The following is a 57,671-nucleotide window of genomic DNA, read 5'->3' as shown; positions in this document are numbered from 1 at the left end:
ATACTTATCAAATCCTGTTATGGAGAAAATCAAGACCAAAACTGTTATTTCTGACACCATTGATAATTGGTTGATTTCTACCAAGGGACGTGACAAGAATGCTCAAATTTATCAATTGACTCAGTTGATGCAACCTTATTTAGCAATGATTTTTGTTAACACTAAAACGCGTGCTGATGAATTGCATTCTTATTTGACTGCTCAAGGATTGAAGGTGGCAAAAATCCATGGGGATATTGCCCCTCGTGAGCGTAAACGTATCATGAACCAGGTTAAAAATTTGGATTTTGAGTATATTGTCGCAACAGATTTGGCAGCGCGTGGAATTGATATTGAAGGTGTCAGTCATGTCATCAATGATGCCATTCCGCAAGATTTATCCTTCTTTGTGCACCGTGTTGGTCGAACTGGACGAAACGGCCTACCAGGTACAGCTATTACTCTTTACCAGCCAAGCGATGACTCGGATATCCGTGAGTTGGAGAAATTGGGAATTAAGTTTACTCCGAAGATGCTAAAAGATGGAGAATTCCAAGATACCTATGACCGTGATCGTCGTGCCAACCGTGAGAAAAAACAAGATAAGCTTGATATTGAAATGATTGGTTTGGTTAAAAAGAAAAAGAAAAAAGTCAAACCAGGTTATAAGAAGAAAATTAAATGGGCGGTTGATGAAAAACGCCGCAAAAACAAGCGTGCTGAAAATCGCGCTCGCGGTCGTGCAGAGCGCAAAGCAAAACGCCAAACATTTTAATAGTAATTGTTGGAGTACTGAGCTCCAACTTTTTTTATTTATGATAACGAACTATCTATACAGAAACACTACATTATAGACTGCAAATTGAGCCTAAAAATGGTATAATGGAAGAGTTATATAGTCCCGATAAGATGGTAGAAATTTCTATTTTTTCTTTCGAGTCGCAACTCGCAAAGAATGACGGCTCCAAAGTCGTTCGTCATTCTACGGTTGCCGCTATAATGCAGTCACCCTATGCGCCTTACTAGCTTCAGAAATAAAAAATTATCGTTTTTATTTCTTACGCGTCGCAACTCTTAGAAAATGAAAATACCTATCAGTACTTTGTAACTCTATAACACTATTTTTAAGGGGGGACATTTTTATGTCAGAACGTAAATTATTCACGTCTGAATCTGTATCTGAGGGGCATCCAGATAAGATTGCAGACCAAATTTCAGATGCGATTTTGGATGCTATTTTAGCTAAAGATCCAGAGGCGCACGTTGCTGCTGAGACAGCTGTATATACTGGTTCAGTCCATGTTTTTGGTGAAATATCTACAAATGCCTATGTAGATATTAACCGTGTGGTTCGTGATACCATTGCAGAGATTGGCTACACTAATACAGAATATGGTTTTTCTGCTGAGACTGTAGGAGTACATCCATCTTTAGTGGAACAATCTCCTGACATTGCCCAAGGTGTTAACGAAGCCTTGGAGGTTCGTGGAAATGCAGACCAAGATCCGCTGGACTTAATTGGTGCTGGAGACCAAGGTCTCATGTTTGGCTTTGCAGTGGATGAAACAGAAGAGCTCATGCCATTGCCAATCTCACTCAGTCATAAATTAGTTCGTCGTTTGGCAGAACTTCGTAAGTCTGGGGAAATTAGCTATCTTCGCCCAGATGCTAAATCACAAGTTACAGTTGAGTATGATGAAAATGACCGTCCAGTACGTGTGGACACAGTTGTTATTTCAACTCAGCACGATCCAGAAGTCAGCAACGAACAAATTCACAATGATGTCATTAACAAGGTTATCAAAGAGGTTATTCCAGCTTCTTACTTGGATGAGCAAACAAAATTCCTCATCAATCCTACTGGTCGTTTTGTAATCGGTGGACCTCAAGGGGACTCAGGTTTGACTGGTCGTAAGATTATCGTGGATACTTATGGTGGCTACTCCCGTCACGGTGGTGGTGCTTTCTCTGGTAAAGATGCGACTAAGGTGGACCGTTCTGCGTCATATGCGGCTCGCTATATTGCAAAGAATATCGTTGCAGCAGGTCTTGCTAAGAAAGCAGAAGTGCAATTGGCTTACGCTATCGGTGTTGCGCAGCCTGTCTCTGTTCGTATCGATACCTTTGGTACAGGAACAGTAGCTGAAAGCAAGCTTGAAAAAGCAGCCCGTCAAATCTTTGACCTTCGCCCTGCAGGAATTATCCAAATGCTGGACCTCAAGCGCCCAATTTACCGTCAAACAGCGGCTTATGGACACATGGGACGTACAGATATTGATCTTCCATGGGAACGTTTGGACAAGGTAGATGCTTTGAAAGAAGCAGTAAAATAAGATTTTAAGAGGGAGTTCCCCTCTTTTTAATATACTATTTCCTCTAAAATAATTGAAATTATAGCCTGAATTTGATATGATATCTCTATGGATAAAAGTAGAGCAAAACGTGTTGAGCACGATAAAAAGAGAATCGGTTTAATAGCCCTGGTAGCTATCTTTTCGGTAAGTATTTGTGTCCTTGGTTCAATGATTGGATACAAAGTATATACAAAGCAAAGTTTCGAACAAAAAATTGAGTCTTTAAAAAATGATAAAGATAATCAATTGAGTGAGGGAAATCAGAAAGATCATTTTCGTAAGGGACAAGCAGAAGTAATTGCCTATTATCCTCTCCAAGGGGAGCAAGTCATTTCATCTGTAAAAGAAATCATGACACAGGACATTAAGGAAAATCTGGAAGACAAGGAAAATCTGGTTTTTTATTATACGGAGAAACAGGATTCGACTTTAAAAGGGATTGTCAACCGAAATGTGATGAAACAAGTCTATGATTTAACTTCGTCAAAAGTTGAAGAGACTGAAAAAACTAGTCTGGCAAAAGTACATTTGACAGAAGATGGTAAACCTTTTACACTTGATCAACTATTTTCAGATGCTAGTAAGGCCAAAGAGAAACTGATAAAAGAACTGACTTCTTTTTTACAGGATAAGAAATTGGAGCAAGAAAAGATTGATCAAGTTGTTAAAGGTTTCTCTGACCAAGACTTGTCTGCATGGAACTTTGATTACAAGGATAGTCAGATTATCCTTTATCCAAGTCAGTCAGTTGAAAATCTAGACGAGATTGCCTTGCCAGTACCTAGTTTCTTTGAAGTTATTCAGTCCTCTTATTTATTAGATAAGGATGCAGAGCTATATAAGGCTTATTATGAAAAGAAAAATCGTAAAGTAGTGGCCTTGACTTTTGATGATGGACCAAATCCTACGACGACAAATCAAGCATTAGATACTCTTTCCAAGTATGGTATCAAGGCAACTTTCTTTGTTCTAGGTAAGAATGTTTCTGGCAATGAAGAGATATTGAAACGCATGAAAGCAGATGGCCATGTTATTGGAAACCATAGTTGGAGCCATCCAGTGCTTTCAAAACTTTCCCTTGATGAAGCTAAAAAACAAATTACTGATACTGAGGATGCGCTAACTAAAGTGTTGGGGTCTAGCTCCAAACTTATGCGTCCCCCTTATGGAGCTATTACAGACGACATTCGCAATAGCCTCGATTTGAGCTTTATTATGTGGGATGTCGATAGTCTGGACTGGAAGAGTAAAAATGAAGCAGCAATTTTGACAGAGATTCAACGTCAAGTTCGTAATGGTTCGATTATCTTAATGCATGATATCCATGCTGAGACAGTAAATGCTCTGCCGAAGGTTATTGACTATTTGAAAGGGCAAGGTTATGACTTTGTTACCGTACCAGATTTGTTAGACACTCGTCTTAAACCTCACCAGCTCTATTATGACCGTGACCAATAATACACAAAATCTAAAGAGATAAGTTTTCTTTGAAAATTTGGCTCTTTGGATTTTCTTCTAATTTAGAAAGGAAAAATAATGAAATCTTATACTTTAAATAACGGCATTACGATTCCAGTTCTGGGATTTGGAACCTGGAAAGCTGAAAATGGAGAGATTGCATACCAAGCAGTTTTAGAGGCTTTAAAGGCAGGCTATCGCCATATCGATACGGCAGCTATTTATAAAAACGAAGAAAGCGTTGGTCGTGCCATTCAAGATAGTGGCGTTCCGCGTGAGGAAATTTTTGTAACCAGCAAACTCTGGAATACAAATCACAACTATGAGCAAGCTCGTCAGGCTTTTGAAGAGTCTTTAGCTCAGCTGGGCTTGGATTATTTGAATTTGTATTTGATTCATTGGCCAAATCCAAAACCACTCAGAGAAAATAACCACTGGAAAATCCGAAATTCAGAAGTTTGGAGAGCGATGGAAGACCTCTATCAAGAAGGAAAAATCCGTGCTATTGGAGTTAGTAATTTCCTTCCCCATCATTTGGATGCCTTGCTTGAAACAGCAAAAATTCTTCCAGCGGTCAATCAAGTTCGTTTGGCTCCAGGTGTGTATCAAGAGGAAGTCGTAGATTATTGTCGAGAAAAAGGTATTTTATTGGAAGCTTGGGGACCTTTTGGTCAGGGAGAACTATTTGATAGTAAGGAAGTCCAAGAAATCGCAGCAAATCATGGAAAGTCTGTTGCTCAGATAGCCTTGGCCTGGAGCTTAGCAGAAGGATTTTTACCACTTCCGAAATCTGTTACAGCATCTCGTATTCAGGCTAATCTTGATTGTTTCGGAATTGAGCTGAATCATGAGGAACGTGAAACCTTAAAAACAATTGCTGTTCAGTCTGGTGCTCCACGAGTTGATGACATGGATTTCTAGAAAATCATAAAAAGAATTGTACATTGTTCCAATTTTTGATATAATAGTCAGCAGGAAAGAAAGTCTTATGGCGTTCTTCAAGCGAGCTTGGGATAGTGGGAGCCAAGTAGGGCAAAATAAAGAGCTGGCGCTTTCTGTAGTATTTTCAAAAACAATGAAGTAATAAATTAGGGTGGAACCGCGTTTTTGACGCCCCTAGGTTAAATCAACCTAGGATTGTCGGACGCGGTTCTTTCGCTTATTCAGTCTATTATGTGAAAGAAAGGAGAGACGTGGAAAACCTTTATCTTGTAAAAGACGATAGCCAACTAGCTGCATTTCGTGAGTTTGTAGTAAGAAATACTGAAAAGTTGAAAGATTATCAATCTTTTTTAAAGAATGAACTTGCAGTTTGTGATTTACCGCAAGCCGTTATTTGGTCAAGTTTTAGTGCTGCTACACAGATTATTAGGGAAAGTACTGTTCCAGCCTATACAAATAATAGACGAATGGTTATGACGCCTGATTTAGCTGTTTGGAAAGAGTTGTATTTGTATCAGTTGATGGACTACGAGTGTTCTGAGCAAACTCAAGTAATAGAAAGTCACTATCATTCTTTATCTGAAAATTTCCTCTTACAGATTGTAGGACATGAGTTAGCTCATTGGTCGGAGCATTTTTTAGATGATTTTGATGGTTACGACTCTTATATCTGGTTCGAAGAGGGGATGGTTGAATATATTAGTCGCAAGTATTTCTTGACAGAAGAGGAATTTCAAGCGGAAAAAATTTGTAATCAATTTCTTGTAGAACTTTTTCAGAAGAAGTATGGTTGGCATTCATTGAATGATTTTGGTTCTTCGACTTATGATAAGAACTATGCAAGTATTTTTTACGAATACTGGCGTAGTTTTTTGACAATAGATAAGTTGGTAGAAAATCTAGGTAGTGTACAAGCGGTCTTCGATTCTTATCATTTATGGGCAAATACAGATAAAACTCTTCCCTTGTTAAATTGGTTTGTTCAGCAGAAATTAATTGAAAAAGAAATATAAAAACTAAAGGAGTAAACAATGTCTAAGAAATTAACATTTCACTGCGTCAGTGGCAGAGACCTCCTTACAGTCGGATTGCCCTACGCTCAGCACTAGAGTGCTAAGCTAGACGCAGTACTAACTCGTCTTGTCTAGTAAGATCGACTAGGCAGACTCGTGTCGCAAGTAATTTATAGAAAAAGGAGTAAACAATGTCTAAAAAATTGACTTTCCACTGCGTCAGTGGCAGAAACCTCCTTACAGTCGGATTACCCCACGCTCAGTACCAGGGTGCTGAGCTAGACGCAGTACTAACTCGTCTTGCCTCGTATAATCGACGAGGCAGACTCGTGTCGCAAGTAATTTATAGAAAAAGGAGAAAATAATGTCTAAAAAATTGACTTTCCAGGAAATCATCCTTACTTTACAACAATTTTGGAATGACCAAGGTTGTATGCTTATGCAGGCTTATGACAATGAAAAAGGTGCGGGAACCATGAGTCCTTACACTTTTCTTCGTGCTATCGGACCTGAGCCATGGAATGCGGCTTATGTAGAGCCATCACGTCGTCCTGCTGACGGTCGTTACGGGGAAAATCCTAACCGTCTCTACCAACACCACCAATTCCAGGTGGTTATGAAACCTTCTCCATCAAACATCCAAGAACTTTACCTTGAGTCTTTGGAAAAATTGGGAATCAATCCTTTGGAGCACGATATTCGTTTCGTTGAGGACAACTGGGAAAACCCATCAACTGGTTCAGCTGGTCTTGGTTGGGAAGTTTGGCTTGACGGAATGGAAATCACTCAGTTTACTTATTTCCAACAAGTCGGTGGATTGGCAACTAGCCCTGTGACTGCGGAAGTAACCTATGGTTTGGAGCGTTTGGCTTCTTACATTCAAGAAGTAGACTCTGTCTATGATATCGAGTGGGCTGATGGTGTAAAATACGGAGAAATCTTTATTCAGCCTGAGTATGAGCATTCAAAATATTCATTTGAAATTTCGGATCAAGAAATGTTGCTTGAAAACTTTGATAAGTTTGAAAAAGAAGCTGGTCGTGCATTAGAAGAAGGCTTGGTACACCCTGCCTATGACTATGTTCTCAAATGTTCACACACCTTTAACCTGCTTGACGCGCGTGGTGCCGTATCTGTAACAGAGCGCGCAGGCTATATCGCTCGTATCCGTAATTTGGCTCGTGTTGTAGCCAAAACCTTTGTCGCAGAACGTAAACGCCTAGGCTACCCGCTTTTGGATGAAGCAACACGAGCTAAACTCCTAGCAGAAGACGCAGAATAAAGAAAGTGACAAATTACGAAAATGGGCGAACAGTGTGAGCCTTGAACCAGTTGCCGCAGTGATGAAGGTATCCTTAGTGAAGCTAAGGATACTAGGCAAAATTGGAGACTTTTGGCTCCAATTTTAGCAATGAAACAACGAAGTTGATTGCTTGCGTGCCAATCACATAAGGCAAACTGGAAAATAAAAAGATATTTTTCGGAGAAAAAACATGACAAAAAACTTATTAGTAGAACTCGGTCTTGAAGAATTACCAGCCTATGTTGTTACACCAAGTGAAAAACAACTAGGCGAAAAAATGGCAGCCTTCCTTAAGGAAAACCGCCTGTCTTTTGAAGCTATTCAGACCTTCTCAACACCACGTCGTTTGGCTGTTCGTGTGACTGGTCTTGCAGACAAACAGTCTGATTTGACAGAAGATTTCAAGGGTCCAGCAAAGAAAATTGCCTTGGATAGTGATGGAAACTTCACCAAAGCAGCTCAAGGATTTGTTCGTGGAAAAGGATTGACTGTTGAAGATATCGAATTCCGTGAAATCAAGGGTGAAGAATATGTCTATGTTACCAAGGAAGAAATTGGTCAAGCAGTTGAAGCCATTGTTCCTGGTGTTGTAGATGTCTTGAAGTCCTTGACTTTCCCTGTCAGCATGCACTGGGCTAACAACACCTTTGAATACATCCGCCCTGTTCACACTTTAACTGTTCTTTTAGATGAAGAAGAGTTTGATTTGGATTTCCTTGATATCAAGGGTGATCGTGTGAGCCGTGGTCATCGTTTCTTGGGGAAAGAAACCAAAATTCAGTCAGCATTGAGCTACGAAGAAGACCTTCGTAAGCAGTTTGTAATCGCGGATCCTCGTGAACGTGAGCAAATGATTGTTGACCAAATCAAAGCAATCGAAACTGAGCATGGTGTACGTATCGAAATTGATGCTGATTTGCTTAATGAAGTCTTGAACTTGGTTGAATACCCAACTGCCTTTATGGGAAGTTTTGATGCCAAATACCTTGAAGTTCCGGAAGAAGTCTTGGTGACTTCGATGAAGGAACACCAACGGTACTTTGTTGTCCGTGATCAAGATGGTAAACTCTTGCCAAACTTCATTTCTGTTCGTAATGGAAACGCAGAGCATTTGGAAAATGTCATCAAAGGAAATGAAAAAGTCTTGGTAGCTCGTTTGGAAGACGGTGAATTCTTCTGGCGTGAAGACCAAAAATTGGTTATTTCAGACCTTGTTGAAAAATTAAACAATGTCACCTTCCATGAGAAAATTGGTTCCCTTCGTGAACACATGATTCGTACGGGTCAGATTGCTATTCTCTTGGCAGAAAAAGCTGGTTTGTCAGTGGATGAAACAGTTGACTTAGCACGTGCAGCAGCAATTTACAAGTTTGACTTGTTGACAGGTATGGTTGGTGAGTTTGACGAACTCCAAGGAATTATGGGTGAGAAATATGCCCTTCTTGCTGGGGAAACTCCAGCGGTGGCAGCTGCTATTCGTGAACACTACATGCCTACTTCAGCTGAAGGAGAACTTCCAGAGAGCAAGGTCGGCGCAGTGCTTGCCATTGCAGACAAATTGGATACGATTTTAAGTTTCTTCTCAGTAGGCTTGATTCCATCAGGTTCTAATGACCCTTATGCTCTTCGTCGTGCGACGCAAGGTGTGGTTCGTATCTTGGATGCTTTTGGTTGGCACATTGCTATGGATGAACTGATTGATAGCCTTTATGCTTTAACATTTGACAGCTTGACTTATGAAAATAAGACAGAGGTTATGAACTTTATCAAGGCTCGTGTTGATAAGATGATGGGTTCTACTCCAAAAGACATCAAGGAAGCAGTTCTTGCAGGATCAAACTTTGTTGTGGCAGAGATGTTGGAAGTAGCAAGTACTCTCGTAGAAGCAAGCAAGGAAGAAGACTTCAAACCTTCTGTTGAATCACTTTCTCGTGCCTTTAACTTGGCTGAGAAGGCAGAAGGGTGTGCTTCAGTTGATTCAGCACTTTTTGAGAATGAAGAAGAGAAAGCCTTGGCAGAAGCAGTAGAATCACTTGTTTTGTCAGGGACTGCAAGTCAACAATTGAAACAACTCTTTGCTCTTAGCCCAGTCATTGATGCATTCTTTGAGAATACCATGGTTATGGCTGAAAATGAAGCAGTCCGTCAAAATCGTTTGGCAATCTTGTCACAACTAACCAAGAAAGCAGCTAAGCTCGCTCGTTTTAACCAAATCAATACTAAATAAACTCAGTCAAACGGACTGTATCTTATCACAAAGGAGAAGAAATGGATCCGAAAAAAATCGCTCGTATCAACGAGCTTGCCAAAAAGAAAAAAACAGAAGGCTTAACTTCTGCTGAAAAAGTGGAACAAGCTAAACTTCGTGAGGAGTATATCGAAGGCTATCGTCGCTCTGTTCGTCACCACATTGAAGGAATCAAAATTGTGGACGAAGAAGGAAACGATGTTACACCAGAGAAACTACGTCAAGTCCAACGTGAAAAAGGGTTACATGGCAGAAGTCTTGATGATCCAAATTCATAAGCACTATTCTTTCTTTTAACAAAGATTGGTGAAATCATAATCAAAAGACTAGCAGATACAAACTGCTAGTCTTTTTTGGTTAAAAAAGGAACCAATTTGGTTCCTAAAACTACTATTAGTTGCTTGCTCCAGATGTAGCGTCTGCACCACCACCGTGGCCTCCAGCCTCACCTGCATCAGAAGCTCCAGATGTAGCATCTGCATCACCGTGACCATGTCCGCCAGCAGGAGCTGCAGCATTTCCACCAACTAGACGTTGACCAGTTGTATTGAGGTACCAATCAAGCCATGGTTGGAAGTTGAAGACTATTTCATTGATACCAGCGTATGATCCATCAGGATAGTACATAGCTTGATAGTTGTGAGTATTGATAACCCCTGCAGGAGATCCAGGAACGATTGTACGAACATATTCTTGATCACCATTACGCAGTACACCGACAACCCATTCAACATTTTTCATACGTCCACCGGGAAGTGAGTTATGGACAGTTGAGAGACGGTTACCAGATTGAGATGGTACACGTTTAGCAAACATGGTGTTTGGATCTTGGTGAACATTATTGTAGTATAAGAATTGGTTGTTATCATCTGCAAATGTCAATTCAAATGGCATTGCTTTCAAGAACATATCGATTTGGTTAACAGTTAAGATACCATGATCTAGTTTGACATAGGTATCACCTGAAACCGCACCAGTAATTTCAGCAACTTTTTCAACCCATTCTGGATCATCGGGATCAACTTCTGTGATTGTGGTAGCAATTGGTCTGCCACAATCCAAATCTTCTGGTTCAATTGGTTTTGGTTTTTTCAATTTTGAAACAACTCCTACATATTTTACAAAATTATCCAAGCAAGTTTCGAGGAATTTAACTGTTCCTTCATTCGTGATATTGCCCTCTGCGTCAAAAGCTTCTTTGGCTTTACCAAGAAGGAATTCGTTTCCAGGAAGTGTATAGGCATTGACACCTGGAGCGTCAAGAATCTTACGAAGGTGAACTTGGGCACGAGAAGTACCTTGGTCGTAGTAAGAAGCTCCCACAATCATAACTGGTTTGTTTTCAAATGGATGAACTTCGTATGAAAGCCATTCAAGAACAGATTTAAGAGAAGCTGAGATTGTGTGGTTGTGCTCAGGAGTAGCGATAATGACACCATCAGCACGTGTAATTCTGTTATACAAGAGACGCAATTGGAAGCTTTCGTCCCATTTTTCGTCTTGGTTAAACATTGGAACTTCATCAATTTCGAGAACTTCTAATTCAAATTTGAGTTTGAAGTGACGACGGATGAATTCCAAGAGTTTACGGTTATATGATTGATCGTAGTTTGATCCTACAAGTCCAACAAATTTCATTCTTTTTGGTCTCCTATCTTACAAATTTTCCCAGTCAAAGTCTTCAGCATCTTTGCGAAGTAGAGCTTGTGCGTTGCGCAATTTTTCTGTGATTTTTACAAAGATACGGAAGTCGTCAAAAGTGGCATCCAATTTTTTAATAACATCAAGATCCACTAGGTCTCCACTTGGGTTGAAGGCTTGAAGAGAGTGTGAAAGCAAGAATTCATCAGGAAGGACACTTGCTTTAATTTCTGGAGCATTCAAGATTTGACGAAGTTGTAATTGGGCACGTGATGAACCAAGTGTACCGTAAGAGGCACCTGTAATCATGATTGGTTTGTTCAAAAGTGGATAGATACCATAAGACAACCAAGCAAGAGCGCTCATCAAAACAGCTGGGATAGAGTGGTCATACTCAGGAGTACCAATAATAACGCCATCTGCCTCTTCAATTTTAGCAGCAATTTCTAGGATTTCAGCAGGTACTTGCTTGTCAGCTGGTTTGTTGAAGACAGGAATGTCTTTAATTTCAACAAGTTCAATTTCAGCTTTTTCAGCAAAGTGTTTTTGCATGTATTGAAGCAATTGGCGGTTTGTAGAACGTTTTGAATTTGTTCCAACAATAGCAATAAGTTTTAACATGAGATTTCCTTTCTCTTTTTACATAATACGATTTTAAAACTCCATTGAAACATCTATTTCTATAGAGTAGGAATTCCTGAAGAACAGCTTAGGTGACCTTCCTTATCGATGAGGATAGCTTCGATGCCCTCCAAACTTTCGACTTGCCAGAGGATAGAAGCAGGTCTTTCTCCAAAGAGTCGAGTTGTCCAGATTTCTCCATCAACAGATTTATCAGAGATGATAGTTAGACTTGCTAGTTCCGTTTCAACAGGATATCCTGTTTGGCTGTCAAAAATGTGATGGTAATCTTTTCCATCGACTGTCAGGTGACGTTCATAAATGCCTGAAGTGACGACAGATTGATTGACAACGGGGATGGTCATTAAGTGATTTCCCCGAGGATTGGCTGGGTCTTGAATCCCGATTTGCCAAGGTTGATTTCCTCTTGCCTGATTTTTTCCAATAGTCAGGATATTCCCTCCCAGATTGATCAAGGCAGATGTTACTCCCTCTTCTCTCAGAAATTGGGCAACTTTATCCGCACTATAACCCTTGGCTAAACAACCAAGATCAATCTTCATTCCTTTCTGTTTCAAGAATACAGTGTAAGTAGAAGAATCTAACTCGATAGAATGAGGATTGATTAAAGGAAGTACCGATTCAATTTCTTGAGGTTGTGCGACTTTGGCATCCGAAAAACCGATGCGCCAGGTTTGAATTAAGGGACCAATACTGATGTTGAGATGGCTAGAGGGCGCTAGGCTATGCTCTAAACCAAGTGAAATCAGTTCAAACAGGTCTGGATGAACCTTGACAGGAGCTATTCCAGCTTGATAATTGATTTCCATCAACTCAGATTCTTGGCTATTGGCGTTGAAGCGGTATTCGAGCTCTTTGAGCAAATCAAAGGATTTTTGGAGCAAGATATCTGCTCGCTCATCCACTAATGAAATAGTGATAGTGGTTCCCATTAGCCGTTCGGAATGTGAACTAAGAGGCAAGCTACCAACTCCTTTCTCTTATGAAAAGAAGGCTGAAATATAGTAAATTTATATTAAATTTAACCCCTTACATTTTCTTTCCATGATACTAGCATACCATAAAGTCAGCGTTTTCACAAATAAAATTTGTAAAGTTGTCAAGAAATATGCTCAGAAAATATAAAGAGTAATTGTAAGAAAGGCTGATAAAATACAGATTATTTACACTTTTTTACAAAAAAATCGGGAAAATTAGCTAAACTCTTGTAAACGCTAACAGTAAATGTTATACTAGAAGAGTAAATTTTAAATTAAAGGTAGGAATTTTTCTATGAGTAAAATCGTTGTAGTTGGTGCTAACCACGCTGGTACAGCATGTATTAATACTATGTTGGATAATTTTGGTAATGAGAACGAAATTGTTGTATTCGACCAAAACTCTAACATCTCTTTCCTAGGATGTGGAATGGCCCTTTGGATCGGTGAACAAATTGACGGTGCTGAAGGCTTGTTCTATTCTGATAAAGAAAAATTGGAAGCTAAGGGTGCTAAGGTTTACATGAATTCCCCAGTTCTTTCAATCGACTATGATAACAAAGTAGTTACAGCTGAAGTTGAAGGAAAAGAACACAAAGAATCATACGAGAAATTGATTTTTGCTACGGGTTCTACACCAATCTTGCCACCAATCGAAGGTGTTGAAATTGTTAAAGGAAACCGCGAATTTAAAGCAACTCTTGAAAACGTACAATTCGTGAAATTGTACCAAAATGCTGAAGAAGTTATCAATAAACTTGCTGACAAGAGCCAACACCTCGACCGTATTGCCGTTGTTGGTGGTGGTTACATCGGTGTTGAACTTGCTGAAGCCTTTGAGCGTCTTGGAAAAGAAGTTGTACTTGTTGATATCGTTGATACTGTTTTGAACGGTTACTATGACAAAGACTTCACACAAATGATGGCGAAGAACTTGGAAGACCACAACATTCGCTTGGCTCTTGGTCAAACTGTTAAAGCAATCGAGGGTGACGGTAAAGTTGAACGCTTGATTACTGATAAAGAAACTTTCGATGTGGATATGGTTATCCTTGCAGTTGGTTTCCGTCCAAATACTGCTCTTGCTGATGGTAAGATTGAACTCTTCCGTAACGGTGCTTTCCTTGTAAACAAGAAACAAGAAACTTCACTTCCTGGTGTATTTGCTGTTGGAGACTGTGCGACTGTTTATGACAACGCTCGTAAAGATACAAGCTACATCGCACTTGCTTCAAACGCAGTTCGTACTGGTATTGTTGGTGCTTACAATGCTTGTGGACATGAATTGGAAGGAATCGGTGTTCAAGGTTCAAACGGTATCTCAATCTACGGTCTTCACATGGTTTCAACTGGTTTGACTCTTGAAAAAGCTAAAGCTGCTGGTTACAACGCAACTGAAACAGGATTTAACGATCTTCAAAAACCAGAATTCATGAAACATGATAACCATGAAGTAGCCATCAAGATTGTCTTTGACAAAGATAGTCGTGAAATTCTTGGTGCACAAATGGTTTCACATGACCCTGCGATTAGTATGGGAATTCACATGTTCTCACTTGCTATTCAAGAGCATGTAACAATTGAAAAATTGGCTTTGACTGACCTATTCTTCTTGCCACACTTTAATAAACCATACAACTACATTACAATGGCTGCCCTTACAGCTGAAAAATAAAAATGAATGAACTATCTGGCCTTAAGTTAAGGTCAGATAGTTTTTTAGTCAATCTGTACCCATACAATTATCGTTTTTTTATCTTGTGATTCATTCTAATCTGACTTAAAATTAAATGGTAGCTACCAATACAAATGATGGGGATAAAGAAATGACTGAAAATCGTTATGAATTAAATAAAAACTTAGCACAAATGCTTAAAGGTGGCGTTATCATGGATGTTCAAAATCCTGAACAAGCCCGTATCGCAGAAGCTGCTGGTGCAGCAGCTGTTATGGCCTTGGAGCGGATTCCGGCTGATATTCGTGCAGCTGGTGGGGTTTCCCGCATGAGTGACCCAAAGATGATTAAGGAAATCCAAGAAGCGGTTAGTATTCCAGTAATGGCCAAGGTCAGAATCGGGCATTTTGTTGAGGCTCAGATTTTAGAGGCTATTGAAATTGACTATATCGATGAGAGTGAAGTTCTATCTCCAGCTGACGACCGTTTCCATGTGGACAAGAAAGAATTCCAAGTTCCTTTTGTATGTGGGGCTAAGGACTTGGGTGAAGCCTTGCGTCGTATCGCTGAAGGTGCTTCTATGATTCGTACAAAAGGAGAACCGGGTACGGGGGATATCGTCCAAGCTGTTCGTCATATGCGTATGATGAATCAGGAAATTCGCCGCATTCAAAACCTACGTGAGGACGAACTTTATGTTGCTGCCAAGGACTTGCAAGTCCCTGTAGAATTGGTTCAATACGTCCATGAGCATGGAAAATTGCCAGTTGTAAATTTCGCTGCTGGAGGTGTTGCAACGCCAGCAGATGCTGCGCTGATGATGCAATTAGGGGCAGAGGGTGTCTTTGTCGGTTCAGGTATTTTCAAGTCAGGAGATCCTGTTAAACGAGCGAGTGCTATTGTCAAAGCGGTGACTAATTTCCGAAATCCTCAAATCTTGGCTCAAATCTCTGAAGATTTAGGAGAAGCCATGGTTGGTATCAATGAAAATGAGATCCAAATCCTCATGGCTGAGCGAGGAAAATAGATGAAAATCGGAATATTGGCCTTGCAAGGGGCCTTTGCAGAACATGCAAAAGTGCTAGATCAATTAGGTGTCGAAAGTGTTGAAATCAGAAATTTAGATGATTTTCAGAAACATCAGAGTGATTTGTCGGGATTGATATTACCTGGTGGGGAATCTACAACCATGGGCAAGCTCTTACGTGAGCAGGACATGCTGATTCCCATTCGAGAAGCAATTCTATCTGGCTTGCCAGTATTTGGAACCTGTGCTGGCTTGATTTTGCTAGCTAAGGAAATTGCTTCTCAGGAAGAGAGTCATCTAGGAACCATGGATATGGTGGTCGAGCGCAATGCCTATGGGCGCCAATTAGGAAGTTTCTACACGGAAGCAGAATGTAAGGGAGTCGGTCAGATTCCAATGACTTTTATCCGTGGTCCAATTATCAGCAGTGTTGGAGAAGATGTAGAAATTCTGGCAACAGTTGATAATCAAATCGTTGCTGCTCAAGAAAAAAATATGTTAGTGACCTCTTTTCATCCAGAATTGACTGATGATGTGCGCTTGCACCAGTACTTTATCAATATGTGTAAAGAAAAAAGTTGAGATTGAATTTCTCAACTTTTTTACATGTAATAAACAATGGCAATGTATTGGAGGGCAGACGCAGCTAGGATAAAGAGATGCCAAATCATGTGGAAATAAGGTTTTTTCTTGGCGTAAAATCCAGCCCCAACTGTATAACAGAGTCCACCGCTTACCATGAGACTCCAGAAAATTGGCGTTGTTTGACTGATAATGGCAGGAATGATAGCTAGAACCAACCAGCCCATAATCAGGTAAAGAGCAAGGCTAAATTTCTCATTGACTTTTTTAGCAAAGATTTTATAGAGAATACCAAAGATGGTTGTTCCCCATTGGATGGCAATAATTAGATAGCCAAACCAGTTATTCATTAAGGTCAAGACGACGGGCGTGTATGATCCTGCAATAGCAACATAAATCATAGAATGGTCAATAATTCTCAAGACATATTTGTGGGTTGAACCATAGGCCATAGAGTGATAAATGGTGGATGATAGAAACATGAGAAAGAGACTAATAACGAAAATGGAAACGCCGATAGATGATAAAAATCCGTGTGCCTCATAACTATAGGTGGATGAAATAGGCAGTAAGATGAGCATGATGATTGCACCCACAGCATGGGTCACACTATTAGCAATCTCCTCTCCAAAACTGAGTTGTTTGCTGAGTTTAAGACTGGTGTTCATTGGATTACCTCCTCTTGAGTATGATGGATTAAGTCTAGAGTTTGATGATAGAGTTTAACGGTTTGGCAGCTGGTTTGGATAATGGGGTTAGCTGGATCCATTCCTTGGTTCATGTAGTCCACAAAAGCATCGTAGAGTTGGTCTGAACTGGCTTGACTTTGTAGAGTATTCAGTGTCTGTGCTATTTCTTGAATAGAAAATACAGACTTGAGAGTTGTGATAGCAATCAGACGGGCAATCTGTTGGCGTTGGTATTTTTTCTTGTCAGGCTTTGTCAGGTAACCATGTTTGACATAATTGTTGACCATAGATGCTGTCAGGCCCTTGTCTTTATCTGGAGAGATAGGGGCGCATACCTGATTGACATAGAGTAAAACCTGGTCCAGATAGAGGTCAATGTTTGGAATTTCTGCCCATTTTGGGTAGGAAAAGGTAGTTTTCATTTCCAACTCCTTTTTATCTAGTTTTAATAACTAGATTATAAAATAATAAAAACAGAAAGTCAAGTTTTAACTGCTTGTAGAAAGACTTAAATTATGCTATGATGGGAGAAACTAGTCAGAAATGAGGAGAAAAGATGGAGATTCGTTTAGCTTTTCCAAATGAAGTAGATGCCATCATGCAGGTGATGGAAGATGCTAAAAAATGTTTAGCAGAAGCTGGTAGTGACCAGTGGCAAAATGGCTATCCAAATGCTGATATTATTATTGAAGATATTATCTCAGGTCAAGCCTACGTAGCCTTGGAAGAGGGAGAACTACTAGCTTATGCAGCTGTGACCAAGAGTCCAGAGGCAGCCTATGAAGCCATTTATGAAGGAAAATGGCAAGCTGGAGAGTCAGAGTACATAGTCTTTCACCGTATTGCTGTGGCAGCAGATGTCCAGGGACAAGGAGTTGCTCAAACCTTCTTAGAGGGCTTGATTGAAGGTTTTGACTATCTTGATTTTCGCTCAGATACGCATGCTGAAAACAAAGCTATGCAACATATTTTTGAAAAACTTGGTTTTAAACAGGTTGGTAAGGTTCCAGTTGATGGCGAACGCTTGGCCTATCAAAAATTGAAGAAATAATGCAAAAGAAGTACGTAAAAATGCGCTACTTTTCGCCAATAGGAACCTTGTCTTTGGTTGCCGACGAGCAACATCTGTATGGCATTTGGGTGCAGGAGCAGAAGCATTTTGAGAGGGGACTAGGGTATGAAATAATAGAAGAAGTTGTTAGTCATCCCATTTTAGACCCAGTTATTGCTTGCTTAGATGCTTACTTTAAAGGCAAGCCTCAGGATTTATCCAACCTGCCCTTGGCTCCAATCGGAACGGATTTTGAAAAGCGAGTTTGGTCCTATTTACAGGAAATTCCTTATGGTCAGACAGTGACCTATGGACAAATAGCCCAAGACCTGCAAGTGGCTTCTGCCCAAGCAATTGGTGGAGCAGTGGGGCGCAATCCGTGGTCTATCCTAGTACCTTGTCATCGGGTGCTGGGAGCGGGCAAGCGTCTGACAGGTTATGCTGCAGGAGTGGAAAAGAAAGCTTGGCTCTTGGAGCATGAAGACGCAGATTTTAAAGATATAAAATAGAAAGTAAAAGACATGTTAGAATTTATCGAATACCCAAAATGTTCAACTTGTAAAAAAGCAAAACAAGAATTAAATCAACTCGGTGTGGACTATAAAGCCGTCCACATCGTCGAAGAAACACCTAGCCAAGAAGTTATTTTAAACTGGCTAGAGACCTCAGGTTTCGAGTTGAAGCAATTTTTCAACACCAGTGGGATCAAATACCGTGAATTAGGGCTGAAAGATAAGGTAGGAAGCCTGTCAAACCAAGAAGCGGCTGAGTTGCTAGCAAGTGACGGTATGTTGTTAAAACGACCCATTTTAGTAGAAAATGGAACTGTTAAGCAAATCGGTTATCGAAAACCTTATGAAGAATTGGGATTGAAATAGTTTTTATCTATCTCTTTGATAGATAAAATATATAACCTCCCTGTTTCAAAGTATGATAAACTAGTAGGTAGACAAAGTCTGTACCTGACCGTAGCAAATAATTTCATTGACGGCAGAAGTATGGTAGAATGAATCATTATCAGGAGAGGATGTTTTTATGAATGTTACAACGATTTTAGCATCAGATTGGTACCAAAACTTGATGCAATTGATTCCGGATGGCAAGCTTTTTAGCTTGCGTTCGGTCTTTGATGGAATCCCGAGAATTGTCCAACAACTTCCAATAACGATTATGTTGACCATTGGTGGTGCTCTTTTTGGCTTGGTTTTGGCGCTTCTTTTTGCCATTGTGAAGATCAATCGTGTCAAAATTTTATACCCCTTGCAGGCCTTCTTTGTTAGCTTCTTAAAAGGGACACCGATTTTGGTGCAACTCATGTTGACCTACTACGGAATTCCTTTGGCTTTGAAAGCTCTCAATCAGCAATGGGGAACTGGTTTCAATATCAATGCGATTCCAGCCGCTGCTTTTGCAATTGTCGCCTTTGCCTTTAATGAAGCAGCTTATGCTAGTGAAACCATTCGTGCAGCCATTCTCTCAGTCAATCCTGGTGAGATTGAGGCGGCACGCAGTCTGGGGATGACCCGAGCGCAAGTTTATCGTCGCGTGATTATTCCAAATGCGGCCGTTGTGGCGACTCCAACCTTAATCAATTCCCTAATCGGCTTGACCAAAGGAACTTCTCTAGCCTTTAGTGCGGGTGTTGTGGAAGTCTTTGCCCAAGCTCAGATTTTGGGTGGAGCTGATTACCGCTACTTTGAACGCTTTATCTCCGTTGCCCTTGTTTATTGGGTAGTCAATATCGGAATTGAAAGCCTTGGTCGTTTCATCGAGAGAAAAATGGCTATTTCTGCACCCGATACAGTGCAAGCAGATGTGAAAGGAGACCTTCGTTAATGATTAAGATTTCGAATTTAAGCAAATCCTTTTCAGGACAGACTGTCTTGGATCATCTGGACTTAGATATTCAAAAAGGGGAAGTTGTAGCCTTGATTGGTTCTTCAGGAGCTGGAAAATCAACCTTCCTTCGCAGTCTCAATTATCTTGAAACACCTGACAGTGGCTCTATTCAGATTGATGATTTCTCAGTTGATTTTTCTAAAATCACTCAAGAAGAAATCCTTGCCCTACGCCGTAAGCTGTCTATGGTTTTCCAACAGTTTAATTTGTTTGAACGCCGCACGGCACTTGATAATGTGAAAGAAGGCTTGGTTGTTGTCAAGAAATTATCTGACCAAGAAGCAACTAAGATTGCCAAGGAAGAGTTGGCTAAGGTTGGGCTTTCTGACCGTGAAAACCATTACCCTCGACATTTATCAGGTGGACAAAAGCAACGGGTTGCCTTAGCGCGTGCACTCGCTATGAAACCAGATGTCTTGCTCTTAGACGAACCAACTTCAGCCCTTGACCCAGAATTGGTTGGTGAAGTAGAAAAATCTATTGCAGATGCTGCTAAGTCAGGTCAAACCATGATTTTGGTTAGTCATGATATGTCCTTTGTAGCCCAAGTAGCTGATAAGATTCTCTTCTTAGATAAGGGGAAAATCATTGAGTCTGGAACACCGGATGAGATTATCCACCATCCTAAAGAAGAGCGGACAAAAGAATTCTTCGCTAGTTACAAACGGACTTATATTTGATATAATAGATAAAGGAAAACTCAGTTAGCTGGACTAGCTGAGTTTACTCTTTAAAAAAGATAGAAATGAGAGAAATCATGCTACTTCAACTATTTTCTTTATATTTTGAGAGTTTGATCTTGACCACCATCCTCGTCCTGATTTTTTTAGGGATTTGGATTGGACTGAGAGCCATGTCGGGAGTTGATAAGACAGCCAAGGCTCGCCAAGCCCATCTCTATGATATGATTATGATTGGGGTCTTGGTTGTTCCAGTATTATCCTTTGCGGTTATGAGTTTAATTCTTGTTTTCAAGGCATAATCCTTGCATGATTGACAAGAAAGAGTTAGAATAAAGATAGTTACAACAAGAAAGAAGGAATCTATATGTACGATACTATTATTATCGGTGCTGGACCTGCAGGGATGACTGCAGCCTTGTATGCTGCTCGAAGCAATCTAAAAGTTGCTCTTATTGAAGGTGGTCTGCCAGGTGGTCAGATGAATAATACATCTGATATTGAAAATTACCCTGGATACGCTAATATTAGTGGGCCAGAATTGGCTGAAAAGATGTTTGAACCGCTTGAAAATCTTGGTGTTGAGCACATTTATGGCTATGTTGAAAATATCGAAGACCATAGTGATTTTAAGAAAGTGATGACTGATGATCAAACATATGAAACACGTACAGTTATCGTAGCAACTGGTTCTAAACACCGTCCTTTGGGAGTACCTGGAGAAGAAGAACTGAACAGTCGTGGTGTTTCCTACTGTGCCGTGTGTGATGGTGCTTTCTTCCGTGACCAAGATTTGTTAGTAGTTGGAGGTGGAGATTCGGCTGTTGAAGAAGCCCTCTTCTTGACTCGTTTTGCCAAGACTGTTACCATTGTTCACCGTCGTGACCAACTTCGTGCCCAAAAAGTTTTACAAGACCGCGCCTTTGCGAATGAGAAAATCAGCTTTATCTGGGATTCTGTAGTGAAGGAAATCAAGGGTGAAAACCGAGTAGAATCTGTTGTATTTGAAAATGTGAAAACAGGTCAAGTGACAGAACAAGCTTTCGGTGGTGTCTTTATCTATGTTGGTTTGGACCCTCTTAGCGATTTTGTTAAAGAATTAAATATTCAAGATCAGGCAGGTTGGATTGTGACAGATAACCACATGAAAACTGCAGTTGACGGTATCTTTGCGGTTGGAGATGTTCGCTTGAAAGACCTTCGCCAAGTAACAACAGCAGTTGGAGATGGAGCTATCGCTGGTCAAGAAGCTTACAAGTTTATCACCGAACATAGTTAATACACTTCGAAAATCTCTTCAAACCACGTCAGCTTCGCTTTGCCGTAGGTATGGATACTGACTTCGTCAGTTCTATCCACAACCTCAAAACAGTGTTTTGAGCTGACTTCATCAGTCTTATCTACAATCTTAAAGCAGTGCTTTGAGCTGTCTATAGCTAGCTTCATAGTTTGCTCTTTGATTTTCATTGAGTATAATCATAAAAAAGTTTCCAATCAGATGACTGGAAACTTTTTTATAGTCTATTTCGAAAAACTTCGTACATGAGAATGGCTGCAGCAACACTGGCATTGAGGCTTTGAACATGCCCATTCATAGGTATGGTAATCATCTCATCAACCTGTTTTTTGATGTTGCTAGAGATGCCTTTTCCTTCATTTCCGATGATGAGGGCAATTTTCCCTTTTGTATTCCACTTGTGGCAAGGAGTACCGTTCATATCCGTTCCAAAGGTCCAGAAGCCTTCATCCTTAAGTTTATCTAAGGTTTGACTGAGATTGGTCACTCGGGCGATTGGAACATGCTCAATAGCACCTGTGGCCGTTTTGGCAACGACAGGAGTAACTCCGACAGCACGGTGCTTGGGAATGATGACACCTGAAACATTGGTCGCATCGGCTGTTCTCAAGATTGAACCCAAATTATGGGGATCAGTTAACCCGTCCAGAATCAATAGCAAAGGATTTTCTTCTTGACGCGTTTTTGCAAGGATATGCTCTAGCTCGCTATAGGCAAATTCAGATACTCGTAGAACAAAACCTTGGTGGACAGCGCCTTCAGTCATCTCAGAGAGGGATTTTTTTGAAGTCCAAGAAATGGACACCTTCTTTTCTGTAGCCAGTTCCTTGACTTTCTCAACGTTCTTACCTCGGAGATCTTCTTGGAGGTAGAGTTTGTTGCCAGTATTTGCAAGGAGGGCTTCGGTAACGGCGTGGACGCCATAGACAATATCATTTGTTTTCATGCCTCTATTATAACACAAAACCCCGTCTTGCAACGGGATTTTCTTTATTCTAGAATTAGTAAACCATCTTTAACTGCAAATGGGTCTTTTTCATTGATGCGATCGTAAAACATGATTCCGTTAATGTGGTCAATTTCATGTTGAACAACGATGGAGTTGTAGCCTTTGAGTTTGATACGGTGTTTTTCGCCATCCTTGTCAAAGTAGTCAACAGTAACGCGAGCATGGCGGACTACATAGCCAGGCACGTTGCGGTCAACAGACAGACAACCTTCTCCTTCACCAAGAGCAGCATCTTGAACAGAGTGAGAGACGATTTTTGGATTGTACATAATAGCTTGCAAGTCGTAAGCTTCCTCTGGAGTTTCGCCTTCTTCGACAATGTTTGGCACCAAAACAGCGATAATACGTTTTGAGATATCTACTTGAGGGGCAGCAAGTCCAACCCCACCGCGGAGTCCCATTTTTTCAGCCATGACAGGATCTTGGGAATGTTTAAGGAATTGCATCATCTTTTCGCCAAGAATGATTTCTTGATCAGATAGGGGGAAAGTAACTTCCTCAGCAACTGCGCGAAGAGTCGGATTCCCCTCGCGGATAATATCGTTCATATCAATTAAGTGAGCAGCTTTTGTAATACGTTCTATAGCAGACATTTTCTCTCCTTTCATTACATCTACATGATATCACAAAATGACAAGGATTGAAAGCATTACGGCATTAAGCTTTTTTAGAAATTTACTAGCAAGTTGAATTCAATTGTGAAAGAATTACTTATCTGTGATATAATAAAAAGAAAAGGCTTGCATAAGAAAGCAGGGAGAATGAAGATGCAGAGAAGACAAGATAGATATAAACGTGGACCAGTTTTTCATTTTGTGAGAGGCTTTGTAAACTTTTTTAGGAGTTATCGCAAGTGGAGTAATAAGGGATTTGTGGCGATACTCTTGCTAGCAGTTGCTTTATCAATGGGCTTGGTCTTGTTGTTTGAAAGCTTCCAAGGAATCCCTTTAACCAGTCATAAAAAGGATGCCATTTCTCAAGAAGCAAATAAGACGAATCAAAATGCTAAAGATCAGGAAGATGAAAAAACTGCCAGAATTATGGCTAACGGTGACCTCCTCTATCATATTCCCATCTATCGTTCCGCGTTAAAAGAAGATGGTACCTATGATTTTCATGAAAATTTTGATTATGTGAAACCATGGCTCAAACAAGCAGACTTGATTATAGGTGATTTTGAAGGTACGGTAAACAAGGACCACTATTTGGCAGGTTATCCTCTCTTTAATGCACCTAGCGAAGTTATGGATGCCATCAAGGATGCTGGTTATCAAGTATTAGACTTGGCGCATAACCATATCCTAGATTCACAAATAGAAGGTGTGGTTTCAACAGCAGATGCTATTGAAAAGGCAGGAATGACACCTATTGGTGTGTATACGCATGAGTCTCGTGATCAAGCTCCTCTTGTAATTAAGGAAGTGAACGGTATCAAGGTTGCACTTTTGGCCTATTCTTATGGTTTTAACGGAATTGAGCAAAGTATTTCTCAAGAAGACTATGATCGCTATCTTTCAGATCTAAATGAAGACAAGATGAAGGCTGAAATTGAACGGGCAGAGAAGGAAGCGGATATCACCATTATTATGCCTCAGATGGGTGTGGAGTATCGCTTAGAACCAACTGAAGAACAAAAGGCTCTTTATCACAAGATGATTGATTGGGGAGCTGATATTATCTTTGGAGGACACCCTCACGTAGTTGAACCATCTGAAACGATTGAAAAAGATGGAGACAAGAAACTCATTATCTATTCAATGGGGAACTTCATTTCCAATCAACGAATTGAAACCATGCAAGATGAAGAGAATGCTAAGTGGACAGAGCGTGGCGTGCTCATGGATGTGACTGTTAAGAAAAAAGCCGGTAAGACGACAATCGAAACTGCCAAAGCGCATCCTTCTTGGGTAAACCGTACACCAAAAGGAACCTATTCTCCAGAAGGTTATCCACTATTCCTATACCAAACTTATATCTTAGAAGATTTTATCGAGGGTGGTAGTCATCGTGACCAGTTAGATGAAGCGACTAAGGAACGAATTGATACAGCCTACAAAGAAATGAACGAACATGTGGGATTGAAGTGGGACTAACTTTAATCCAGAGGAAAGTAAATGACGATTAAAGTAATTGCGACAGATATGGATGGGACCTTGTTGGATGCTAGAGGCCAACTTGATCTCCCACGCTTGGAAAAGATTTTAGATCAGTTGGATCAAAGGGGGATTCGTTTTGTCATCGCGACGGGCAATGAAATTCACCGCATGAGGCAACTACTGGAGCACTTGGTCGATCGAGTAGTTCTGGTTGTTGCCAATGGTGCTCGTATTTTTGAAAACAATGAACTGATTCAGGCTCAGACTTGGGATGATGCCATTGTCGATAAGGCTTTGGCTCATTTTAAGGGTCGAGCGTGTCAGGATCAGTTTGTTGTAACGTCTATGAAGGGTGGTTTCGTCAAAGAAGGTACGATTTTTACAGACCTTGAAAGTTTTATGACTCCAGAAATGATTGAAAAATTCTACCAACGGATGCAATTTGTGGACGAATTAACCTCTGACCTCTTTGGTGGTGTGCTCAAGATGAGTATGGTTGTTGGTGAGGAACGTTTGAGTTCGGTCTTGGAAGAAATCAATGACCTCTTTGATGGCCGTGTTCGTGCTGTATCGAGTGGCTATGGTTGCATTGATATCCTTCAAGCTGGAATTCATAAAGCATGGGGCTTGGAAGAATTACTCAAGCGCTGGGACTTGACCTCCCAACAAATCATGGCTTTTGGTGACAGTGAAAATGATGTTGAAATGCTTGAAATGGCTGGAATTGCCTATGCGATGGAAAATGCTGATGATAAAGCCAAAGCTGTGGCTACTGCTCTAGCGCCAGCCAATAGCCAAGGAGGAGTTTATCAAATCTTGGAAAACTGGTTAGAAAAAGGAGAATGAAGTGGCAGTACAGTTATTAGAAAATTGGTTACTAAAGGAACAAGAAAAAATCCAAACCAAGTATCGTCACTTAAATCAGGTTTCTGTTGTAGAGCCAGACATTCTTTTTATTGGGGATTCTATTGTCGAATATTATCCTCTGCAGGAACTATTTGGGACTTCGAAGACGATTGTCAATCGAGGCATTCGAGGGTATCAGACAGGGCTGTTATTAGAAAATCTAGATGCGCATCTGTACGGTGGGGCAGTAGATAAAATTGTCCTTTTGATTGGGACAAATGATATCGGAAAAGATGTGCCTGTGAATGAGGCTCTCAATAACCTCGAAGCTATCATACAATCCATTGCTCGCGATTATCCATTGACTGAGATTAAATTGCTTTCTATTTTGCCAGTCAATGAGGGAGAAGAGTACAAGCAGACAGTCTATATCCGCACGAATGAAAAAATTCAGAAATGGAATCAAGCCTATCAAGAGCTTGCTTCTGCCTATATGCAGGTAGAATTTGTGCCAGTTTTTGATAGTTTGACAGACCAGGCAGGTCAACTCAAAAAAGATTATACAACTGATGGGTTGCACCTTAGTGTTGCTGGTTATCAGGTTTTGACAAAATCTTTGAAAGACTATCTTTTGTAGTTAATTGCTTTCCTTTTTGCATTTTTGTGTTAGATAAGGTATAATGGTTTTATTGTCTTTTGGGGTCGTTACGGATTCGACAGGCATTATGAGGCATATTTTGCGACTCGTGTGGCGACGTAAACGCTCAGTTAAATATAACTGCAAAAAATAACACTTCTTACGCTCTAGCTGCCTAAAAACCAGCAGGCGTGACCCGATTTGGATTGCTCGTGTTCAATGACAGGTCTTATTATTAGCGAGATACGATCAAGTCTTGTCTAGCGGCTTGATAAGAGATTGATAGACTCGCGGTTTCTAGGCTTGAGTTATGTGTCGAGGGACTGTTAAACGAATACATAACCTATGGTTGTAGACAAATATGTTAGCAGATGTTTGGACGTGGGTTCGACTCCCACCGGCTCCATTGATAATTTACATTGTTTTGTAAATCTTTCTAAAACGTTGTTTTTACAACGTTTTTTATTTTATTCTTTGGTATTCTTTTGCAAAAAAAGAATACAACATTTAGTTTTCATTTTTGTGTTATAATTAAGGTGCCTTAAGAAAAATAATGAAAAAACTAAATGTTTTTCATATAGTTTTCATTGTTTTAATAGTTTAAAGTCAATCTTATTTTTCTCTAATAGAAAATAATGAAAAAGTAGGTTTAGAAAGAGGTAAGTATCTATGTCTTCTCATAAAAAAGTGTCACTCTCTGAGATTAATCAATCTATCGATACTCCAAATAACAATCATTTCTGGCAAAATTTAAATGCCTTTTTAGGTCCGGGTGCTCTTGTCGCAGTTGGTTATATGGATCCAGGAAACTGGATTACCAGTGTAGTCGGTGGTGCTTCCTATAAGTATAGTCTCTTGTTTGTTATCTTGATTTCATCTCTCATTGCCATGCAACTTCAGCAGATGGCAGGAAAGCTTGGTATTGTAACCCAGATGGACCTGGCTCAAGCAACGGCTCATCATTCACCTAAATGGCTTCGTTATAGTCTATGGGTGATTTTAGAATTAGCCTTGATGGCGACAGATCTGGCAGAAGTTCTAGGTTCAGCGATTGCTCTCAATCTTCTCTTTAAGATTCCGATTATGATAGCAATTCTCTTGACCGTGTTGGATGTTTTTCTCTTATTGCTTCTGATGAAATTTGGCTTTAAGAAGATTGAAGCTATTGTGACAACACTGATTTTAACCATTCTAGCAATTTTTACCTATCTGGTAGCTTTGTCACATCCAAGCTTCCAAGGAATCGTTGAGGGTTATCTACCGAATGCAACCTTATTTGAAAGTCCCTTGCCAGGTCATGAAAGTCAATTAACTTTAGCTCTGGGGATTGTAGGTGCGACGGTTATGCCTCATAACCTCTATTTGCATTCTTCCTTGTCTCAAACTCGGAAAATCAATCACAAGGACAAGGATGATGTTCGAAAAGCGGTGCGCTTTATGACCTGGGATTCAAATCTCCAATTATCCTTGGCCTTTGTGGTTAACTCCCTTCTATTAATTCTCGGGGCGGCTCTCTTTTTCGGCCATGCATCTGAGATTTCTGCCTTCTCTCAAATGTATAATGCCTTGCAGGATTCTACTATTGCAGGAGCTATAGCTAGCTCGACCTTATCAACCTTGTTTGCCTTGGCTTTATTAGCCAGTGGTCAAAATTCGACAATTACGGGTACCTTGACTGGACAAATCGTTATGGAAGGTTTCTTGCATATGAGATTACCTCAATGGTTCATTCGTTTGGCAACTCGTCTCTTTGCCTTGTTGCCTGTCATGATTGTAGCGGTTCTGTTTGGTCATCAGGAAAAAACATTGGATCAGTTATTGGTTTATTCACAAGTCTTTCTTTCGATTGCTCTTCCATTTTCAATCTTCCCACTGATTTATCTAACTTCTAAGAAATCACTGATGGGAGAATTTACCAATGCCAAATGGAATACCATCCTTGGCTATATCGTTTCCATTATCTTAACAATTCTCAATGTGAAATTGTTATTTGATATTTTCTAAGAAATTCACCCGAGTTATAAAACAAGCATATAAGAAAAAAGATACCCAAGATTTCTTGGGTATCTTTTTTAAAATAAACGGAAGACATGGGATTCGAACCCACGCACGCTATTACACGCCTACCGCGTTTCCAACACGGCCTCTTAAGCCTCTTGAGTAATCTTCCAATACTTACTCAAATAGTCTACCATAAAGCCTCTTATCTTGCAATAAAAATTCTGGAAACAAGAAAAATGATAGTTTTTGAAAGAAAATGACAAAAAATGCTTGACTTTGAAAGAAAGTGTGATAGAATGAATAGTGTAAACGATAACAGGAGGTGATTCAGTGTTAAAAACAGAGCGGAAGCAACTGATTCTAGAGGAGTTAAATCAACATCATGTAGTTTCTCTAGAAAAATTAGTTAGTTTGCTAGAAACGTCAGAATCAACGGTTCGAAGAGATTTGGATGAGTTGGAAGCGGAAAACAAGCTTCGTCGCGTGCATGGTGGAGCAGAATTGCCCCATTCCTTGCAGGAAGAAGAAACCATTCAAGAAAAATCTGTCAAAAACCTTCAAGAGAAGAAATTGTTGGCTCAGAAAGCAGCCTCTCTCATTAAGGAACAAGATGTCATCTTTATCGATGCAGGAACAACAACTGCTTTTTTGATTCATGAATTGGTCAATAAGAATGTTACAGTCGTGACCAACTCGATTCACCATGCTGCTCAGTTGGTTGAAAAGCAGATTCCAACTGTCATGGTTGGAGGTGGTGTCAAGATGGCGACGGATGCTAGCATCGGAGGCGTTGCTCTTAACCAAATTAACCAATTGCACTTTGACCGTGCCTTTATCGGGATGAATGGTGTGGACGATGGCTATTATACGACTCCTGATATGGAGGAGGGAGCTGTGAAGCGAGCTATTTTGGAGAATGCCAAACAGACCTATGTCTTGGTGGATTCATCAAAAATTGGACAAACTTGCTTTGCTAAGGTAGCACCACTCAAACGAGCTATTGTTATCACAAGTCAAGGGCATGAGCTCTTGCAGGCTATTAAGGAGAAAACGGAGGTAATAGAAGTATGATTTATACAGTCACACTCAATCCATCCATTGACTATATCGTTCGTTTGGACCAAGTCCAAGTCGGTAGTGTCAATCGTATGGACAGTGATGATAAGTTTGCTGGTGGGAAAGGAATTAATGTCAGTCGTGTCTTGAAGCGCTTAGATATTCCAAATACAGCGACGGGATTTATCGGAGGCTTTACTGGTAAATTTATCACAGATACTTTGGCTGATGAAGCAATCGAGACACGTTTTGTCCAAGTGGCAGAAGATACTCGTATCAATGTTAAAATCAAAGCAGACCAAGAAACAGAAATCAACGGAACGGGTCCAACTGTTGAACCGGCTCAGCTAGAAGAATTGAAAGCTATTCTTTCAAGTTTAACTGCAGAAGACACGGTTGTATTTGCGGGTTCGAGTGCTAAAAACCTAGGAAATGTTATCTACAAGGATTTGATTGCCTTGACACGCAAGACTGGTGCGCAAGTCGTTTGTGACTTTGAAGGACAGACCTTGATTGATAGTTTGGACTACCAGCCACTTTTGGTCAAACCAAACAATCATGAACTTGGAGCAATTTTTGGGGTTAAACTCGAAAGTTTAGATGAAATCGAGAACTATGCTCGTCAGTTACTGGCCAAAGGAGCTCAAAACGTCATTATCTCCATGGCTGGGGACGGTGCCCTTCTTGTTACATCTGAGGGATCTTACTTCGCCAAACCTATTAAGGGAACAGTCAAAAATTCAGTTGGAGCTGGTGATTCTATGGTTGCTGGATTCACAGGTGAATTTGTTAAATCAAAAGACGCAGTAGAAGCCTTCAAATGGGGAGTGGCTTGTGGAACAGCAACTACCTTCTCGGATGACTTGGCAACGGCAGAATTTATTAAAGAAACATATGAAAAAGTTGAGGTAGAAAAAAGATGAAAATTCAAGACCTATTGAGAAAAGATGTCATGTTGCTGGATTTACAGGCGACTGAAAAAACAGCTGTCATTGAAGAGATGATTAAAAGTTTGACAGACCACGGTTATGTCACAGATTTTGAAACCTTTAAAGAAGGAATTTTGGCGCGTGAAGCTTTGACTTCCACTGGTTTGGGTGACGGAATCGCAATGCCTCACAGCAAAAATGCTGCTGTAAAAGAAGCGACTGTTCTCTTTGCTAAGTCAAACAAGGGTGTTGACTATGAAAGTTTAGATGGACAACCAACTGACCTTTTCTTTATGATTGCAGCTCCAGAAGGTGCCAATGATACTCACTTAGCAGCCTTGGCAGAATTGTCTCAATACTTGATGAAAGATGGCTTTGCTGATAAACTTCGTCAAGCAACATCAGCTGACCAAGTTATCGAACTTTTTAACCAAGCTTCAGAAAAAGCTGAGGAGCCAGTTCAAGCACCTACCAATGACTCTGGTGACTTTATCGTGGCTGTTACAGCTTGTACAACAGGTATTGCCCACACTTACATGGCTCAAGAAGCCCTTCAAAAAGTGGCTGCTGAAATGGGTGTTGGAATCAAGGTTGAAACCAACGGTGCTAGCGGTGTTGGAAACCAACTAACTGCTGAGGACATCCGCAAGGCTAAAGCTGTTATCATAGCTGCAGACAAGGCGGTTGAGATGGATCGTTTCGATGGCAAACCATTGATCAATCGTCCAGTTGCTGACGGTATCCGTAAAACAGAAGAGTTAATTAACTTGGCTCTTTCAGGAGATGCTGAAGTTTATCGTGCTGCTAATGGAACAAAAGCTACAACAGCCTCTAACGAAAAACAAAGTCTTGGTGGTGCCTTCTACAAACACTTGATGAGTGGTGTATCGCAAATGTTGCCATTTGTTATTGGCGGTGGTATCATGATTGCCCTTGCCTTCTTGATTGACGGTGCTTTGGGTGTTCCAAATGAAAATCTTGGTAATCTTGGTTCCTACCATGAGCTAGCTTCTATGTTCATGAAAATTGGTGGAGCTGCCTTTGGTTTGATGCTTCCAGTCTTTGCAGGTTATGTTGCCTACTCTATCGCTGAAAAACCAGGTTTGGTAGCAGGTTTCGTGGCTGGTGCTATTGCCAAAGAAGGTTTTGCCTTTGGTAAAATTCCTTATGCCGCAGGTGGTGAAGCAACTTCAACTCTTGCAGGTGTCTCATCTGGTTTCCTAGGTGCCCTTGTTGGTGGATTTATCGCAGGTGCTTTAGTTCTTGCTATCAAGAAATACGTTAAAGTTCCTCGTTCACTTGAAGGTGCAAAATCAATCCTTCTTTTGCCACTTCTTGGAACAATCTTGACTGGATTTGTCATGCTAGCTGTTAATATCCCAATGGCAGCAATCAACACTGCTATGAATGACTTCCTAGGTGGTCTTGGAGGAGGTTCAGCTGTCCTTCTTGGTATCGTTCTTGGTGGTATGATGGCTGTTGACATGGGTGGACCAGTCAACAAAGCTGCCTATGTCTTTGGTACAGGTACGCTTGCAGCAACTGTTTCTTCAGGTGGTTCTGTTGCTATGGCAGCAGTTATGGCTGGAGGAATGGTACCACCACTTGCAATCTTTGTTGCAACTCTTCTTTTCAAAGATAAATTTACTAAAGAAGAACGCAACTCTGGTTTGACAAACATTATCATGGGCTTGTCATTTATCACTGAGGGAGCGATTCCATTTGGTGCAGCCGACCCAGCTCGTGCTATCCCAAGCTTCATCCTTGGTTCAGCAGTAGCAGGTGGCCTCGTTGGTCTTACTGGTATCAAACTCATGGCGCCACACGGAGGAATCTTCGTTATCGCGCTTACTTCAAATGCTCTTCTTTACCTCGTTTCTGTCTTAGTAGGAGCAATCGTAAGTGGTGTGGTCTATGGTTACCTACGCAAACCACAAGCATAAAAAATAGAAAAATGAAAAGATTGGACCGTTTGGTGCAGTCTTTTTCTCTTTCCGAAATGCCTGTGAAATATGGTATAATAGAAGAATGGCAAACAAGAATACAAGTAAAACAAGACGGAGACCGTCTAAAGCAGAACTCGAAAGAAAAGAAGCGATTCAACGAATGTTGATTTCGTTGGGAATCGCGCTTTTATTGATTTTCGCAGCCTTTAAATTAGGGGCTGCAGGTATAACCCTTTACAATTTAATTCGCTTGCTGGTGGGTAGCCTAGCTTATCTGGCAATATTTGGCATCCTACTCTATCTCTTCTTTTTCAAGTGGATACGAAAACAGGAAGGGCTCCTATCTGGCTTTTTCACCATATTTGCAGGTTTGCTCTTGATTTTTGAGGCCTACTTAGTTTGGAAATATGGTTTGGATAAGTCGGTATTAAAAGGGACTATGGCTCAGGTTGTGACTGATCTGACTGGTTTTCGAACAACCAGTTTTGCTGGTGGAGGCTTGATTGGTGTTGGACTCTATGTGCCAACAGCCTTTCTCTTCTCAAATATCGGTACTTACTTTATTGGTTCTATCTTGATTTTAGCAGGTGCTCTCCTAGTCAGTCCTTGGTCTGTTTACGATATTGCTGAATTTTTCAGTAGAGGCTTTGCCAAATGGCGGGAAGGGCATGAGCGTCGAAAAGAGGAACGCCTTGTCAAACAAGAAGAAAAAGCTCGCCAAAAGGCTGAGGAAGAAGCTAGATTAGAAAAAGAAGAGGCTGAAAAAGCCTTACTCGATTTGCCTCCTGTTGATATGGAAACGGGTGAAATTCTGACAGCAGATGTTGTTCTTGACGGTCCACCTGTTCCGGAAGAAGAGTGGGTAGAACCAGAAATCATCTTGCCTCAAGCTGAACTTGAATTCGCTGAACAGGAAGATGGCTCTGATGACGAAGATGTTCAGGTCGATTTTTCAGCCAAGGAGGCTCTTGAATACAAACTTCCAAGCTTACAACTCTTTGCCCCAGATAAACCAAAAGACCAGTCTAAAGAGAAGAAAATCGTTCGGGAAAATATCAAAATCCTAGAAGAAACCTTTGCTAGCTTTGGTATCAAGGTAACGGTTGAACGGGCTGAAATTGGACCATCCGTGACCAAGTATGAAGTCAAGCCAGCAGTGGGTGTAAGGGTCAACCGCATTTCTAATCTCGCAGACGACCTTGCTCTAGCCTTGGCAGCCAAGGATGTTCGAATCGAAGCACCTATCCCAGGGAAATCCCTGGTCGGAATCGAAGTACCCAACTCTGAGATTGCGACTGTATCCTTCCGCGAACTATGGGAACAATCTCAAACAAAAGCAGAAAATCTCTTGGAAATTCCTCTAGGAAAGGCGGTTAATGGCACCGCAAGAGCTTTTGACCTTTCCAAAATGCCCCACTTGCTAGTTGCAGGTTCAACCGGTTCAGGGAAGTCAGTAGCTGTTAACGGCATTATCGCTAGCATCCTCATGAAGGCGAGACCTGACCAAGTTAAATTTATGATGGTCGATCCCAAGATGGTTGAGTTGTCTGTTTACAATGATATTCCCCACCTCTTGATTCCAGTCGTGACCAATCCACGTAAAGCCAGCAAGGCTTTGCAAAAGGTCGTGGATGAAATGGAAAATCGTTATGAACTCTTTGCAAAGGTAGGAGTTCGGAATATTGCAGGTTTTAATGCTAAGGTAGAAGAGTTTAATGCCCAGTCTGAGTACAAGCAGATTCCGCTACCGCTCATTGTCGTGATTGTGGATGAGTTGGCTGACCTCATGATGGTTGCTAGCAAAGAAGTAGAAGATGCCATCATTCGTCTTGGACAGAAGGCGCGTGCTGCAGGTATCCACATGATTCTTGCAACCCAGCGTCCATCCGTTGACGTCATTTCTGGTCTGATCAAGGCCAATGTCCCATCTCGTGTCGCATTTGCGGTTTCATCAGGTACAGACTCGCGCACCATCTTGGATGAAAATGGAGCTGAGAAACTGCTTGGACGTGGAGATATGCTCTTTAAACCAATCGATGAAAATCATCCAGTTCGTCTCCAAGGCTCCTTTATCTCGGATGATGATGTTGAACGCATCGTAAACTTCATCAAGGCTCAGGCTGATGCGGACTACGATGAGAGTTTTGATCCAGGTGAGGTTTCTGAAAATGAAGGAGAATTTTCAGATGGTGAATCTGGTGGTGACCCGCTCTTTGAAGAAGCCAAGGCTTTGGTCATTGAGACCCAGAAAGCCAGCGCATCTATGATTCAGCGTCGTTTGTCAGTTGGATTTAATCGTGCGACCCGTCTCATGGAAGAGCTTGAGATAGCAGGTGTCATTGGTCCAGCTGAAGGTACCAAACCAAGAAAAGTTTTACAACAATAAAAAAATAGCTTCTTTCCAAGTTTGGAGGGAAGCTATTTTACTGGCTATTGATTACTTTTATTTTCTGAAGTTGGAGTATTATTGGACTGTTTTTCATTATCAGCGGCAGGTTTACTTGGAGTAGGAGTAGAAGAATCCTGAGTTGCTGCTTTCTGCTCTTCTTTTTTCTCTTCCTTGACGCTAGATTTTGGTGTTTCCTCTTGCTGTGTTTTTTCTTGGGTAGTGTTATTTTCCTTATTGGGACTAGTGTTTTCCTGAGGGGATTCCTTTTGAATTTCTTTGACAATTGTTGTCGTCTGGCTTGTCGTAGGTTCTTTTTTAGTATTTTTATTATTATCCAAGGCGTTCATGATAGTGATACTTGCAGTAATTAAGCCAAGGATACTACCGATAGTGGCAACAGTTTTTTGAAAGACCGTAAAGCCTTTTTTGATGTGTTCTGTTTTTGGTTTTGAAGTTCTACGATAATTAGACATATATTCTCTCCTTTAATTAAAATTTATTATACCGCATTTCTTTAAAAAAATCTTAAAAAAAGAGGAATTGCCCTTTCTTGTCGCAGGCTCCGTTTCATGATACAATAGAAGGAGTGATTTTAGAAAGCGTGAGAAAACATGATTTACTTTGATAATTCGGCGACGACCAAGCCCTATCCTGAAGCCCTTGAAACTTATATGCAGGTCGCTTCAAAAATTTTAGGAAATCCATCTAGTCTCCATCGTTTGGGAGACCAGGCAACACGAATCTTAGATGCTTCTCGCCAACAGATTGCAGATTTAATCAGTAAGAAAAGCGATGAAATCTTCTTTACTTCTGGTGGGACAGAAGGAGATAACTGGGTCATCAAGGGTGTGACCTTTGAAAAGGCTCAGTTTGGAAAACACATCATTGTATCAGCCATTGAACATCCGGCAGTCAAAGAGTCAGCCCTCTGGTTGAAAAGTCAAGGATTTGAAGTAGATTTTGCTCCAGTTGATAACAAAGGATTTGTAGATGTTGAAGCGTTATCAGATTTGATAAGACCTGATACGACCCTCGTTTCCGTCATGGCTGTGAACAATGAAATCGGCTCGATTCAACCTATTCAAGCTATTTCAGAACTATTGGCAGACAAGCCAACTATTTCCTTCCACGTTGATGCGGTTCAGGCACTTGCCAAGATTCCGACTGAAAAGTATCTGACAGAACGAGTGGATTTTGCGACTTTCTCTAGTCACAAGTTTCACGGAGTTCGAGGTGTTGGATTTGTCTATATCAAGTCTGGCAAGAAGATTACGCCTCTGTTGACTGGTGGTGGTCAGGAGCGTGATTATCGTTCAACAACTGAAAATGTGGCAGGAATTGCAGCGACAGCCAAGGCTCTCCGTTTGTCTATGGAAAAGCTAGGTTTCTTTACTAGCAAGACTGGGCAGATGAAGGCAGTGATTCGCCAAGCCCTTCTGGACTATCCAGATATTTTTGTCTTTTCAGATGAGGAAGACTTTGCCCCTCATATTCTGACTTTTGGAATCAAGGGTGTTCGTGGTGAAGTCATCGTTCACGCCTTTGAAGACTATGATATTTTTATCTCAACGACCTCTGCTTGTTCGTCAAAGGCAGGAAAACCAGCCGGAACCCTGATTGCTATGGGAGTGGACAAGGATAAGGCTCAGTCAGCTGTGCGTTTAAGCCTAGACCTTGAAAATGATATGAGTCAGGTCGAGCAGTTTTTGACCAAGTTAAAATTAATTTACAATCAAACTAGAAAAGTAAGATAGGAGCATTCATGCAGTATTCAGAAATTATGATTCGCTACGGAGAGTTGTCAACCAAGGGTAAAAATCGTATGCGTTTCATCAATAAACTTCGCAATAATATATCAGACGTTTTGTCTATCTATCCCCAAGTTAAGGTAACGGCAGATCGTGACCGTGCCCACGCTTACCTAAATGGAGCAGATTACACAGCAGTAGCAGAATCACTCAAACAAGTTTTTGGGATTCAAAACTTTTCTCCTGTTTATAAGGTCGAAAAATCTGTAGAAGTTCTGAAGTCTGCTGTCCAAGAGATTATGCAGGACATCTACAAGGATGGCATGACCTTTAAAATTTCTGGCAAGCGTAGCGACCACAACTTTGAGTTGGATAGTCGTGAACTCAATCAAACACTTGGAGGAGCTGTTTTCGAAGCCATTCCAAATGTGCAAGCTCAAATGAAAAGTCCTGACATCAATCTTCAGGTGGAAATCCGTGAAGAAGCAGCCTATCTTTCTTATGAAACCATTCGTGGGGCTGGTGGTTTGCCAGTTGGAACTTCAGGTAAAGGGATGCTCATGTTGTCAGGAGGGATCGACTCACCTGTAGCAGGTTATCTTGCACTTAAGCGTGGGGTGGATATTGAGGCTGTTCATTTTGCCAGCCCACCTTACACGAGTCCAGGCGCTCTTAAAAAAGCCCAAGATTTGACCCGTAAATTAACCAAGTTTGGGGGAAATATCCAGTTTATCGAAGTACCTTTCACAGAGATTCAAGAGGAAATCAAGGCCAAAGCGCCAGAAGCTTACTTGATGACTCTAACGCGTCGTTTTATGATGCGGATTACAGATCGTATTCGTGAGGTACGAAATGGTTTAGTTATCATCAATGGGGAAAGCCTAGGTCAAGTAGCCAGCCAAACCTTGGAGAGCATGCAGGCTATCAATGCAGTTACCAACACTCCCATCATCCGTCCAGTTGTGACAATGGATAAGTTGGAAATCATTGACATTGCTCAGGAAATTGACACCTTTGAAATTTCTATCCAGCCTTTTGAAGACTGTTGTACCATTTTTGCGCCAGATCGTCCGAAAACAAATCCTAAGATTAAGAATGCGGAGCAGTATGAAGCTCGTATGGATGTTGAAGGTTTAGTTGAGCGAGCAGTGGCTGGAATCATGATTACTGAGATTACACCGCAGGCTGAAAAAGATGAAGTGGATGACTTGATTGATAATTTGCTCTAATCAGAAAATCCAGAAGAATTTAGAAAAATAAATGAAAAAGTTAGTTTTTAATTCCAAAAATGGAAGCAAAACTAACTTTTTTTCTATAATTGTGATATAATAAAATAAAATTTTGAATATAGAGAGTTTTCTGACAATGAATCAATCCTACTTTTATTTAAAAATGAAAGAACACAAACTCAAGGTTCCTTATACAGGTAAGGAACGCCGTGTACGTGTTCTTCTGCCTAAAGATTATGAGAAAGACACGGATCGTTCCTATCCTGTTGTTTACTTTCATGACGGGCAAAATGTTTTTTATAGTAAAGAGTCCTTCATTGGCCATTCATGGAAGATTATCCCAGCTATTAAGCGTAATCCTGACATCAGTCGCATGATTGTCGTTGCCATTGACAATGATGGTATGGGGCGGATGAATGAGTATGCGGCTTGGAAGTTCCAAGAATCTCCTATCCCAGGGCAGCAGTTTGGTGGTAAGGGTGTGGAGTATGCCGAGTTTGTCATGGAGGTGGTCAAACCTTTTATCGATGAGACCTACCGTACCAAATCTGACCGCCAGCATACGGCTATGATTGGTTCCTCACTAGGCGGCAATATTACCCAGTTTATCGGTTTGGAATACCAAGACCAAATTGGCTGTTTAGGGGTCTTTTCATCTGCTAACTGGCTCCATCAAGAAGCCTTTAATCGCTATATTGAACGCAAGAAACTATCGTCTGACCAGCGTATCTTTATCTATGTTGGAACTGAAGAAGCAGATGATACGGACAAGACCCTGATGGCTGGTAATATCAAACAAGCCTATATCGATTCGTCTCTTCGGTATTACCATGATTTGATATCAGGTGGGGTGCACTTAGATAATCTTGTCTTGAAAGTTCAGTCTGGTGCCATCCATAGTGAAATCCCTTGGTCGGAGAATTTACCAGACTGTCTGAGATTTTTTGCAGAGAAATGGTAAGTTAGAAAAGGAGAAATCAAATGCATATTGAAAACCTTAGCCACTGGAGTGGCAATCTTAACCGTGAAATGTATCTTAATCGTTATGGACATGCTGGGATTCCAGTTGTGGTCTTTGCTTCATCAGGTGGTAGTCACAATGAATACTATGATTTTGGCATGATTGATGCTTGTGCTTCCTTTATCGAGGAAGGCCGTGTCCAGTTTTTTACCCTATCCAGTGTAGACAGTGAGAGCTGGTTGGCCACTTGGAAAAACGGTCACGACCAAGTGGAGATGCACCGTGCCTACGAACGCTACGTGATTGAGGAAGCCATTCCTTTTATCAAGCATAAGACAGGTTGGTTTGATGGCATGATGACGACAGGTTGCTCCATGGGCGCCTACCATGCTGTCAATTTCTTCCTCCAACATCCAGATGTCTTTACCAAAGTAATTGCTCTTAGTGGTGTCTACGACGCACGTTTCTTTGTCGGAGATTACTACAATGACGATGCAATTTACCAAAACTCGCCAGTAGATTATATTTGGAATCAGAACGATGGCTGGTTTATTGATCGTTACCGTCAGGCAGAAATTGTGCTGTGTACGGGTCTTGGAGCCTGGGAACAAGACGGTCTACCATCTTTCTACAAGCTTAAAGAAGCCTTTGACCAGAAACAAATTCCAGCCTGGTTTGCTGAATGGGGACACGATGTCGCCCACGACTGGGAATGGTGGCGCAAACAAATGCCTTATTTCCTTGGAAATCTCTATTTATAAAAGGAGTTACCTATGAATTACCTTGTTATTTCTCCCTACTATCCACAAAACTTTCAACAGTTTACCATTGAACTAGCTAATAAAGGCATCACCGTCTTGGGAATTGGCCAAGAACCTTACGAGCAATTGGATGAGCCCTTACGCAATAGCCTGACCGAGTATTTCCGTGTGGACAATCTTGAGAACATAGACGAAGTCAAACGTGCAGTTGCTTTTCTATTTTATAAACATGGCCCAATTGACCGTATCGAGTCCCACAATGAATATTGGCTAGAGCTGGACGCAGCACTCAGAGAACAATTCAATGTCTTTGGTGCCAAACCAGAGGATCTCAAAAAGACTAAATATAAGTCTGAAATGAAGAAACTTTTCAAAAAAGCAGGTGTCCCTGTGGTACCTGGAGCTGTTATCAAGACGGAAGCAGATGTTGATCAAGCAGTGAAAGAAATTGGTCTTCCAATGATTGCCAAACCTGATAATGGAGTGGGAGCAGCCGCAACCTTTAAGCTTGAAACAGAAGACGATATCAATCACTTCAAGTCTGAGTGGGATCATTCAACTGTTTATTTCTTTGAGAAATTTGTCACCTCTAGCGAAATTTGCACTTTTGATGGTCTAGTGGACAAGGATGGAAAGATTGTCTTTTCAACAACTTTTGACTACGCCTATACACCGCTTGATCTCATGATTTACAAGATGGACAATTCCTACTATGTTCTTAAGGATATGGATCCCAAATTACGTAAATATGGTGAGGCAATTGTCAAAGAATTTGGTATGAAAGAACGTTTCTTCCATATCGAGTTCTTCCGTGAAGGGGATGATTACATCGCCATTGAGTACAATAACCGCCCTGCAGGTGGTTTTACCATTGATGTTTATAACTTTGCTCATTCCTTGGACCTCTATCGTGGCTATGCAGCTATTGTCGCAGGAGAAGAGTTCCCAGTGTCAGAATTTGAATCTCAGTATTGTTTGGCTACTTCTCGCCGTGCAAATGCTCACTATGTTTATTCTGAGGAGGACTTACTTGCCAAATATAGTCAGCAGTTCAAGGTTAAAAAAATCATGCCAGCAGCCTTTGCGGAACTTCAAGGAGATTACCTTTATATGCTGACAACTCCTAGTCGACAAGAAATGGAGCAGATGATTGCAGATTTCGGACAACGTCAATAATAGGATATGAAGACTTAACAAGCTTTATTTGTTAAGTCTTTTTAAATTTCCTGAATTAAAGCGTTTTCCCAGTTAATCTTTTAGAAAACCTGTTGCTAAAAGATATAAAAATTGATAGAATAAGGATTGTCTAAAAAATTTTAAGGAGAATCTATCAAATGGATTTCACATGGGCAATTAAATATGCCACTGAATTTTTGGGAACTGCTATTTTGATCATTCTTGGTAATGGTGCAGTTGCTAACGTTGAACTTAAAGGTACGAAAGGTCACCAAAGTGGCTGGCTCGTTATAGCTGTTGGTTACGGTATGGGGGTTATGATTCCAGCTTTGATGTTTGGTAACGTATCAGGTAACCACATCAACCCAGCCTTCACTCTTGGACTTGCAATCAGCGGTCTCTTCCCTTGGGCGCAAGTAGCGCCTTATATCCTTGCACAAGTTTTGGGTGCTATCTTTGGTCAAGCCTTGGTTGTGGCAACACACCGCCCATACTACTTGAAAACTGAAAATCCAAACAATATCCTGGGTACTTTCTCAACAATCTCAAGTTTGGATCAAGGTACAAAAGAATCACGCTTTGCAGCAACTGTTAATGGTTTTGTAAATGAGTTTGTTGGATCATTTGTTCTTTTCTTTGCAGCCCTTGGATTGACTAAAAACTTCTTTGGTTCTGAAGTGCTTCAATACATGAAACAAATGGCTAGTCAAGCAGGTCAAAATGTTGACTTTTCTGATTTAGCAATCAAAGCCCAAGTAGCACCACATACTGCTTCAGGACTTTCAGTAGCTCACTTAGCACTTGGATTCCTTGTTATGGCCTTGGTAACATCACTTGGTGGACCTACAGGACCTGCCTTGAACCCTGCTCGTGACTTGGGACCACGTCTCCTTCATGCTTTCCTTCCAAAATCTGTTCTTGGTGAGCACAAAGGTGATTCAAAATGGTGGTACTCTTGGGTACCAGTAGTAGCACCGATAGCAGCAGCAATTGCGGCAGTAGCTATCTTCAAATTCCTTTACCTATAAGAAATTGAAACCGAGGAAATCCTCGGTTTTTTAGATGAAATTTTACGAAAAAAAGATAAATCTGAGCATAATTTCTTGTAAAAAATTCTAAAATCCTTTAAAATAAAAGAGTTGGAGGAGTTTATGAATGTAAATCAGATTGTACGGATTATTCCTACTTTAAAAGTTAATAATAGAAAATTAAATGAAACATTTTATATAGAAACCCTTGGCATGAAGGCCTTGTTAGAAGAGTCAGCCTTTCTGTCACTAGGTGATCAAACAGGTCTAGAAAAGCTGGTTTTAGAAGAAGCTCCAAGTATGCGCACTCGTAAGGTAGAGGGAAGAAAAAAACTAGCTAGATTGATTGTCAAGGTGGAAAATCCCTTAGAAATTGAAGGAATCTTATCTAAAACAGATTCGATTCATCGATTATATAAAGGTCAAAACGGCTACGCTTTTGAAATTTTCTCACCAGAAGATGATTTGATTTTGATTCACGCAGAAGATGATAGAGAAAGTCTAGTCGATGTAGGAGAAAAACCTGAATTTCAAACAGATCTGGAGTCAATTTCTTTAAGTAAATTTGAGATTTCTATGGAATTACACCTCCCAACGGATGTAGATAGTTTCTTGGAACTATCTGAAATTGGGACATCACTTGATTTTATCCCAGCTCAGGGTCAGGATCTGACTGTGGACAATACGGTTACTTGGGACTTGTCTATGCTCAAGTTCTTGGTTAATGAATTAGACATAGCAAGTCTGCGCCAGAAGTTTGAGTCTACTGAATATTTTATTCCTAAGTCTGAAAAATTCTTCCTAGGTAAAGATAGAAATAATGTTGAATTGTGGTTTGAAGCAGTATGAAGTGGACCAAGATTATTAAAAAAATAGAAGAACAAATCGAGGCAGGGATCTATCCCGGAGCCTCTTTTACGTATTTTAAGGACAATCAATGGACGGAGTTCTATATTGGCCAGAGTGACCCAGAGCATGGCTTGGATACTGAGACAGGACTACTTTATGACCTAGCCAGTGTCAGCAAGGTTGTTGGGGTAGGTACTGTTTTCACCTTCTTGTGGGAAAGAGGTCAATTAGATATTGACAGACCGGTAACCGATTTTTTAGCTGAGAGTGATTATCCAGACATCACTATTCGCCAGCTCTTGACTCACGCAACAGATCTTGATCCGTTTATTCCCAATCGTGATCTTTTAACAGATTCAGAATTAAAGGAAGCTATGTTTCATCTCAATAGACGAAATCAGCCAGCCTTTCTTTATTCGGATGTCCATTTTTTGTTGTTGGGTTTTATCTTGGAAAGAATCTTTAATCAAGACTTGGATGTGATTTTACAAGAACAAGTCTGGAATCTTTGGGGAATGACGGAAACCAAGTTTGGACCTGTTGAGCTTGCTGTTCCAACAGTTAGAGGTGTCGAGGCAGGTCTGGTACATGATCCCAAGGCTCGCCTCCTAGGCAGACATGCTGGTAGTGCTGGTTTGTTTTCGACTGTAAAGGATTTACAAATCTTTTTAGAACACTATTTAGAGGATGATTTTGCAAGAAATTTGAGTAAAAATTTTTCTCCTTTGGATGACAAGGAACGTTCTTTGGCATGGAATTTGGAAGGAGATTGGCTAGACCATACGGGCTATACAGGTACCTTTATCATGTGGAGTCGTCAGAAGCAAGAAGCGGCTATTTTTCTATCGAATCGTACCTATGAAAAGGATGAGAGGGCTCAATGGATTTTAGACCGCAATCAAGTAATGGACTTGATTCGCAAAGAAGAGTAAGGAGAGACATGTCAAACAGTTTAAAAGGGACTCTATTAACAGTTGTGGCTGGGATTGCTTGGGGCTTGTCAGGAACGAGTGGTCAATACCTGATGGCGCACGGAATTTCGGCTCTGGTTTTGACCAACTTGCGTCTTTTAATCGCTGGTGGAATTCTCATGCTCTTGGCTTATGCTACTGCAAAGGATAAAATGCTGGCCTTTTTAAAGGATAGAAAAAGTTTGCTGTCTCTTCTCATTTTTGCTCTAATTGGCCTCTTCCTCAATCAATTCGCCTATCTAACTGCTATTCAGGAAACCAATGCAGGAACCGCGACGGTGCTTCAGTATGTTTGTCCTGTTGGGATTTTGATTTATAGCTGTATCAAAGATAAGGTGGCACCGACACTGGGAGAGATTATTTCAATCATATTAGCCATTGGAGGGACCTTCCTGATTGCAACTCATGGGCAGTTGGACCAGTTATCCATGACACCTGCAGGCCTGTTCTGGGGTCTCTTTTCTGCTCTGACTTACGCACTTTATATCATTTTGCCCATAGCCTTGATTAAGAAGTGGGGGAGTAGCTTGGTCATTGGTGTGGGAATGGTCATAGCAGGTTTGGTCGCCCTTCCTTTTACAGGAGTTCTACAGACTGCTATCCCAACTAGTCTTGATTTTCTCCTGGCTTTTGCGGGTATTATCCTTATCGGGACTGTCTTTGCCTATACAGCCTTCTTAAAGGGAGCCAGTTTGATTGGACCGGTTAAGTCAAGCTTGTTGGCTTCAATTGAGCCAATTTCGGCGGTTTTCTTTGCCTTCCTAATCATGAATGAACAATTTTATCCCATTGATTTTCTTGGTATGGCAATGATATTAATTGCAGTAACTCTGATTTCGTTGAAAGATTTATTGTTAGAGAAATAAAAAAGACTCTTTGTCCGTGACAGAGAGTTTTTGCCTAGTAATCTAATTATTCTCAAGATAAAATTCAAAACGTTCGCCTACATATTGACTTTTTACATATTCAAAAGCAGTACCATCTTCTAGGTAGGAAACCTGAGTCAGCCCAAGAATAGCATGTCCTTTTTCAACTTCCAAATAGTGGGCAATTTTTTCCTTAGCGAGACGAGCATAAATAGTCTGCTGTGATTTGCCAATGCGGTAGCCATGTTTTTGCAAGGTTTGGAAGAAATGACTGGTGATTTCTTCTTTTTTAAAGTCCTTAATGAATTTTTCAGGAATAGAAGCAACTTCATAAACTAGAGGAACTTGGTCGGCATAGCGAACCCGCTCCATTCGGATAATATTTTCGGTAGGAGAAATTCCTAGTTTAGCAACTTCCTGCTCATTGGGAATGGTTTTTCTGTAGGAAATGAGCTGGCTAGAGGGTACTTTACCTTGAGACTTAACAATTTCAGTAAAACTGGTTGTCCCTCGCATCTTTTCTTGTACCCGAGTACTGGAAACAAAGGTGCCACTTCCTACGCGGCGCTCTAAGACACCTTCTTCAACTAATAGAGATACAGCTTGGCGGAGGGTCATGCGACTGACCTCAAACTGCTCTGCTAAATCTCGTTCACTAGGAAGCCTCTCCCCAATAGCCCAACGGTGCTCGTCAATATCCTTTTTAATCTGATCGTGGATTTTCATATAAGCAGGTAGCATATTTTCACTTCATTTCTATCTTTTCTCTATTGTACCCCAATAAACTAGAAAAAGTCAAACTTCGCCTTGTTTAGTTGGTAATTCGCCCTTATTTGTGATAGAATATTGAAAAAAGATATTTCTTTTGAGAAAGGAAAAAGATGAGCAACATTTCAACTGATTTGCAAGATGTAGAAAAAATCATCGTATTGGATTATGGTAGCCAGTACAACCAGCTGATTTCACGCCGTATCCGTGAGATTGGTGTTTTTTCAGAACTAAAAAGCCATAAAATTTCAGCTGCTGAAGTTCGTGAAATCAATCCTGTAGGAATTATCCTTTCAGGCGGACCAAACTCTGTATACGAAGATGGTTCATTTGATATTGACCCAGAAATCTTCGAACTTGGAATTCCTATTTTGGGAATTTGTTACGGTATGCAGTTGTTAACTCATAAACTTGGAGGAAAAGTTGTCCCTGCAGGTGACGCTGGAAATCGCGAATACGGTCAATCAACTCTTACTCACACACCATCAGCTCTTTTTGAATCAACACCTGATGAACAGACTGTTTTGATGAGCCATGGTGATGCAGTTACTGAGATTCCTTCTGACTTTGTTCGTACAGGTACATCTGCTGACTGCCCATACGCAGCCATTGAAAACCCAGATAAACACATTTACGGTATCCAATTCCATCCAGAAGTTCGTCATTCTGTATACGGGAATGATATCCTTCGTAACTTTGCCCTTAACATCTGTAAAGCTAAAGGCGACTGGTCAATGGATAACTTCATTGATATGCAGATTCAAAAAATCCGTGAAACCGTCGGTGATAAACGTGTCCTTCTTGGTCTATCCGGTGGGGTTGACTCATCTGTCGTTGGGGTTCTTCTCCAAAAGGCTATTGGCGATCAATTGATCTGTATCTTCGTAGACCACGGTCTTCTTCGTAAAGGAGAAGCGGACCAAGTTATGGACATGCTTGGTGGTAAGTTTGGTTTGAATATCGTCAAAGCAGACGCTGCTAAACGTTTCCTTGATAAACTTGCTGGCGTTTCTGACCCAGAACAAAAACGTAAAATCATCGGTAACGAATTTGTGTATGTCTTTGATGACGAAGCAAGCAAGCTCAAAGATGTGAAATTCCTTGCTCAAGGTACCTTATATACAGACGTTATCGAGTCTGGTACAGATACAGCTCAAACTATCAAGTCACATCACAACGTGGGTGGTCTTCCAGAAGACATGCAATTTGAATTGATCGAACCACTCAACACTCTCTATAAAGATGAAGTTCGTGCCCTTGGTACAGAGCTTGGTATGCCAGACCATATCGTATGGCGCCAACCATTCCCAGGACCAGGACTTGCTATCCGTGTCATGGGAGAAATTACTGAAGAAAAACTTGAAACAGTTCGTGAGTCAGACGCTATCCTTCGTGAAGAAATTGCTAAAGCTGGTCTTGATCGCGATATCTGGCAATACTTCACAGTTAATACAGGCGTTCGTTCAGTTGGTGTTATGGGTGACGGTCGTACATATGACTACACGATTGCAATCCGTGCTATCACCTCTATCGATGGTATGACTGCTGATTTTGCTAAGATTCCTTGGGAAGTGCTTCAAAAAATCTCAGTACGTATCGTAAACGAAGTGGACCACGTTAACCGTATCGTCTACGACATTACAAGTAAACCACCTGCAACAGTAGAGTGGGAGTAAACCTATAATTACTTTGCTCTTATAGTAAATGAAAAATAAGGATTTCGAGAGAACAAAATCGTTCTCTCTTTTTTTAGATGAATATTTTAAGTAAAAGGTTAAGCTATTCTTTCATAAAACAAGACAGAATAGTTGCCTCCAAAGTCTCATCATAAGAGAACAGTTATATTCTCTGAATCTACTTTTGAGATGGTAAAAATAGATATACTGATATCCATACCTTTTATCATATCCTTGATTTCTTAAGTTTTAAAGACAGTTTAATCAGGATTTCTTTTATATATCGATTAAGAAATAAATAATCTGTCTTGAATCCTACTATAGATGTATAAAGAGTCATTTTGTTTTTTGTTTCGTATCAGTATCAATCCGTTCTGATATTGTTTTTTGAATTGTAGAAAATTCTAGTACAGTGGTTAGGAAGTTTTTATAAATTTATTGTATTTAATTCTTGAGTTTATGCCTTTACTTTTTTAGTTAATTATGTAATAATGTTAACAATACAAATAAATGAAAGTAGGTGTTTCTATTGCATAAAGCAGTAAAACAAGAACAAGGTCATGGCTATCTCCGTAAAACTAAGTTAGGTTTGTTAAGTGGTATTATCCTAACGACTGCTTTAGGGAGTTTATTTTTAAATGGGATTGTAAGCGCTGACGAACAACCTACTAATCCAACAACAAGCGTCCAACTAAGTCAACCGGCAGGTGAAAGTTCACAAAATGAGTTTGAAACTAGTACATCTCATGCTGTAAAAGAAGCAGAGTTGAAGGCAAAAGTAGAAGAAGTGAAAGCGCTAGGTATCACTGTAAATGAAACACCAGTTGAAAATGTAGGTACAGCTAATACTCCTTCTGAAGTAAATCCGTTACGAAAAACTGCTGAAGAAAAAGTTGACGCTGAAATTCAGTCTTTAGAATCAGCAAAAGCAGAGAAAGTACAAGCTGATGCTGATAGAGCTAAGATTGAGGAGTTTAAGGATACTTATGTGACTGCTGATTACGTTAAAGTTAAGGCTACTGTACTTTCCCAATTAAATTCAAGAGATATTGATGAAGATGTTTTAAAAGAGGGTTCTGTAAGTGAAATTACTTCAACAAGTGGTACAGTCAATTATTTGAAAGCTCAGGAACTGGACTTAACAACATCTCAAGGTTTGAGAAGTGCTTTAGCGAACCCAACAACAACAGACGTTACTGAAGTGATTGTAAAAACGCCTACTCTTTCAACTCTACCAAACTCTTATAATACAAATCGAAGCAACAAAGGATATCGCGCTAATGTAGTGGAGTTAAAACCAAATGAAATTTACAGTTACACCATTACACCTGATTCAGAAAGTGTTCTTGCTAAAACTTATGGTATTGCAAGTATCGAAACAACTGCAAAATTTGAGTATACGTTACCAGAGGAAACTAAAGTTTACGCCATTTTCAGCAGTAAACCGATAGAAACTCATGTTATTATTAAAAATATGACTCGAAGAGCGGAAAATCACACTGATTTGATTGGTTACACTCGAACTTACACTTACAAGGACAAGAAAGGTAATGTTATTCCTGTTAAAGATTTGTTTGCTAAGGTTTTGGATGTTCAAAGTTTTAAAGATAAAGGTGTTATAACTTCTGCGGATATACCTGATGTTAAAGTTTCTGACATTGAACTACGCTCGGCTACTGGTGTTGATTCTACTTACCGTCAAGAAACTTCTTTAGTGGGAGAGAATAAGATTTCCCAAAAAAATTATATTCCAAGTAAAGTTATAGCAAAACAAAGAGATTACTTTCATCCTCGTATATTTTACATTTTTGCTCGTAAAAATGTCGAGTTAGCTGACGCAGATAAAGCAGTAAACGGTGTAGCTCGTGACTATCATTTGGTGACTTATACAGAGGTTCAACATAAAGGCAAGGTTACTCAAAAGTTTGTCGATGAACAAGGTGCTGAGATTCGACCGTCTGTTACAAGTGAGGTAAAAGCAGTAGGGGAGCAAATTACATTAACTCATCCTACGGATATTGACTTTGAGAACAAGCGTTATACCTTTAAAGACCAAGACAAACAAGATCTTACAGAGATTGTAAAAGGTGAAACTATTATAACTTATGTTTATAAACAAAAGTATGAAAATAATTTATCACCTGTTGAGATTGAAACTCCTATTCCGATTGAGACTACTTATGTTGCAGACCCAACGAAGGAAGTAGGTGACAATGAGACTGTCGATAATGGAACTGCGGGTAAGGTTGTAACTTCAACACCTAAGATTGTAAATGAATTAACAGGAGAAGTTACTGATGGTCAACCTATTGAGAAACGTAGTGAAATGCAACCTAAAGTGGTTAAAGTAGGTACGAAACCAACAGTTGTAGAAAGATCCATTCCATATACAACACGTTATGTAGAAGATAGTACAAAAGATAAAGATTATCGTGAAGTAACAAGACCTGGTAAAGCTGGTAAAACAACTACTACGACAACTTATATCTTGAATCCTAATACAGGTGCATTAACACCGAACGAACCAACCACGATTACTGAAGAAGCAGTAGAAGAAGTTATTATAGTAGGTACGAAACCAACAGTTGTAGAAAGATCCATTCCATATACAACACGTTACGTAGAAGATAGTACAAAAGATAAAGATTATCGTGAAGTAACAAAACCTGGTAAAGCTGGTAAAACAACTACTACGACAACTTATATCTTGAATCCTAATACAGGTGCATTAACACCGAACGAACCAACCACGATTACTGAAGAAGCAGTAGAAGAAGTTATTATAGTAGGTACGAAACCAAAGGTTGAGTCACCAAAGGTTGAAACGCCAAAAGTTGAAACGCCAAAAGTTGAAACACCAAAAGTTGAGTCACCAAAGGTTGAAACGCCAAAAGTTGAAACACCAAAGGTTGAGGTACCAAAAGTTGAAGCACCAAAATCAAAGACACCAACTGAACAATCGACAAAAGAAACTTCACAAATTCCGACTTCTGTAGCAAGTAAGAGAGAGGAATTGCCTAATACAGGTACGGAAGATCATGCTAATCTTGTAGTCTTAGGACTTCTAGGAGTTTTGAGTGGATTTGGATTTCTTGCACACAAGAAAAAAGAAGTGTAGAAATAGTTTTTTCTAACCTATATTAGAAAAGGGCTCACATCTGTGGGCTTTTTCTCTTTGACAATCTTTTTGCTTTAATAATCTAAAAGATTAGAATTGTCAAAACAATCTGTCTAGGCTTGATTTTATGACTTATTTACTATAAAATGAGAAGGAAAAACGTCAAACTTTTATATTGCAAATAGGAGAAAACATGACAAAAACATTAAAACGTCCTGAGGTTTTATCACCTGCAGGGACTTTAGAGAAGCTAAAGGTAGCTGTTCAGTATGGAGCAGATGCTGTCTTTATCGGTGGTCAGGCCTATGGTCTTCGTAGCCGTGCCGGAAACTTTACCTTTGAACAGATGGAAGAAGGTGTCCAGTTTGCGGCTAAGTATGGAGCTAAGGTCTATGTAGCTGCCAACATGGTTATGCACGAAGGAAATGAAGCTGGTGCTGGTGAGTGGTTCCGTAAACTACGTGATATCGGAATCGCGGCAGTTATCGTGTCTGACCCAGCCTTGATTATGATTGCAGCGACTGAAGCACCAGGCCTTGAAATTCACCTTTCAACTCAAGCCAGTGCGACTAACTATGAAACTCTTGAGTTTTGGAAGGAACTGGGCTTAACTCGTGTTGTTTTGGCGCGTGAGGTTTCAATGGAAGAATTAGCTGAAATTCGCAAACGTACAGATGTTGAGATTGAAGCCTTTGTCCACGGAGCTATGTGTATCTCTTACTCTGGTCGTTGTACACTTTCTAATCACATGAGTATGCGTGATGCCAACCGAGGTGGTTGCTCTCAATCTTGCCGTTGGAAGTACGACCTTTACGATATGCCATTTGGGAAGGAACGTAAGAGTCTTAAAGGTGAAATTCCTGAAGAATTTTCAATGTCAGCCGTTGATATGTCCATGATTGACCATATCCCAGATATGATTGAAAACGGTGTGGACAGTCTCAAGATTGAAGGACGTATGAAGTCTATTCACTACGTATCAACAGTAACAAACTGCTACAAGGCAGCTGTTGATGCTTATCTAGAAAGTCCAGAGAAGTTTGAAGCTATCAAGCAGGACTTGATTGATGAAATGTGGAAGGTTGCCCAACGTGAATTAGCAACAGGTTTCTACTATGGTACACCATCTGAAAATGAGCAGTTGTTTGGTGCTCGTCGTAAAATTCCTGAGTATAAGTTTGTCGCTGAAGTGGTTTCTTACGATGATGCGACACAAACAGCAACCATTCGCCAACGGAACGTCATTAACGAAGGGGACCAAGTTGAGTTTTATGGCCCAGGTTTCCGTCATTTTGAGACTTATATCGAAGATTTGCATGATGCTAAAGGAAATAAGATCGATCGCGCTCCAAATCCAATGGAACTATTGACTATCAAGGTTCCACAACCTGTTCAAGCTGGAGATATGGTTCGAGCTCTCAAAGAAGGTCTCATCAATCTTTATAAGGAAGATGGAACCAGCGTCACAGTTCGTGCTTAATAAATATGTAGGGGACGAAAGCTTTCTAGTTGCTTTCCCTTTAATCCTATTTACTAAAAGAACATTAGGTTAAAAAAATATATTAATTTCCATCCGAGATTTCATCTCGGATTTTTTCATTATTTTTCAGAAAGACCTAGATAATAGACGGATTTATTACAAGTTTTTTCCAAAATTTTCTATATAATAGACTTAAAAATAGTAAAATTGTAAATAATTTTCATTAAACGCTTTCAATGTTAGTAAAAAGTTGACAAATCCAATTTTTAGGACTAAACTAAGTAAGTAAATTTTAATTAAAAGGAGAATTCGTCATGAATTTAACATTTTTCGGTCTATGTCTTGCCTGTATGGGTGTATCTCTTGGTGAAGGTATGTTGATGAACGGTTTGTTGAAATCAGTTGCTCGCCAACCAGATATCATCTCAGAACTACGTAGTTTGATGATCCTAGGGGTTGCCTTTATTGAAGGTACTTTCTTCGTTACTCTTGTCTTTTCATTTATCATCAAATAAAAGAAGTATAAATTGAAAAAGGGAGGATTTTAGATGGAAGAAAGTATTAATCCAACCATCAATATTGGTCCTGTTACCTTTAATTTAACCATAGTAGTTTTGACTTTGTTGACTGTAGCACTTATTTTTGGCTTTATTTATTGGGCAACTCGAAATATGACTTTGAGACCCACAGGAAAACAAAATGTATTGGAGTATTTATTTGATTTTGTCGTTGGATTTACAAAATCAAACCTTGGTCCAATGATAAAGGATTATTCTCTCTTTTATTTCTGTTTATTCCTATTTATGGCCATTGCAAATAATATTGGCTTAATGGCTAGAATTCAGACTACAGATGGTGTAAATCTTTGGACCTCACCAACAGCAAATTTGTCATTTGACTTGGTCTTGTCTTTTACAATTATTTTAATGACCCACGTAGAAGGAATTCGTCGTCGTGGAATCAAAAAGTATTTAAAAGCATTTGTAACACCAGGTTTTATGACACCAATGAATCTCTTGGAAGAAGTTACCAATCTCCTTTCACTTGCATTGCGGGTCTTTGGTAATATCTTTGCAGGGGAAGTGATGGCAAGTATGTTAGTCCTACTTTCTCATCAGGCCTTCTATTGGTATCCTATTGCTTTTGGAACAAATCTAATCTGGACTGCATTTTCTGTTTTTATTTCTTGTGTACAAGCATATGTATTTACTTTGTTATCTTCAATGTACTTAGGAAATAAAATTAATGATGAAGAATAGAAAGGAGTAGTTTATGAATGTAACAGTAGGTGAATTACTTGGTGATTTTATACTAATCGCTGGTTCCTTTATTCTCTTGCTAGTCTTGGTTAAGAAATACGCTTGGTCAAATTTGACTAGCATTTTCGAACAAAGAGCAGAAAAAATTGCAGCAGATATTGACGGAGCTGAACAAGCACGTCAAAAAGCGGAAGTATTGGCTCAAAAACGCGAAGATGAATTGGCTGGTAGCCGTAAAGAAGCTAAGACAATCATTGAGAATGCGAAAGAGACAGCTGAGAAAAGCAAAGCTAGTATTTTAGCAGATGCTAAGCTAGAAGCAGGACGCTTGAAAGAAAAAGCGAACCAAGAAATTGCTCAAAATAAAGCTGAAGCTTTACAAAGTGTTAAGGGTGAGGTAGCAGATTTGACAATCAGCTTGGCTGGTAAAATCATCTCACAAAACCTTGACGGTCATGCCCATAAAGAACTCATTGATCAGTATATCGATCAGTTAGGAGAAGCTTAATGGACAAGAAAACAGTAAAGGTAATTGAAAAATACAGCATGCCTTTTGTCCAATTGGTTTTAGAAAAAGGAGAAGAAAACCGTATCTTTTCAGACTTAGCTCAAATCAAGCAAGTTGCTGAAGAAACAGGCTTACCTTCTTTTTTAAAAAAAGTGGCAGTAGACGAGTCTGACAAGGAAAAAACGATTTCTTTCTTCCAAGACTCAGTGTCACCTTTATTGCAAAACTTTATTCAGGTTCTTATCTACAATCACAGAGCAAATCTTTTTTATGATATTCTTGTAGATTGCTTGAACCGACTTGAAAAAGAAACAAATCGATTTGAAGTGACGATTACGTCAGCTCATCCTTTAACTGATGAACAGAAGAGTCGCTTGCTCCCTTTGATTGAGAAAAAAATGTCTCTGAAAGTAAGGAGTGTAAAAGAACAAATCGATGAAAGTCTTATTGGTGGTTTTGTCATTTTTGCCAATCACAAGACAATTGATGTGAGTATTAAACAACAACTTAAAGTTGTTAAAGAAAATTTGAAATAGAAAGTGGTGTTCTTTTGGCAATTAACGCACAAGAAATCAGCGCTTTAATTAAGCAACAAATTGAAAATTTCAAACCCAATTTTGATGTGACTGAAACAGGTGTTGTAACCTATATCGGGGATGGTATCGCGCGTGCTCACGGCCTTGAAAATGCCATGAGTGGAGAGTTGTTGATTTTTGAAAACGGCTCTTATGGTATGGCTCAAAACTTGGAGTCAACAGATGTTGGTATTATCATCCTGGGTGACTTTACAGATATCCGTGAAGGCGATACAATCCGCCGTACAGGTAAAATCATGGAAGTCCCAGTAGGTGAAAGTCTGATTGGTCGTGTTGTGGATCCGCTTGGTCGTCCAGTTGACGGTCTTGGAGAAATCCACACTGACAAAACTCGTCCAGTAGAAGCGCCAGCTCCTGGTGTTATGCAACGTAAGTCTGTATCAGAACCCTTGCAAACTGGTTTGAAAGCTATCGACGCCCTTGTACCGATTGGTCGTGGTCAACGTGAGTTGATTATCGGTGACCGTCAGACAGGGAAAACAACTATTGCGATTGATACAATCTTGAACCAAAAAGGTCAAGATATGATCTGTATCTACGTAGCGATTGGACAAAAAGAGTCAACAGTTCGTACGCAAGTAGAAACACTACGTCAGTACGGTGCCTTGGACTACACAATCGTTGTGACAGCCTCTGCTTCACAACCATCTCCATTGCTTTTCCTAGCTCCTTATGCTGGGGTTGCCATGGCGGAAGAATTTATGTACCAAGGGAAGCATGTTTTGATTGTTTATGATGATCTTTCAAAACAAGCGGTAGCTTATCGTGAACTGTCTCTCTTGCTTCGTCGTCCTCCAGGTCGTGAAGCATTCCCAGGGGATGTTTTCTACCTTCACAGCCGTTTGCTTGAGCGCTCAGCTAAAGTTTCTGATGAACTTGGCGGTGGATCTATTACAGCCCTACCGTTTATCGAGACACAAGCAGGAGATATCTCTGCCTATATTGCAACCAACGTGATTTCAATCACTGATGGACAAATCTTCCTTGGTGATGGTCTCTTCAATGCAGGTATTCGTCCAGCCATTGACGCGGGTTCATCTGTATCTCGTGTAGGTGGTTCTGCACAAATTAAAGCCATGAAAAAGGTTGCTGGTACACTTCGTATTGACCTTGCTTCATACCGTGAGTTGGAAGCCTTCACTAAGTTTGGTTCTGATTTGGACGCAGCAACACAGGCTAAGTTGAACCGTGGACGTCGTACAGTTGAAGTCTTGAAACAACCTGTTCACAAACCATTGCCTGTTGAGAAACAAGTAACCATTCTCTATGCTTTGACACATGGTTTCTTGGATACTGTTCCTGTAGATGATATTGTTCGTTTCGAGGAAGAGTTCCATGCCTTCTTTGATGCTCAACATCCAGAGATTTTGGAAACCATTCGTGATACAAAAGACTTGCCAGAAGAAGCAGTCTTGGATGCTGCGATTACAGAGTTTCTCAATCAAACCAGCTTCCAATAAGAATAGAGGTGTCAGATGGCAGTATCTCTAAATGATATTAAAACAAAAATCGCCTCAACAAAAAATACGAGTCAAATCACTAATGCCATGCAGATGGTATCAGCTGCTAAGCTAGGTCGTTCTGAAGAAGCTGCTCGCAACTTCCAAGTTTATGCTCAGAAAGTTCGTAAACTTTTGACGGATATTCTTCATGGTAATGGAGCCGGTAGTTCAACCAATCCGATGTTGATTAGCCGTCCAGTTAAGAAGACAGGCTATATCGTCATTACTTCAGACCGAGGTTTGGTTGGAGGTTATAATTCCTCTATTCTGAAAGCCGTTATGGAGTTGAAGGAGGAATACCATCCAGACGGTAAAGGTTTTGAAATCATCTGTATTGGTGGAATGGGAGCTGATTTCTTTAAAGCTCGTGGTATTCAACCACTTTATGAACTACGTGGCTTGGCAGATCAACCAAGCTTTGATGAAGTTCGTAAGATTATTTCAAAAACTGTTGAAATGTACCAAAATGAACTTTTTGATGAACTCTATGTCTGCTATAACCACCATGTCAATACGCTAACCAGTCAAATGCGTGTGGAGCAAATGCTTCCGATTGTTGACTTGGATCCAAATGAAGCAGATGATAGTTACAGCTTGACCTTTGAATTGGAAACTAGCCGAGAAGAAATTTTGGAGCAGTTGTTGCCTCAGTTTGCAGAAAGTATGATTTACGGGGCTATTATCGATGCTAAGACAGCTGAAAATGCTGCCGGTATGACCGCCATGCAAACAGCGACAGATAATGCTAAGAAAGTCATTAATGATTTGACAATTCAGTATAACCGTGCCAGACAGGCGGCGATTACACAAGAAATTACAGAAATCGTAGCAGGAGCTAGTGCCTTAGAATAGGCTCTAGTCCAGCTCGTATGAAAATGAACTTAGGACCTAGTTAAGCTAGGGACCGACAGTATCTTATATAGAATAGGAGAAGGAGATGAGTTCAGGTAAAATTGCTCAGGTTATCGGTCCCGTTGTAGACGTCTTGTTTGCAGCAGGGGAAAAACTTCCTGAGATTAACAATGCACTTGTCGTCTACAAAAATGACGAAAGAAAAACAAAAATCGTCCTTGAAGTAGCCTTGGAGTTGGGAGATGGTATGGTTCGTACTATCGCCATGGAATCAACAGACGGTTTGACTCGTGGAATGGAAGTATTGGACACAGGTCGTCCAATCTCTGTACCAGTGGGTAAAGAAACTTTGGGACGTGTCTTCAACGTTTTGGGAGATACCATTGACTTGGAAGCTCCTTTTACAGAAGATGCAGAGCGTCAGCCAATTCATAAAAAAGCTCCAACTTTTGATGAGTTGTCTACCTCTTCTGAAATCCTTGAAACAGGGATTAAGGTTATCGATCTTCTTGCTCCTTACCTAAAAGGTGGTAAGGTTGGACTTTTCGGTGGTGCCGGGGTTGGTAAAACCGTCTTAATCCAAGAATTGATTCACAACATTGCCCAAGAACACGGTGGTATTTCAGTATTTACCGGTGTTGGGGAACGTACTCGTGAGGGGAATGACCTTTACTGGGAAATGAAAGAATCAGGCGTTATCGAGAAAACAGCCATGGTATTTGGTCAGATGAATGAGCCACCAGGAGCACGTATGCGTGTTGCCCTTACTGGTTTGACAATCGCTGAATACTTCCGTGATGTGGAAGGCCAAGACGTGCTTCTCTTTATCGATAATATCTTCCGTTTCACTCAGGCTGGTTCAGAAGTATCTGCCCTTTTGGGTCGTATGCCATCAGCCGTTGGTTACCAACCAACACTTGCTACGGAAATGGGTCAATTGCAAGAGCGTATCACATCAACTAAGAAGGGTTCTGTAACCTCTATCCAGGCTATCTATGTGCCAGCGGATGACTATACTGACCCAGCGCCAGCAACAGCCTTTGCTCACTTGGATTCTACTACAAACTTGGAACGTAAGTTGGTACAATTGGGTATTTACCCAGCCGTTGACCCACTTGCTTCAAGCTCACGTGCCTTGGCACCTGAAATCGTTGGAGAAGAGCACTATGCAGTTGCTGCTGAAGTAAAACGCGTTCTTCAACGTTACCATGAATTGCAAGATATCATTGCTATCCTTGGTATGGATGAGCTTTCTGATGAAGAAAAGACCTTGGTTGCTCGTGCCCGTCGTATCCAGTTCTTCTTGTCACAAAACTTCAACGTTGCGGAACAATTTACTGGTCAGCCAGGTTCTTATGTTCCAGTTGCTGAAACTGTTCGTGGCTTTAAGGAAATCCTTGATGGTAAACACGACCACTTGCCAGAAGATGCCTTCCGTGGTGTAGGTTCTATCGAAGATGTGATTGCAAAAGCTGAAAAAATGGGATTTTAAGAGGTGATCTATGGCTCAGTTAACTGTCCAGATCGTGACACCAGATGGTCTCGTCTATGATCACCATGCCAGCTTTGTATCAGTTCGAACTCTGGATGGTGAGATGGGAATCTTGCCACGACATGAAAATATGATTGCAGTTTTAGCAGTTGATGAGGTTAAGGTTAAACGTGTAGATGATGAAAATCACGTGAACTGGATTGCAGTGAACGGAGGTGTTATCGAAGTTGCCAATGGCGTTATCACAATTGTTGCTGACTCTGCAGAACGTGCTCGTGATATCGACGTTAGTCGTGCAGAACGTGCCAAACTTCGAGCAGAGCGTGAAATTGAAGAAGCACAAGACAAACACTTGATTGACCAAGAACGTCGTGCGAAGATTGCACTGCAACGTGCCATTAACCGTATTAATGTCGGAAATAGACTATAAGAAAAAAATGAACTTGAGTTACCAAGTTCATTTTT

55 protein-coding genes, 1 tRNA gene and 1 other RNA gene (1 of these 57 running past the window's edge) are annotated in these 57,671 nt (G+C 40.4%); 47 read left to right on the top strand and 10 right to left on the bottom strand.

Annotated features, from left to right (window positions below):
• From ACLNCV_RS02675 to ACLNCV_RS02640, 8 genes are all read left to right on the top strand, one after another.
• A protein-coding gene (locus ACLNCV_RS02675; RefSeq protein ID WP_424844834.1) for a DEAD/DEAH box helicase crosses the window boundary here: on the top strand, positions 1-754 show its 3' portion. The gene continues 590 nt to the left of window position 1, outside the view; 754 of the gene's 1,344 nt are visible here — the last part of the coding sequence; the start codon falls outside the window, past its left edge; its stop codon occupies positions 752-754.
• A gap of 367 nt (positions 755-1,121) precedes the next feature.
• Positions 1,122-2,312 (top strand): methionine adenosyltransferase, encoded by a 1,191-nt coding sequence (gene metK / locus ACLNCV_RS02670; RefSeq protein ID WP_060627931.1) that lies wholly within the window; start codon positions 1,122-1,124, stop codon positions 2,310-2,312.
• 87 nt (positions 2,313-2,399) lie between these two features.
• Positions 2,400-3,791 (top strand): peptidoglycan-N-acetylglucosamine deacetylase PgdA, encoded by a 1,392-nt coding sequence (pgdA, locus tag ACLNCV_RS02665; RefSeq protein ID WP_261020711.1) that lies wholly within the window; start codon positions 2,400-2,402, stop codon positions 3,789-3,791.
• A gap of 78 nt (positions 3,792-3,869) precedes the next feature.
• On the top strand, positions 3,870-4,712 hold the full coding sequence (locus ACLNCV_RS02660) for an aldo/keto reductase (RefSeq protein ID WP_261020710.1): 843 nt from the start codon (positions 3,870-3,872) through the stop codon (positions 4,710-4,712).
• 272 nt (positions 4,713-4,984) lie between these two features.
• Positions 4,985-5,746, top strand: a complete 762-nt coding sequence (locus ACLNCV_RS02655; RefSeq protein ID WP_424844833.1) for an elongation factor Tu — start codon at positions 4,985-4,987, stop codon at positions 5,744-5,746.
• A gap of 364 nt (positions 5,747-6,110) precedes the next feature.
• The gene (gene glyQ, locus ACLNCV_RS02650; protein WP_045611928.1) at positions 6,111-7,028 is read left to right on the top strand and encodes a glycine--tRNA ligase subunit alpha; all 918 of its coding nucleotides are present in this window, start codon (positions 6,111-6,113) and stop codon (positions 7,026-7,028) included.
• A gap of 211 nt (positions 7,029-7,239) precedes the next feature.
• Entirely contained in the window at positions 7,240-9,276 is a 2,037-nt protein-coding gene (glyS, locus tag ACLNCV_RS02645) for a glycine--tRNA ligase subunit beta (protein ID WP_424844832.1), read from the top strand.
• 41 nt (positions 9,277-9,317) lie between these two features.
• Complete coding sequence (locus ACLNCV_RS02640; RefSeq protein ID WP_000371291.1) at positions 9,318-9,575, top strand: DUF896 family protein; 258 nt, start codon at positions 9,318-9,320, stop codon at positions 9,573-9,575.
• 115 nt (positions 9,576-9,690) lie between these two features.
• On the opposite strand, the gene ACLNCV_RS02635 is transcribed toward ACLNCV_RS02640, so the two are convergent.
• The 3 genes from ACLNCV_RS02635 to ACLNCV_RS02625 are packed head-to-tail and all read right to left on the bottom strand — an operon-like array spanning position 9,691 to position 12,542.
• The gene (locus ACLNCV_RS02635) at positions 9,691-10,935 is read right to left on the bottom strand and encodes an NAD(P)H-dependent oxidoreductase (RefSeq protein WP_049500118.1); all 1,245 of its coding nucleotides are present in this window, start codon (positions 10,933-10,935) and stop codon (positions 9,691-9,693) included.
• Positions 10,936-10,953: 18 nt separating this feature from the next.
• The gene (locus ACLNCV_RS02630; protein WP_000915951.1) at positions 10,954-11,559 is read right to left on the bottom strand and encodes an NADPH-dependent FMN reductase; all 606 of its coding nucleotides are present in this window, start codon (positions 11,557-11,559) and stop codon (positions 10,954-10,956) included.
• 59 nt (positions 11,560-11,618) lie between these two features.
• Positions 11,619-12,542, bottom strand: coding sequence for an FAD:protein FMN transferase (locus ACLNCV_RS02625; protein WP_084926630.1), 924 nt, complete (start codon positions 12,540-12,542; stop codon positions 11,619-11,621).
• Between the two features lie 310 nt (positions 12,543-12,852).
• Between ACLNCV_RS02625 and nox the strand changes: the two genes are divergently transcribed.
• From nox to pdxT, 3 genes are all read left to right on the top strand, one after another.
• Positions 12,853-14,232, top strand: a complete 1,380-nt coding sequence (nox, locus tag ACLNCV_RS02620; protein ID WP_084926629.1) for a H2O-forming NADH oxidase — start codon at positions 12,853-12,855, stop codon at positions 14,230-14,232.
• A 151-nt stretch (positions 14,233-14,383) separates the two neighbouring features.
• Positions 14,384-15,259, top strand: a complete 876-nt coding sequence (pdxS, locus tag ACLNCV_RS02615) for a pyridoxal 5'-phosphate synthase lyase subunit PdxS (RefSeq protein WP_000138517.1) — start codon at positions 14,384-14,386, stop codon at positions 15,257-15,259.
• A complete protein-coding gene (gene pdxT / locus ACLNCV_RS02610) occupies positions 15,260-15,841 on the top strand; it encodes a pyridoxal 5'-phosphate synthase glutaminase subunit PdxT (RefSeq protein ID WP_084926628.1) in 582 nt (193 codons plus the stop codon).
• Between the two features lie 20 nt (positions 15,842-15,861).
• On the opposite strand, the gene trhA is transcribed toward pdxT, so the two are convergent.
• Entirely contained in the window at positions 15,862-16,509 is a 648-nt protein-coding gene (gene trhA / locus ACLNCV_RS02605; protein ID WP_261125990.1) for a PAQR family membrane homeostasis protein TrhA, read from the bottom strand.
• Positions 16,506-16,952, bottom strand: a complete 447-nt coding sequence (locus ACLNCV_RS02600; protein WP_261125991.1) for a DUF1836 domain-containing protein — start codon at positions 16,950-16,952, stop codon at positions 16,506-16,508. Before ACLNCV_RS02600 ends, trhA begins: the two co-directional genes overlap by 4 nt.
• A gap of 134 nt (positions 16,953-17,086) precedes the next feature.
• Here ACLNCV_RS02600 and ACLNCV_RS02595 point away from each other — a divergent pair, with 134 nt between their 5' ends.
• From ACLNCV_RS02595 to trxB, 7 genes are all read left to right on the top strand, one after another.
• A complete protein-coding gene (locus ACLNCV_RS02595; RefSeq protein WP_261125993.1) occupies positions 17,087-17,581 on the top strand; it encodes a GNAT family N-acetyltransferase in 495 nt (164 codons plus the stop codon).
• Entirely contained in the window at positions 17,581-18,090 is a 510-nt protein-coding gene (locus ACLNCV_RS02590; RefSeq protein WP_049487829.1) for a methylated-DNA--[protein]-cysteine S-methyltransferase, read from the top strand. The genes ACLNCV_RS02595 and ACLNCV_RS02590 overlap by 1 nt, the downstream gene beginning before the upstream one ends.
• Positions 18,091-18,102: 12 nt before the next feature.
• Complete coding sequence (locus ACLNCV_RS02585) at positions 18,103-18,459, top strand: arsenate reductase family protein (protein ID WP_000889092.1); 357 nt, start codon at positions 18,103-18,105, stop codon at positions 18,457-18,459.
• A gap of 157 nt (positions 18,460-18,616) precedes the next feature.
• Positions 18,617-19,417 carry an amino acid ABC transporter permease gene (locus ACLNCV_RS02580; protein ID WP_261034498.1) on the top strand — a complete coding sequence of 267 codons (801 nt, stop codon included), beginning with the start codon at positions 18,617-18,619 and terminating at the stop codon, positions 19,415-19,417.
• Positions 19,417-20,160, top strand: a complete 744-nt coding sequence (locus ACLNCV_RS02575; RefSeq protein ID WP_000590965.1) for an amino acid ABC transporter ATP-binding protein — start codon at positions 19,417-19,419, stop codon at positions 20,158-20,160. The genes ACLNCV_RS02580 and ACLNCV_RS02575 overlap by 1 nt, the downstream gene beginning before the upstream one ends.
• Before the next feature lie 77 nt (positions 20,161-20,237).
• Entirely contained in the window at positions 20,238-20,462 is a 225-nt protein-coding gene (locus tag ACLNCV_RS02570; protein WP_000926599.1) for a DUF4059 family protein, read from the top strand.
• 65 nt (positions 20,463-20,527) lie between these two features.
• Entirely contained in the window at positions 20,528-21,439 is a 912-nt protein-coding gene (trxB, locus tag ACLNCV_RS02565) for a thioredoxin-disulfide reductase (protein ID WP_261125996.1), read from the top strand.
• 235 nt (positions 21,440-21,674) lie between these two features.
• On the opposite strand, the gene rlmB is transcribed toward trxB, so the two are convergent.
• Positions 21,675-22,403 carry a 23S rRNA (guanosine(2251)-2'-O)-methyltransferase RlmB gene (gene rlmB, locus ACLNCV_RS02560; protein WP_000855758.1) on the bottom strand — a complete coding sequence of 243 codons (729 nt, stop codon included), beginning with the start codon at positions 22,401-22,403 and terminating at the stop codon, positions 21,675-21,677.
• A gap of 44 nt (positions 22,404-22,447) precedes the next feature.
• On the bottom strand, positions 22,448-23,059 hold the full coding sequence (def, locus tag ACLNCV_RS02555) for a peptide deformylase (protein ID WP_261073280.1): 612 nt from the start codon (positions 23,057-23,059) through the stop codon (positions 22,448-22,450).
• Positions 23,060-23,233: 174 nt separating this feature from the next.
• Between def and ACLNCV_RS02550 the strand changes: the two genes are divergently transcribed.
• The 5 genes from ACLNCV_RS02550 to ACLNCV_RS02530 all read left to right on the top strand — a co-directional run bounded on the left by ACLNCV_RS02550 (position 23,234) and on the right by ACLNCV_RS02530 (position 28,049).
• Positions 23,234-24,559: a CapA family protein gene (locus ACLNCV_RS02550; protein ID WP_424844831.1), complete on the top strand. Its 1,326-nt coding sequence runs from the start codon at positions 23,234-23,236 to the stop codon at positions 24,557-24,559.
• Positions 24,560-24,580: 21 nt separating this feature from the next.
• A complete protein-coding gene (locus ACLNCV_RS02545) occupies positions 24,581-25,408 on the top strand; it encodes an HAD family hydrolase (protein WP_000153519.1) in 828 nt (275 codons plus the stop codon).
• A gap of 1 nt (position 25,409) precedes the next feature.
• Positions 25,410-26,045 (top strand): SGNH/GDSL hydrolase family protein, encoded by a 636-nt coding sequence (locus tag ACLNCV_RS02540; protein ID WP_000290665.1) that lies wholly within the window; start codon positions 25,410-25,412, stop codon positions 26,043-26,045.
• 61 nt (positions 26,046-26,106) lie between these two features.
• Positions 26,107-26,454, top strand: a transfer-messenger RNA (tmRNA) gene (ssrA, locus tag ACLNCV_RS02535).
• Between the two features lie 260 nt (positions 26,455-26,714).
• Positions 26,715-28,049 carry an Nramp family divalent metal transporter gene (locus ACLNCV_RS02530; protein WP_101776655.1) on the top strand — a complete coding sequence of 445 codons (1,335 nt, stop codon included), beginning with the start codon at positions 26,715-26,717 and terminating at the stop codon, positions 28,047-28,049.
• Between the two features lie 78 nt (positions 28,050-28,127).
• On the opposite strand, the gene ACLNCV_RS02525 is transcribed toward ACLNCV_RS02530, so the two are convergent.
• A tRNA-Ser gene (locus tag ACLNCV_RS02525) sits at positions 28,128-28,215 on the bottom strand.
• 161 nt (positions 28,216-28,376) lie between these two features.
• Here ACLNCV_RS02525 and ACLNCV_RS02520 point away from each other — a divergent pair.
• The 4 genes from ACLNCV_RS02520 (at position 28,377) to ACLNCV_RS02505 (ending at position 34,363) form a co-directional block, all read left to right on the top strand.
• A complete protein-coding gene (locus tag ACLNCV_RS02520) occupies positions 28,377-29,117 on the top strand; it encodes a DeoR/GlpR family DNA-binding transcription regulator (protein WP_223330685.1) in 741 nt (246 codons plus the stop codon).
• Entirely contained in the window at positions 29,114-30,025 is a 912-nt protein-coding gene (gene pfkB / locus ACLNCV_RS02515) for a 1-phosphofructokinase (RefSeq protein WP_261126003.1), read from the top strand. The genes ACLNCV_RS02520 and pfkB overlap by 4 nt, the downstream gene beginning before the upstream one ends.
• Complete coding sequence (locus ACLNCV_RS02510; protein ID WP_424844830.1) at positions 30,022-31,974, top strand: PTS fructose transporter subunit IIABC; 1,953 nt, start codon at positions 30,022-30,024, stop codon at positions 31,972-31,974. The genes pfkB and ACLNCV_RS02510 overlap by 4 nt, the downstream gene beginning before the upstream one ends.
• Positions 31,975-32,059: 85 nt before the next feature.
• Positions 32,060-34,363: a DNA translocase FtsK gene (locus tag ACLNCV_RS02505; protein WP_424844829.1), complete on the top strand. Its 2,304-nt coding sequence runs from the start codon at positions 32,060-32,062 to the stop codon at positions 34,361-34,363.
• A 44-nt stretch (positions 34,364-34,407) separates the two neighbouring features.
• On the opposite strand, the gene ACLNCV_RS02500 is transcribed toward ACLNCV_RS02505, so the two are convergent.
• Complete coding sequence (locus tag ACLNCV_RS02500) at positions 34,408-34,839, bottom strand: DUF6556 family protein (RefSeq protein ID WP_261126004.1); 432 nt, start codon at positions 34,837-34,839, stop codon at positions 34,408-34,410.
• A gap of 138 nt (positions 34,840-34,977) precedes the next feature.
• Here ACLNCV_RS02500 and ACLNCV_RS02495 point away from each other — a divergent pair, with 138 nt between their 5' ends.
• From ACLNCV_RS02495 to ACLNCV_RS02455, 9 genes are all read left to right on the top strand, one after another.
• Positions 34,978-36,120: a cysteine desulfurase gene (locus tag ACLNCV_RS02495; RefSeq protein WP_261126006.1), complete on the top strand. Its 1,143-nt coding sequence runs from the start codon at positions 34,978-34,980 to the stop codon at positions 36,118-36,120.
• Between the two features lie 8 nt (positions 36,121-36,128).
• Positions 36,129-37,343, top strand: a complete 1,215-nt coding sequence (gene thiI / locus ACLNCV_RS02490; protein WP_070527918.1) for a tRNA uracil 4-sulfurtransferase ThiI — start codon at positions 36,129-36,131, stop codon at positions 37,341-37,343.
• A gap of 136 nt (positions 37,344-37,479) precedes the next feature.
• Positions 37,480-38,304, top strand: a complete 825-nt coding sequence (locus ACLNCV_RS02485) for an alpha/beta hydrolase (protein ID WP_049499460.1) — start codon at positions 37,480-37,482, stop codon at positions 38,302-38,304.
• A gap of 20 nt (positions 38,305-38,324) precedes the next feature.
• Positions 38,325-39,065 (top strand): esterase family protein, encoded by a 741-nt coding sequence (locus ACLNCV_RS02480; protein ID WP_424844828.1) that lies wholly within the window; start codon positions 38,325-38,327, stop codon positions 39,063-39,065.
• Between the two features lie 12 nt (positions 39,066-39,077).
• The gene (locus tag ACLNCV_RS02475; RefSeq protein ID WP_261082168.1) at positions 39,078-40,241 is read left to right on the top strand and encodes an ATP-grasp domain-containing protein; all 1,164 of its coding nucleotides are present in this window, start codon (positions 39,078-39,080) and stop codon (positions 40,239-40,241) included.
• A gap of 158 nt (positions 40,242-40,399) precedes the next feature.
• Positions 40,400-41,269, top strand: coding sequence for an aquaglyceroporin Gla (gla, locus tag ACLNCV_RS02470; protein WP_084886436.1), 870 nt, complete (start codon positions 40,400-40,402; stop codon positions 41,267-41,269).
• Between the two features lie 123 nt (positions 41,270-41,392).
• Entirely contained in the window at positions 41,393-42,118 is a 726-nt protein-coding gene (locus ACLNCV_RS02465; protein ID WP_261051600.1) for a CppA family protein, read from the top strand.
• Positions 42,115-43,050, top strand: a complete 936-nt coding sequence (locus ACLNCV_RS02460; protein WP_261126012.1) for a beta-lactamase family protein — start codon at positions 42,115-42,117, stop codon at positions 43,048-43,050. The genes ACLNCV_RS02465 and ACLNCV_RS02460 overlap by 4 nt, the downstream gene beginning before the upstream one ends.
• Before the next feature lie 8 nt (positions 43,051-43,058).
• The gene (locus ACLNCV_RS02455; protein WP_084926612.1) at positions 43,059-43,955 is read left to right on the top strand and encodes a DMT family transporter; all 897 of its coding nucleotides are present in this window, start codon (positions 43,059-43,061) and stop codon (positions 43,953-43,955) included.
• A 42-nt stretch (positions 43,956-43,997) separates the two neighbouring features.
• Here ACLNCV_RS02455 and ACLNCV_RS02450 read toward each other — a convergent pair whose 3' ends face one another.
• Complete coding sequence (locus tag ACLNCV_RS02450) at positions 43,998-44,696, bottom strand: GntR family transcriptional regulator (RefSeq protein ID WP_000936193.1); 699 nt, start codon at positions 44,694-44,696, stop codon at positions 43,998-44,000.
• A 140-nt stretch (positions 44,697-44,836) separates the two neighbouring features.
• On the opposite strand from ACLNCV_RS02450, the gene guaA reads away from it, so the two are divergent.
• The 11 genes from guaA (at position 44,837) to ACLNCV_RS02395 (ending at position 57,636) form a co-directional block, all read left to right on the top strand.
• Positions 44,837-46,399 (top strand): glutamine-hydrolyzing GMP synthase, encoded by a 1,563-nt coding sequence (guaA, locus tag ACLNCV_RS02445; RefSeq protein WP_041171154.1) that lies wholly within the window; start codon positions 44,837-44,839, stop codon positions 46,397-46,399.
• A 520-nt stretch (positions 46,400-46,919) separates the two neighbouring features.
• Positions 46,920-49,517, top strand: a complete 2,598-nt coding sequence (locus ACLNCV_RS02440) for a G5 domain-containing protein (protein ID WP_424844827.1) — start codon at positions 46,920-46,922, stop codon at positions 49,515-49,517.
• A gap of 193 nt (positions 49,518-49,710) precedes the next feature.
• Positions 49,711-50,997: a peptidase U32 family protein gene (locus ACLNCV_RS02435; protein WP_000169065.1), complete on the top strand. Its 1,287-nt coding sequence runs from the start codon at positions 49,711-49,713 to the stop codon at positions 50,995-50,997.
• Between the two features lie 314 nt (positions 50,998-51,311).
• On the top strand, positions 51,312-51,512 hold the full coding sequence (locus ACLNCV_RS02430) for a F0F1 ATP synthase subunit C (RefSeq protein ID WP_001054560.1): 201 nt from the start codon (positions 51,312-51,314) through the stop codon (positions 51,510-51,512).
• Positions 51,513-51,545: 33 nt separating this feature from the next.
• On the top strand, positions 51,546-52,256 hold the full coding sequence (atpB, locus tag ACLNCV_RS02425; RefSeq protein WP_000392870.1) for a F0F1 ATP synthase subunit A: 711 nt from the start codon (positions 51,546-51,548) through the stop codon (positions 52,254-52,256).
• Between the two features lie 13 nt (positions 52,257-52,269).
• Positions 52,270-52,764: a F0F1 ATP synthase subunit B gene (gene atpF / locus ACLNCV_RS02420; protein WP_001103468.1), complete on the top strand. Its 495-nt coding sequence runs from the start codon at positions 52,270-52,272 to the stop codon at positions 52,762-52,764.
• A complete protein-coding gene (locus ACLNCV_RS02415) occupies positions 52,764-53,300 on the top strand; it encodes a F0F1 ATP synthase subunit delta (RefSeq protein WP_078238378.1) in 537 nt (178 codons plus the stop codon). The genes atpF and ACLNCV_RS02415 overlap by 1 nt, the downstream gene beginning before the upstream one ends.
• A gap of 14 nt (positions 53,301-53,314) precedes the next feature.
• Positions 53,315-54,820, top strand: coding sequence for a F0F1 ATP synthase subunit alpha (gene atpA / locus ACLNCV_RS02410; protein ID WP_000996629.1), 1,506 nt, complete (start codon positions 53,315-53,317; stop codon positions 54,818-54,820).
• Positions 54,821-54,835: 15 nt separating this feature from the next.
• Positions 54,836-55,714, top strand: coding sequence for a F0F1 ATP synthase subunit gamma (locus tag ACLNCV_RS02405; protein WP_084924218.1), 879 nt, complete (start codon positions 54,836-54,838; stop codon positions 55,712-55,714).
• Between the two features lie 85 nt (positions 55,715-55,799).
• Positions 55,800-57,206 carry a F0F1 ATP synthase subunit beta gene (atpD, locus tag ACLNCV_RS02400; RefSeq protein ID WP_000094357.1) on the top strand — a complete coding sequence of 469 codons (1,407 nt, stop codon included), beginning with the start codon at positions 55,800-55,802 and terminating at the stop codon, positions 57,204-57,206.
• Between the two features lie 10 nt (positions 57,207-57,216).
• Complete coding sequence (locus ACLNCV_RS02395) at positions 57,217-57,636, top strand: F0F1 ATP synthase subunit epsilon (protein ID WP_000068037.1); 420 nt, start codon at positions 57,217-57,219, stop codon at positions 57,634-57,636.
• Positions 57,637-57,671 lie beyond the last annotated feature (35 nt).

Origin of the sequence: Streptococcus sp. CL5.50, from assembly GCF_049738015.1 — a bacterium.
GTDB classification, from domain to species: Bacteria; Bacillota; Bacilli; order Lactobacillales; family Streptococcaceae; genus Streptococcus; species Streptococcus mitis_CA.
The sequence above is the reverse complement of the archived record's forward strand: the minus strand, read 5'-3'. Positions and strand labels throughout refer to the sequence as shown.

What these genes read in the sequence shown, in the direction of transcription:
- metK (WP_060627931.1), top strand. Translation starts at nt 1,122, where the DNA reads ATGTCAGAACGTAAATTATTCACGTCTGAATCTGTATCTGAGGGGCAT.
- ACLNCV_RS02485 (WP_049499460.1), top strand. Translation starts at nt 37,480, where the DNA reads ATGAATCAATCCTACTTTTATTTAAAAATGAAAGAACACAAACTCAAG.
- ACLNCV_RS02660 (WP_261020710.1), top strand. Translation starts at nt 3,870, where the DNA reads ATGAAATCTTATACTTTAAATAACGGCATTACGATTCCAGTTCTGGGA.
- ACLNCV_RS02640 (WP_000371291.1), top strand. Translation starts at nt 9,318, where the DNA reads ATGGATCCGAAAAAAATCGCTCGTATCAACGAGCTTGCCAAAAAGAAA.
- ACLNCV_RS02455 (WP_084926612.1), top strand. Translation starts at nt 43,059, where the DNA reads ATGTCAAACAGTTTAAAAGGGACTCTATTAACAGTTGTGGCTGGGATT.
- ACLNCV_RS02475 (WP_261082168.1), top strand. Translation starts at nt 39,078, where the DNA reads ATGAATTACCTTGTTATTTCTCCCTACTATCCACAAAACTTTCAACAG.
- ACLNCV_RS02575 (WP_000590965.1), top strand. Translation starts at nt 19,417, where the DNA reads ATGATTAAGATTTCGAATTTAAGCAAATCCTTTTCAGGACAGACTGTC.
- ACLNCV_RS02480 (WP_424844828.1), top strand. Translation starts at nt 38,325, where the DNA reads ATGCATATTGAAAACCTTAGCCACTGGAGTGGCAATCTTAACCGTGAA.
- ACLNCV_RS02580 (WP_261034498.1), top strand. Translation starts at nt 18,617, where the DNA reads ATGAATGTTACAACGATTTTAGCATCAGATTGGTACCAAAACTTGATG.
- glyQ (WP_045611928.1), top strand. Translation starts at nt 6,111, where the DNA reads ATGTCTAAAAAATTGACTTTCCAGGAAATCATCCTTACTTTACAACAA.
- atpF (WP_001103468.1), top strand. Translation starts at nt 52,270, where the DNA reads ATGAATGTAACAGTAGGTGAATTACTTGGTGATTTTATACTAATCGCT.
- trhA (WP_261125990.1), bottom strand. Translation starts at nt 16,509, where the DNA reads ATGAACACCAGTCTTAAACTCAGCAAACAACTCAGTTTTGGAGAGGAG.
- pfkB (WP_261126003.1), top strand. Translation starts at nt 29,114, where the DNA reads ATGATTTATACAGTCACACTCAATCCATCCATTGACTATATCGTTCGT.
- ACLNCV_RS02465 (WP_261051600.1), top strand. Translation starts at nt 41,393, where the DNA reads ATGAATGTAAATCAGATTGTACGGATTATTCCTACTTTAAAAGTTAAT.
- ACLNCV_RS02635 (WP_049500118.1), bottom strand. Translation starts at nt 10,935, where the DNA reads ATGAAATTTGTTGGACTTGTAGGATCAAACTACGATCAATCATATAAC.
- ACLNCV_RS02600 (WP_261125991.1), bottom strand. Translation starts at nt 16,952, where the DNA reads ATGAAAACTACCTTTTCCTACCCAAAATGGGCAGAAATTCCAAACATT.
- ACLNCV_RS02530 (WP_101776655.1), top strand. Translation starts at nt 26,715, where the DNA reads ATGTCTTCTCATAAAAAAGTGTCACTCTCTGAGATTAATCAATCTATC.
- nox (WP_084926629.1), top strand. Translation starts at nt 12,853, where the DNA reads ATGAGTAAAATCGTTGTAGTTGGTGCTAACCACGCTGGTACAGCATGT.
- ACLNCV_RS02395 (WP_000068037.1), top strand. Translation starts at nt 57,217, where the DNA reads ATGGCTCAGTTAACTGTCCAGATCGTGACACCAGATGGTCTCGTCTAT.
- ACLNCV_RS02415 (WP_078238378.1), top strand. Translation starts at nt 52,764, where the DNA reads ATGGACAAGAAAACAGTAAAGGTAATTGAAAAATACAGCATGCCTTTT.
- ACLNCV_RS02510 (WP_424844830.1), top strand. Translation starts at nt 30,022, where the DNA reads ATGAAAATTCAAGACCTATTGAGAAAAGATGTCATGTTGCTGGATTTA.
- def (WP_261073280.1), bottom strand. Translation starts at nt 23,059, where the DNA reads ATGTCTGCTATAGAACGTATTACAAAAGCTGCTCACTTAATTGATATG.
- ACLNCV_RS02450 (WP_000936193.1), bottom strand. Translation starts at nt 44,696, where the DNA reads ATGCTACCTGCTTATATGAAAATCCACGATCAGATTAAAAAGGATATT.
- ACLNCV_RS02505 (WP_424844829.1), top strand. Translation starts at nt 32,060, where the DNA reads ATGGCAAACAAGAATACAAGTAAAACAAGACGGAGACCGTCTAAAGCA.
- pdxT (WP_084926628.1), top strand. Translation starts at nt 15,260, where the DNA reads ATGAAAATCGGAATATTGGCCTTGCAAGGGGCCTTTGCAGAACATGCA.
- ACLNCV_RS02590 (WP_049487829.1), top strand. Translation starts at nt 17,581, where the DNA reads ATGCAAAAGAAGTACGTAAAAATGCGCTACTTTTCGCCAATAGGAACC.
- glyS (WP_424844832.1), top strand. Translation starts at nt 7,240, where the DNA reads ATGACAAAAAACTTATTAGTAGAACTCGGTCTTGAAGAATTACCAGCC.
- guaA (WP_041171154.1), top strand. Translation starts at nt 44,837, where the DNA reads ATGAGCAACATTTCAACTGATTTGCAAGATGTAGAAAAAATCATCGTA.
- ACLNCV_RS02570 (WP_000926599.1), top strand. Translation starts at nt 20,238, where the DNA reads ATGCTACTTCAACTATTTTCTTTATATTTTGAGAGTTTGATCTTGACC.
- ACLNCV_RS02595 (WP_261125993.1), top strand. Translation starts at nt 17,087, where the DNA reads ATGGAGATTCGTTTAGCTTTTCCAAATGAAGTAGATGCCATCATGCAG.
- atpD (WP_000094357.1), top strand. Translation starts at nt 55,800, where the DNA reads ATGAGTTCAGGTAAAATTGCTCAGGTTATCGGTCCCGTTGTAGACGTC.
- ACLNCV_RS02435 (WP_000169065.1), top strand. Translation starts at nt 49,711, where the DNA reads ATGACAAAAACATTAAAACGTCCTGAGGTTTTATCACCTGCAGGGACT.
- ACLNCV_RS02500 (WP_261126004.1), bottom strand. Translation starts at nt 34,839, where the DNA reads ATGTCTAATTATCGTAGAACTTCAAAACCAAAAACAGAACACATCAAA.
- ACLNCV_RS02545 (WP_000153519.1), top strand. Translation starts at nt 24,581, where the DNA reads ATGACGATTAAAGTAATTGCGACAGATATGGATGGGACCTTGTTGGAT.
- ACLNCV_RS02550 (WP_424844831.1), top strand. Translation starts at nt 23,234, where the DNA reads ATGCAGAGAAGACAAGATAGATATAAACGTGGACCAGTTTTTCATTTT.
- atpB (WP_000392870.1), top strand. Translation starts at nt 51,546, where the DNA reads ATGGAAGAAAGTATTAATCCAACCATCAATATTGGTCCTGTTACCTTT.
- ACLNCV_RS02585 (WP_000889092.1), top strand. Translation starts at nt 18,103, where the DNA reads ATGTTAGAATTTATCGAATACCCAAAATGTTCAACTTGTAAAAAAGCA.
- ACLNCV_RS02495 (WP_261126006.1), top strand. Translation starts at nt 34,978, where the DNA reads ATGATTTACTTTGATAATTCGGCGACGACCAAGCCCTATCCTGAAGCC.
- gla (WP_084886436.1), top strand. Translation starts at nt 40,400, where the DNA reads ATGGATTTCACATGGGCAATTAAATATGCCACTGAATTTTTGGGAACT.
- ACLNCV_RS02460 (WP_261126012.1), top strand. Translation starts at nt 42,115, where the DNA reads ATGAAGTGGACCAAGATTATTAAAAAAATAGAAGAACAAATCGAGGCA.
- trxB (WP_261125996.1), top strand. Translation starts at nt 20,528, where the DNA reads ATGTACGATACTATTATTATCGGTGCTGGACCTGCAGGGATGACTGCA.
- ACLNCV_RS02405 (WP_084924218.1), top strand. Translation starts at nt 54,836, where the DNA reads ATGGCAGTATCTCTAAATGATATTAAAACAAAAATCGCCTCAACAAAA.
- pdxS (WP_000138517.1), top strand. Translation starts at nt 14,384, where the DNA reads ATGACTGAAAATCGTTATGAATTAAATAAAAACTTAGCACAAATGCTT.
- rlmB (WP_000855758.1), bottom strand. Translation starts at nt 22,403, where the DNA reads ATGAAAACAAATGATATTGTCTATGGCGTCCACGCCGTTACCGAAGCC.
- ACLNCV_RS02630 (WP_000915951.1), bottom strand. Translation starts at nt 11,559, where the DNA reads ATGTTAAAACTTATTGCTATTGTTGGAACAAATTCAAAACGTTCTACA.
- thiI (WP_070527918.1), top strand. Translation starts at nt 36,129, where the DNA reads ATGCAGTATTCAGAAATTATGATTCGCTACGGAGAGTTGTCAACCAAG.
- pgdA (WP_261020711.1), top strand. Translation starts at nt 2,400, where the DNA reads ATGGATAAAAGTAGAGCAAAACGTGTTGAGCACGATAAAAAGAGAATC.
- ACLNCV_RS02430 (WP_001054560.1), top strand. Translation starts at nt 51,312, where the DNA reads ATGAATTTAACATTTTTCGGTCTATGTCTTGCCTGTATGGGTGTATCT.